Source organism: Coriobacteriia bacterium, assembly GCA_018368455.1.
GTDB lineage: Bacteria > Actinomycetota > Coriobacteriia > Coriobacteriales > UMGS124 > JAGZEG01.
Map to the genome: position 1 here is coordinate 173,014 of JAGZEG010000004.1, position 52,762 is coordinate 225,775.

The following is a 52,762-nucleotide window of genomic DNA, read 5'->3' on the forward strand; positions in this document are numbered from 1 at the left end:
CTTGCGCTGACGACCGCCATCCAGAATGCTCGCTACGGCGTGGCGCGCGTCATCGCGGGCAAGCGACCGTTTGCCACGCTGACGGCCTTGCAGTTCGTGCTCAAATATGCGGTGCTCGCCGTTGTGCTCGTGGGCGTTGTCCAGATATCGGGCCAGCTCGAGACGCTGAGGAAGGCCGATGCCGCTAACGACGCCTGGAACCGCGTGGCCGACACATATCACGTCGCGGTGAAAGATGCTGGGCAGTCCGCTGCCGAGCACTCGGGCGACTGGGCGACGCAGCGGGTCTACGAGCGAAAAGTCGACGCCACCTACCAGGCGCTGCGCGATGAGCGGGGGCTTGTGCTCGCGTACGTGACGAACTTCTCGAACATGTACGACGGGCGGCAGCTGTGGGAGGTGAACACGGGGCCCGACAGCTATAGCCAGGATCCCTGGTGGTCCCCGTACGGCCGCTCTATCACCGTAAACGAGAACTACCTGGAGAAGTGGCCTGTCGCCGACGTCAACGGCACCGACGTGCGTGAGCTGCTCTCCCGCGATGAGTCCGGACTCACGCGTACCGTCCTCGTCCCGGAGAGCCTGCGCGAGCACGAGGATGAGATTCGCCAACTGTTCCTCGAGGACTTCTACTTCATGAAGGTGACGGTTCAGGGCATCTACGCCGAGTCTGCCGGCGAGGAGCCTCTGGACATCACGCAAGACGATCTGCGCGTCAACATCATCTACGTGCCTGACGGCATGGGCTGGTTTACGTACCACTCTGCCGTCGCTGCCGACACGGGCAACCGTATCGTTGACCCGCTTGTCGTCGTGGACGACCACGAGGCTGACGTGAGCTTCTACTACGCATGGATGACGTCGTCGTGCTACTTCGAGGCCGACCCCTACGACCCGACGGCGCCGCTGCGCGAGACGGCGGAGCGCTTCGACGCTCAGGACATGCTCAACACGGTGGATTCCGTCTACGACCAGCGCGCCGACGAGCTCGCGCGGGTGCGCCAACAGCTCGTGCTCGGTCTGCTGTGCGAGGGCCTGCTCGTCGGGGGTGCCGTGCTGTGCGTCTACCTGTTCGCGACGTGCTGGTACGTCCAGCACCGCAGGCAGGTGATGGTGCGCCGGCTGCACGGATGGCCGATGGCGCGCGTGGCGGGTCCGATGGTCGCGCTGTCCGTGACGCTGACGGCGGCGCTGGCGCTTGCGTGGCCGGGAGATGTCGCGCTCGGCGTGCGGCTAGCGCTGCCTGCGGCCGACCTACTCGTGACGCTGGCGTGCTGCTGGCTGGCCCAGCGCGCTCAGGTGGCTCTCGCGCTCAAGGGCGAGGGATAGTCGCGTCTGCGTTTTCGAGCGCTTGCCAACGCCGGCGGAAGGGATCTTTGCTTCCTCTCCGCCCACCTACCTATGTATCAAGGAGGTTCTCATGCTGCAGCTTTCCGGTGTTACGAAGCGCTTCGGCGATCGAACGGTCCTCGATGATCTCTGCCTGTCTGTGGAGGACGGCGCGTTCCTGACGATCACAGGGCCCTCAGGTGCGGGCAAGACGACGCTGCTCAACGTGATGGGCGGCCTCGAGCGGCCCGACGCCGGCACTGTTCTCGTTGACGGCGTGCCTCTGCGACCCGGCCGACCGGCTCTGCTGTTTCACCGGCGCCAGGCAGGCTTTCTCTTCCAGGACTTCGCGCTCATGGAGGATGAGACCGTGCGCTCCAACCTCGACGTGGCGCTTGCCTACCGCTCTGATGTGCGAGGGCGCTCCGAGCGGCTCGCGACGATGCGCGCCGCGTTGGCCCAGGTGGGGCTCGACGCCGACGTGACGCTTCCCAAGCGCGTCTACCAGCTCTCCGGTGGCGAGCAACAGCGCGTCGCCCTCGCGCGCCTCGTGTGCAAGGATCCGTCCTACGTGTTTGCCGACGAGCCGACGGGCAACCTCGACGCCGCCAACCGCGACGTTGTGCTCGGCGTGCTGAGCGAGCTCAACGAGGCCGGCAAGACGGTCGTCGTCGTGACGCACGATCCGGTTGTGGCGGACGCTGCCTGCGTCACGCAGCGCGTCTGCCTGTAGGGTGCACTCCGAAGCCTCCGTGACGCATCTGTCACGAGCCTGTCGTGTCGCCTGTCACTTGCACCGAGCGTTGTTTGCGTAGCCTGTGAGACGATGCACGCCAGGGTGTTGCTGCCCTTCGGAGCGACGCCACTACGCACGAGAAAGGATCGCCCCATGGAGATACTGCGGGCCGAAAACGTTACGAGGGTCTATGGGCAAGGCGTCTCGCAGGTGCGCTCGCTCGACGGCGTGAGCCTGTCTGTCGAGCGCGGCGAGTTCGTCGCCATTGTCGGCGCGTCCGGGTCGGGCAAGTCGACGCTGCTGCACATTCTCGGTGCTGTCGACCGGCCGACGTCGGGTTCCGTCTACGTCAACGGCGAGGACGTGTTCTCGCGCGACGACGAGCGGCTTGCCATATTCCGTCGCCGCGAGGTCGGTATCGTCTACCAGTTCTTCAACCTCGTGCCCGTGCTTGACGTGCTCGAGAACATCGAGCTGCCCATCTTGCTGGACGGCCGCACGCCTGACGACGCCGCCATCGCCCGGCTCATCGAGACGCTCGGTCTTACGGGACGTGAGCACAGCCTGCCCAACCAGCTGTCCGGTGGCCAGCAGCAGCGCGTGAGCATCGGGCGTGCGCTGGCGAACAACCCTTCCATCGTCCTGGCCGACGAGCCGACGGGCAACCTCGACTCGAAGAACTCCGCGGAGATCGTGGCCCTGCTGCGTCGCTCGAACAAGGAGCTCGGCCAGACGCTCATCATGGTGACGCACGACCAAAACATCGCGCTACAGGCTGACCGCGTCATCAGCATCGCCGACGGCCGCATCGCCAGCGACGAGCGGGTGCGCTAGATGGCCGCCCTCGAGCCGCACGCGCGTCGTCGGAGCGTGCTGTTGGCCTTTACGTGGCGCAGCCTGGCTAAGAACCGTGTGCGCACCGTCGTGACGATCGTGGGCATCGCGTTGGCCTGCGCTTTGTTTCTCGCCGTGGGCGTCTCTGCCCAGAGCGTCTACCTCTACGTCGGCGACGTGGCTCGCGCGACGTCGGGCGCGTACAACGCCGCGGCTTCCGGCGTCTCGCGCGACGCCGTGGCCCGTGCCGCACAGACGCCGGGCGTCACCCGGGTGGCATGGCTTTCCGACGAGGGGTACGCGCGAATCGACACGAGCACGACGCTCACGCCGTACCTGCACGTGAGCGGTATGTCTCCCGATGTCGGAGACGTCTCGGCGCTCGAGTATCTGACGGCCTTGCACCTCACGTCTGGCAGGATGCCCCAGGATGTCGGCGAGATCGTGCTGCCGCAGGCGCTCGTCGACAGCGGCGTCATCGAGGCGCGGCTTGGCGACGAGCTTACGCTGCAGGTGGGCGTGCGACGCGCTTCGGACGGAGCGCTTTTGGGCTGGGCCGATCAGGCGCGTCAGGCCGATCGCGGCGCGTCGCTGGACGAGACGCTTGTCGATACCGTTGATCGCACGTTCACGGTCGTGGGCTTCTACGCGGACAACGCCGCGCTGACGTATGCGGCGGGCATACCCGGGTCGTTCGAGGCGGGCTATCCTGCCCTGACGGTTGCCTCCGATCCGCTGTTGCAGGACGCCGGAGATGCCCCCTCTGCCTATCAGCTGTGGGTTGGCGTCACCGATCCCACGGCGTCGGTGGCCGTCCTCGCCCAGATCGTGCATGCCGGCGAAAAGGGCGCGCCATCTGGCTCCCACGCACTGTTGTACGAAAACCACAACGTCAACAGCGTCACGTCGTTCTCGCTCGATCGCGGCATCTACCTCACGATGCTCGGCTTTGCGATCGTGGTGTGCGCCGTGGTCGTCGTGGCGTCTACGCTGCTCATTCGCAACGCGTTCGCTGTGTCCGTCACACAACGCACGCGGCAGTTCGGGCTGCTGAGCTCCGTGGGTGCCACCCCGCGCCAGCTGCGCGGCCTCGTGCTGCGCGAGGCGCTTGTGATCGACCTCATCGCCGCTCCTTTTGGCATCGTTGTCGGATATGCCGGAGCCGCGGCTGTGCTGACGGCGGCGCGTGGCACCATCGTGGGCGCGCTGTCGGACGGAGCCGAGAGCGTCGCGTTCCACGTGGCGCTCTCTCCGGTCATGGCTATCATCGCCCTCGTGCTGGCACTCGTCACGACGTTGCTCTCCGCATGGGGTCCAGCCCGGCGAGCCTCTCGCATGACGGCCGTCGATGCCATCCGTTCGGCCTCCGACGTGCGGGTACCTGCCCGCGTGCAGGGGAGCGGGCGCGTCATGGGACGGCTGTTCGGCGTGAGCGGTCTGCTTGCGGCTCGCAGCTTCCGACGCGACGCCCGCCCCCGTCGCGCGGTCACGGTATCGCTCGTCACGGGCGTCACGCTCGTTGTGACGGCGCTGCTCGTCGGCGCGTACTCCGGCTCGTTTCTCGGAGCCGTGACGCCATCTGCGTCGGATGAGTTCGGCGATGGCTACGACCTGCGCTACTCGTTTAGCGAATCCAACATCGACTCGGACGACGCCGACCTCACGCCGCAGGTCATCGCCCGCCGTCTCGGCCGGGCCGCGGGCGTCGACGACAGCACATATGCCCTGAGCCTGACCGGGATGCCCGTGCGCGTCAGTGACGGTGCGACGCCTGCCGACGCGTTCAACTCGGATTACCTCGCCGCGATGCCCGAAGGCCGTGCGAGCTCCACTGTCCAGTTCGTCGACGATAACGCCTATCGCGCCTGGCTTGAGGAGCGGGGACTGTCGGCGAACGAGCTCATGGACGCCGAACACCCTCGTGCCGTCGCCGTGAATCGCATGCGCCTTAACGACGGCACGCACTACAGCACGGTGGCTCCATTCGCGCGCGCGGCTTTTGCGGTGGCGGCATATGTGGGCGTCAATGAGGAAGTGCTGGCGAGCGCTTCTTCGGGTGTACTGCCGCCTGATCTCTCTGACGAGGCGCAGCGTCTCTCCGACATGCCGGTTGACGGACTGGTTGTTCCCATCGGCTTTGAGGTGGGCGCGCTCTGCGAGGACGTTCCCTGGTGGGTTGGCGTGCCCGAGGAGCCTACGTTTCTCCTGCCTCTCTCGGCTGCCCAAACCGTGGCGCCGCATGTCGCTGACGCCGCCAACGCCCCGCTCTTTCCCGCGCGCTCATGGAGCGTGTGGTTTCGGGCGGCAGACGACGCGCAGGCGCAGGCCTCCCTCACGGGCGTGCTGCAGGATGTCGGCCTCTCTCCGGTGCGGCTGTACAACCGGGCGGCAGCCGAGGCGATGTCGACGGCGAACAACCTGATGGCGCAGGTCTTCCTGTGGTCGTTTGCGGCCATCGTGACGCTCATCGCTCTGACGGGGACGTTCAACGCGATGTACACGAGCGTTGTACTGCGGCAGCGAGAGCTCGCCATGCTGCGCAGCTGCGGCCTGACGAGACGGGGTATGCGCGGCGAGCTCGTGTGCGAGTGCCTGCTGCATACGGGGCGCGTGGCGCTGTGGGCCGTGCCGATCGCGATGGTCGTGTCCCTGCTGTTCTGGGTGTCGCTGTCGCGTACGGTTGCCGGCGCTCAGTTTGTGCTGCCATGGGGCGTGCTGCCTGCGCTCGCGGTCGTGTTACTCGTGACGCTCGCCGCCGGGGCTCTCGCCCAGCGTCGCGTGCGCGAGGCCGATCTCGTTAGCATCCTGCGCACGGAGGCCGTCTAGTTCGTGGCGACCCGGCTGGGGCGGAGCTCCGCCCCAGCCGGATCCCATGCTTGCATCAACCCGTGGCACGCGAGGCGTCGAAGACACGCCCGTTTGGCAAGAAAGCCGCCTAGTGCGGTAAACCGGAACGCGCACTGGCAAGAATGGACGCTAGTGCGGTGATGGTTTGGTACCGTGCTCGGAGCCATCCGACAAAACCCCAGCTTCCTGGGATACGAGTGTCCAGGACGGGACCCGTTGATGGTCCGGGAAGCCCGATTTTCTTGCTTGTCCACCGCACTAGGCCCCATACTTGCCAGCCCACATTTGAAATTACCGCATTCTGGCCCTTTCTTGCCATTGGGGCACTCGTCGTCCCCTGTGGGGTCATACTTTGCCCAGAGTCTGGGTGCGGAGGGCGGTTTTCCCCTAGCACTCGCCCAGGACCTCCGCCAGCAGGGGCCTTTCGCCGCGGTGTCCTGGCCACAGTGGTTCCGCTGTCCCCGAGGGGCTCCGCAGAATCGAGCGTCTCAGCTGCAGACAGGGCTGTGTCTCGTCATAGCATCGAGGCCGCAGCCTAAACCCCACGGCGCGTGCTATCTCTGCTCCAATTTCCCAGGTCTTTGCGATGCTGCGGATGTGCTCGTCATAGACCGAGATTGTCCGAATCCCCATGTGTGCCAGGGCATTAGAGCGGGCACGATCTCTCCGAAGATTCATCTCTCCCTCATGAAAGGCGCGGCCTTCATACTCCACGGCAAGCCCCGGCCACAGCATGTCGCAGACGGCGCGCGCCCTTCCCCCGGAAATCTTCCGAGCCTCTTCATCGAACTCTACGGCGCAATTCAAGCGCGCATGAGGGATGCCAATTCCTCCGAGTCGTCGGGGCATGCAAAACAGCAGGGCCTGGATGCTTTCCATTGGAGACGCGCTCGACTCCATGACGTGAGCCAGGGCGCGGCGAGCCCGCGCTATACCGCGTGCCCGCGGCATATGGTCCAGCAGAGCCGCGATGCTTTCGAGGCTGCTCAGTGGCGCGGATCGCTCGACGAGCCTCGTAGTCCCTGAGCGCGGAGGCGCGTATGTCCCGCACAACTCGAATCCAAGATGAACGAGCTCCTCCAGGGTCAGCTGGCTGGCGAGCTGTAGGAAGCAAAGCTCCGGTGAACAGACGAGGGTCTCGCCGATGCCCCTTACCACTGCGCCGCCCGGTAGGCCGAGGCCGCAATATCGATAGTGGAGTAGAGGTGAGCTTCCTCGGTGGCTCCGATCGAGAACGAGTACCTCCACCGGGCAGCGGAGTACCTGCTTCCAGCGGTCGTCGAGCAGGCGCAGCTGGCGGGCGTCGGGCGTGCCGAAAAGCAGCTCGTCTGGGTAGTCGGGCATGCGATGCTGTGCGCGGGGCCGCTCGGCGCACCGCCAGTATTCCAGGGCGGAGAACCCCGCGAGACAGACGGGAGAAGTGGCGCGGTCAGAGTGAGTGCAGGATGCTGTCAGGGACATGTCGGCCTCCCCAGGTTGCGCATGTGGCGGGCACATGCTGTCGCACGGTACAGGGGATATGGGCCGGCTTGGTCCCGTGCGCGCCTTATACCCGCCGCGGGCGCCTTGCGTGCGGGCGGGCTGTGTGCGTCGCGTCATTTTCGCAAGCGTCGCCCAAGTTGAGGAAATCAAAAAAAAGTTTTACGGTCTCGATGAAACGGGGGATGGCGGCGGGTATGATATCCGGCGTGCGGCTAACACGGCCACGCAGTGTTGCACAAGCCTTTGTCGAGGTGCGTGCTTGGTTTGCCCTTCGGGGTAAGAAAGAAAGGCAAGAAATGGCTCAGGGTACTGTTAAGTGGTTCAATCCGGACAAGGGCTACGGCTTCATCTCTCGTGAGGACGGCGACGATCTGTTCGTCCACTTCTCCGAGATTCAGATGGACGGCTTCAAGACCCTGGACGAGGGCCAGAAGGTCGAGTTCGACATCACGACCGGCCAGAACGGCAAGCTCCAGGCTTCCAACGTTCACAAGCTCTAAGCCAAGCACACTTCATAAAGTTGATGCTGGGGGGAGGCAGCCAAAAGGTTGCCTCCCCTTTTTCGTGCGTAAGAAACAGGCGCCGCTGACGTGCAAGTCAAATGCCCAAAATAGCCAATGTCAGCCTGCGGATGGGGCAGGGTGCAGCTAATACATGGGTGCGGCTTACACCCGAGGGCATCGACGTACGGACGTAAGTCGCCAAAAGAAAAGCCCGGCGCCGGGGGGCGAAGCCGACACGCTCGACGCCGGTACCAGCATCGCTGCGCCGCCTGCCTACCGTTTTCACGCGGAGGGCAGGCGGCGCTGTTCGCATCCGAAACCCTACGCGTCGACGCGGTGGTGCCTTCCGCGCGGCACGATGAGGGGCGTGCCGGACACCGGGTCGTCGATGACGGCGCAGTCCAGGTCGAAGATGACGCGCATCGTCTCGGCGGTCACGACTTCGCGTGGCGTCCCTTCGTAGAGCAGCGTCCCCTGTTTGAGCGCGAACATGTAGTCGGCGTAGCGCGCCGAGAGGTTGATGTCGTGCAACACCATCGCGATGGTCGTGCCGCGCTGGCGGTTGAGATCGCACAGCAGGTCGAGGATCTCCACCTGATAGGCGATGTCCAGATACGTCGTGGGCTCGTCGAGCAGCAGGATGTCGGTCTGCTGCGCCAGAGCCATGGCGATCCACACGCGCTGCCGCTGTCCGCCCGAGAGCGCGTCGACAGGCCGGTCCATGAGCTCGAGGATGCCCATGAGCTCCATGGCCTCGTGTACTGCCTCGTAGTCTTCGCGCTGCAGGCCCTTCATGAAACTCTGATAGGGGAATCGGCCGCGCGCCACGAGGTCGCTCACACGGATGCCATCGGGTACCAGAGAGCTCTGCGGCAGCAGGCCGAGCCTCTGCGCCACCTTCTTCGTCGGTATGGTCGCGATGGCCTGCCCGTCGATGAGCACCTGGCCCGCGCTCGGCTTGAGCAGGCGCGCGAGCGTCTTGAGCAGCGTTGACTTGCCGCACCCGTTACCGCCGATGATGACGGATATCTTGCCGTCGGGGATGCGGATGTCCATGTCCTTGATGATGGTGCGCGTCTCATACCCGGTTGTCAGGCCCGTCGCCGAGAGCGTTTGAGCGTGTCCGCGCGCGCCCTGGGCCGGAGCTACGTCGCGTGCTGTCTGTGTCGCGTTCATCACATCGAGCCCTTCTTGTTCATGGAAACCAGCAGGTACAGCAGGTACGGCGTGCCGAGCAGGCCGGTGACGACGCCGACGGGGAAGCGCGTGCCCAGGAAGTTCTGGCCGATGACATCGGCCGCGAGCACGAGGATGACGCCGACGAGCCCGGCGGGGATGCTTGCCGAGCCCTGCTGGCCGAGCAACCGGGTGGCGATGGGCCCGGCGAGGAACGTCACGCACGCGATGGGCCCGGTGACGGCCGTGCCCAGGGCGATCATGACCACGGAGCACACGATGAGCGCCGCGCGCGTCACGTTGGGGCGCACGCCCAACATCGTGGCTGTTTCGTCGCCAAGTTCGAGTACGCGTAGCCGGCGTCCGAGGCACACGACGACCACGGCGAGCGGGATAACGAGCACGAGCAGAGGCACGTCGTTGAGCGCGACGCCGTTCAGGCTGCCCGACAGCCAGCGCAGCGCGGCCGGCACGTCGTAGGCGGCGGCCTTGAGCAGCAGGTACGACGTCAGCGCCTTCGTGAGCGCCTGCACGCCCAGGCCGACGAGGATGAGCTTGCCGCTCGAAAACCCGCGGATGGTCGACAGCCCGTAGATCGCCGCCGCCAGTAGCAGGCTCGCTGCGATGGCGACAGGGGAGGCCTGGCTCGGCCCCCAGCCCAGCACGAGAATGCAGAACACGGCCGCCGTGCTGGCGCCGGACGTGATGCCGATGACGTCGGGGCTGGCCAGGGGGTTGCGCAGCATCGTCTGGAACGTGTTGCCGGCGACGCCGAACGCAAAGCCCACGAGCAGACCAGCAAGCAGGCGCGGTAGGCGTACCTCCCAGATGGCATACGTCGCGTCTTCGACCTGTGCGCCGGTCAGGACGGACCACACGAGGGCGGGGGAGTACAGCGTGTTGCCGATCGTCAGAACAGCGGCGACGAGCCCGCAGACGATGAGCGCGAGCACCCCGCACAGAACGGCGAGGCGTCGGCGCCCCCGGGCCATGCTCTCGCGCAGTGGGGCCAGGTCGGCGTCGGTGATGGATGTGCTGTCTGCCATGGCTACTTCGCCTCCTCGACGCCGGTGGACGCCCCGCTGGCGCGGATGGCGATGATGATGAAGACCGGCGCGCCGATGACGGCCGTGACGATGCCGACCTCGACCTCGCCCGAACCGCCGATGACGCGGCCGATGACGTCGGACACCGTGAGCAGCAGCGCACCGACGCCTGCGGAGAGCAGCGTTACCGTTCGCAGGCTCGCCGAGCGCCACACGAGTCGTACGGCATGGGGCACCATGAGGCCGACGAAGCCGATGGGGCCGGCGAGTGCCGTGACGCCGGCGCACAGGAGCACAGCTGCTGCAGAGGCGACCATGCGGATGAGGCCGGGACGCGCGCCCAGGCCCACGGCAGCGTCGTCGCCGAGCGCAAGCACCTCGAGTGATGGCGCCATGATGAGCGCAACGGCGACTCCGATGACGAGTGCGGGCAGAAAGCCGAGGATCTCGTCCCATGTCGAGCCGCCGACGCTGCCGATCTGCCAGAAGCGGAACTGGTCCATGACGTTGTTGCGCGGCATGATGACGATGCTGACGAGGCTCGACAGGGCCACGGACACGGCGGTTCCGGACAGCGCGAGCTTGAGCGGCGTCGCACCCCCCGAGCCGGCCGAGCCCACGCCGTAGACGAGCAGCGCCGTGACGGCTCCGCCTGCCATCGCGAACGCCATGTACTGGCCCGTCGTCGTGATATGGGCGAACGCGATGCCGCATACGACGGCGAGCGCCGCTCCCGAGTTGACGCCAAGGATGGAGGGGTCGGCGATGGGGTTGCGCGTCACGGACTGCATGAGCAGGCCCGACACGCCGAGTGCAGCGCCGGCCAGCAGCGAGAACAGCGTGCGGGGCACGCGCTGCATGAGCACGCGCGCCGTAAAGCTCTCGGGATCGGCCTGGCCGAGCATGAAGCTCGCGACGTCGCCGAGCGGGATCGCCCGCGTGCCGAGCGCAAGTGACAGCGCGCTGACGAGGAGGAACAACAGCGTGAGTCCGCATCCGATGGCGACGCGCGCGGCTCGGGGAAGGCTGGGCGCGCTTGCCGCCGTCCCGCCTCCCTGGGGTGGTTTGTTGTCTGGCATAGCTCCCTACCTACGATTACGTGCCCGGCGTGTCGTTGCCTCCCGGCGGTGCCGCGGGCAGATACGCGAAACGCCGTCGGCCCGCGAAGAGGGGCCGACGGCGAAATAGCGTCGCGCATCAGCTGCGATGTCGCGTCCCGCGCCCGGACTGGAAAGGCGCCGACCTCGAGGACGGACGGCTACAGCCCCTTGACGACCACGTCGTCGAGCAGCTGCACGAACTCCTCGACCGTCGCCTGGATGGACAGGATGGAGGGGTTGCCCGCGCCGGCCAGGTACGAATCGCTCGGGATGAGCGCCACGTTGCCGCGCTGCACGCAGGGCACCGTCCCCATGAGCGGGTCAGCCTGGAGCTGCTCGAGGAAGCTCTCGTCCCCGTATGCCACCATGAGGTCGAGGTCCGTCAGCTGGTCGGCGACCTCGGACGAGAGCGTCGCGGCGATGGACGGCTCGTCCTTCGTGAGCTCCTTCAGGCTGTCAGGCAGCTGCAGGCCCAGGTCCTCCAGGTAGGCCGCGCGCGGGTCGACGTGCATGTACACGTAGAACTTGCTCGGGTCGGTGGCGTTGAACATGATGAACGCCGCCTTCTTGTCCTTGAGGTTGGGGTGCGCCGCGAGCGTGTCAGCGATGAGCTTGTCGGCGTCGGCAACGAGCTGCTCGCCGGCCTCCTTCATGCCCAGGGCCTGCGCAGACACGGTCGTCATCTCGCGCCAGCTCGTGAAGTACGGCTGCTCGAGGTAGGGCACGACGGGCGCGATCTTTGCAAGTCGATCGTAGTCGTCCTGAGTGATGCCGGAGTACACCGTCAGGATGAGGTCGGGGTTCGTGTCGCTGACGGCCTCGAAGTCGACGCCGTCCGTGTCGTCGAACACGGCGTAGTCGCTCACGCCCAGCTTCTCATAGGCGTCTGCCGTCCAGAAGAACATCTTCTCGCCCTCCTTCACGCCGTAGTTGGCGGCGGAGAAGCCCACGGGCGCGACGCCCAGGGCCAGAGGAGCGTCCTGGTTGCCCCAGGAGACGCAGGCGACGCGCGTGGGGGCCTGCTCGATGACGGTCTCGCCCAGCGCGTGCTTGATCGTGATGGGGAACGCGTCCGTGACCTTGGGGGCCGTCTTGTCGGAGGCGGCGGAGGTGTCCTCCGCAGAGGAGCCGGCTGCGAGCGCAGAGGTGCCGGCGGCGCCGAGGCCAAGCGCGGCGGCCAGCGTGGCGCAGGCGCCGACGAACGAGCGACGGGAGGTCGGTGCCGTGAGGTCAATGAACGTTGCCATGCGAGGTGATTCCTTTCGACGAAGGGGAGTGCCGTGTGGCTAGGTGGTCTTTACTGAACCTTTGCCGCGGCCTCGGCGATCTTTGCGGCGTACTCGTCGACCGTGGCGGGGATGGACAGGCACGTGGGCGTCGTGGCGCCTGCGAGCTCGGAGTCCATCGGCAGTGCGACGACGGCACCGTTGGCGATGGCGGGAATGACGCCGAGCAGGGCATCGTCCTTGAGCTGCTGGGCGAACGCCTCGTCGCCATAGGTGAACAGGATGTCGACGTCGCTCATCTGGTCGGCGACTTCGGAGGAGAGCTGAACCATCCAGCCCTTGCCCTTCGTGAGCTCGTCGACGCTGGGCGGGAAGGCCAGACCAAGGTCGGTGAGGTAGGCGGCACGCGGGTCGTCGAGCGTGTACACCCACATGGAGCTCGTGTCTGCAGCCGTGATGTTCACGAAGACACCCGTCTTGCCCTCGATGCCGGGATGGGCTTTCAGCGCATCCTTGATGGCCTGCTCGCAGTCGGCGACGACCTGCTCGCCCTGCGCCTTGAGGCCCAGGGCCTCGGCCTCGATGAGCGTCTGGTCGCGCCACAGCGTCGACCAGGCAACGGTGGGGTAGGCGACCGTCGGGGCAATCTTGCTCAGCTTGTCGTAGTCGTCCTGCGTGATGCCGGAGTAGGCGCACAGGGTGACGTCGGGCTTGACGTCGTTGACGGCTTCGAAGTCCGTACCGTCCGTGTCGTCGAAGGCCACGGGCTCGGCGCCGAGCTCTTCGCAGGCGGCCTTCGTCCAGGCCATCATGTCCTCGCCCTCGGCGACACCGAACGTGGCGCGCGAGAAGCCTACGGGCGCGACACCCAGAGCTAGCGGCGCGTCCTGGTTGCCCCAGCCGATGCACGCGACGCGCTCGGGCTTGTGCTCGATGACGGTCTCGCCCAGCGCGTGCTTGATCGTGATGGGGAAGCTGACCTTATCGGCTGCAGACGAGGCATCCTTTGCGGAAGAGCCGGCGGCTTCGGAGGCCAGCGCGGCGGAGCCGGCGGCGCCGAGGCCGAGCGCGGCGGCCAGCGTGGCGCAGGCGCCGACGAACGAGCGACGTGAGACGTTCGTGAGATCGATGTGGGGCATGAGGCGCATCCTTTCGTCTATCAAAAGTAAGCCTTCACAGACAAACGGCGCTATTCTAGAGTTTAAGCCTCTAACAGCTCTCGGGAAAACACATAAGTTAGCGTATGTATACATTTTGATATCGAGGAAGGGGCCAAGGCGACGGTTTGCGTTGGGCCAGGGATACGAAAACAGCCTCCCGACCCCGTCTCAATGCGCGAGCGGGATCGGGAGGCTGTTCATTTCGAGCTTAAGTGCACGTTTCTTCGAGCTGGTGCGAACAAAACGCCGTTAAGTGCAGGTTTCTTTCGGCTTCAGGTGGCTTGTCGTCGGGTCACGAGGCATCCGGCTTGAGGGCTGGTCATGAAACCTGCAGGTAGACTGCGTGCGGGTTTTCTACTTGCCGATGCGCTTCTTTTCGGCTGCTACATCCGGGTGTAAGAAACGTGCACTTATAGGTCGTTTTGTGCAACGGCCTGCGAAAAGCCGTGCACTTACGGGCTTTTTCGCGCCGAACCCGAAATGCGTCTCGCAGGGCCCGGCGCGCTTGGGCTTTATTCCGCCCGAGGGCCGTTCGCGTCCGCCGTCTGGGGCTGTGCCGTAGGTGTTCCCTGCGCCTCGGCGTTCTCGCCAGCGGGCGCGTCATCGCGCGCGGCAACATCCGGGCAACCCATCGGTCCGTAGGCGGGTGCAGCGATGATGCCGGCGGCACCCCGTGCCTCGTCGTCTTCCTCACAAGTGAGCTCGCTGGCCAGCGCCGCCTTGGCCATGAGCGTCGCGAGCACCGTGTACAGCAGGCCGACGGAGACCATGGCGATGAGGTAGCGCGCCGCCTCGACGTCCGTCGACACGGGGCACACCATGAGCGAGACGACCGTCATGAGGTAGGGGCTCAGCATGAGCAGGGTGCACCAGCGGCCCAGACGCACGCCCGTCTTCGTCTTGGCGACGACGTACAGGCAGAACACCGGCAGCATCGTGGCCCACAGTCCCTGGTTGTACAGCACGCTGATGAGGGGGATGGACTTGGGCAGGTTGAACGCGTCCGTGGCGATGCTGTTGCCCGTGCCCGCGTCGGGCCAGCTCACGAAGCTATCGAGGAAGTCGGAGTTCGCCACCTCGCCGCTTGCGACCTTGACGACGAGCGACGGGTCGAACGAGAACCAGCCAGCCTCCATGCCCATCCAGCCCTCGAGCGTGCCGAGAGGATGCGCGGCGGCGAGGCGCGCCCACAGCGCCATGAACTGGGGGATGAGAGTGTCGTCGCGCAGCGAGCCGTCCTTGATGGGGTCGACGATCTCGTAGTCGAACTCCGAGGGGATGTCATCGAAGTCGATCCACAGGAAGTCGTTAATCAGCTGCTTGTCCTCGTCGGAGAACTCGTCGCCGTAGTACTTGACGTCGTGGGCCACCTGCTGAATGGGCACGGCGAGCGACTCCTGCTTACCACCGGGCTCGACGTCGAGGGCCGGCAGGACGAGGCGGGGGAACACGACGAGCATGACGACGGCGAGGAGCGCGCCGATGAGGGGCAGCAGCGCCCGCCCGCCCCAGCGCAGCTTCATGAACGCGAGCGCGATGAGCGACGGGGCGACGACGTAGACGCCCGTCTTCTTGACGATGCAGATGGCCAGGCCCAACAGCAGCAGAGCGATGCAGGGCCACGTCTTGCGCAGCAGCTCGCCGCGCGTGCGCACGACTTCGCAGAACAGCAGCGAGAAGTAGATGAACAGCACGGCCTGCAGCGTGTCCTTGACGATGGAGCAGAACATCATCGGGAAGAACGGGAATAGGCCGAAGAACAGCAGGATGCCCACGCAGAGCCCTCGGCGGGCACCGGCGCGGTGTAGGTAGCTGCAGACGAGCGAGAAGCCAAACGCCGCGGCGATGTACTGCAGGCAGATGAGGACGAACATGCCGTATGTACCGTCGCCCAGCAGCGCCCGGCCCATGTCGATGAACGCGCCGTACAGGTAGACGAGCAAGAACGGGTGGTGGTCGGACAGCGAGCCGCTGTAATACTCGTAAACCTGCCAGCTCGTGTCGTACCACAGCGTGCCGGGGAACAGCCAGACGAGGTAGGGCAGCCAGCACAGCATGATGAGCACGGCGCCTGTGATGATGTCGGCCTTGTTCCACCCGAAGCGCAAGATGCGCGGACGCTTGGGGTCGCTGGCGGGGTCGGCGACGGCGTCGGTTACGCGGGCGATCGCGTCAGGGGAGAGGCCGGCCTCACGGGCGACGCGGATCGCGGCGGCCTTTCGAGCGCGGCGCTGGGCGGGCCGGCGCACGAACAGGTGGTAGGCACCCTCAAAGCCGCCGACGAACAGCGCGAGGCACACGAACAGCCGCAGCACGAAGGCGGGATCTGTCGGGTCGATGCGCCCGCTGTTCGACCCGGCGTAGTCTCCCAGGGCGTAGAGGATGCCCAGCACGACGGGAATGATCGTGGGCAGGCCGAACCAGCGCAAGGCGGGGCTGACCGCCGTTGAGGTCTCGCGTGAAGTCATCTTTTCCGAATCCCTTCCGGTTACGCGAGCGGGACGCCGGCCGAATCGGTCGCGTCCCGCTGTCTGCTCAGGCCATGCGATCGAGGTGCGCGGTGCTAGGCGCGGATGGCGTGCTCGTCGCTCGAGGCGGGGTTGCCCTGGTCGTTCTCGAGGCGACGGCGCCACATCAGCTCGTTGAGGTCGATCTCGAACGTCTTGCGCGCCTTGTGTGCTGTGCCGTCGAGGATGAGGCCCGTCGAGATCATGAGCAGGCCCATGACGACGAGCAGCATGGACACGACGAGCGTCGGCACGCGCGGTACGAGGTGCGTCGCGAAGAACTCGGCGACGACGCTGCCGAAGAACGCGCAGCCCACGATGATGAGGATGAGACCGAGGAGACCGAAGAACAGCAGGGGGCGATACTCGCGCACGAGGTTGAAAATCATGCCGATGACCTTGGCACCGTCAACGACGGAGTTGATCTTCGACTCGGAGCCCTCGGGGCGGTCGCGATAGGCGATGGGCACCTCGATAAGCTTCATGTTCTTGTCGAGTGCGTGGATCGTCATCTCGGTCTCGAGCTCGAAGCCACGCGACAGAACGGGCAGCGTCTTTGTGAAGCCGAAGCCCATGGCGCGATAGCCGGTCATGATGTCGCGCACCTTTGAGCGGAACAGCAGGTTGATCATGCCGCGCACGAGGCGGTTGCCCAGCCCGTGCAGCACGGACTTGTTCTCCTCGAAGTACGTCGTCGACAGGCGGTCGCCGTTGACCATGTCGTAGCCCTCGTCGAGCACGAGGCGCACCATCTCGGGCGCGGCCTCGGCGGGATACGTGTCGTCGCCGTCAACCATGATATAGCAGTCGGCGTCGATGTCGCGCATCATCGAGCGCACGACGTTGCCCTTGCCTCGGCGCTCCTCGCGACGCACGTGCGCACCGGCCTCGCGGGCAAGGCGGGACGTGTCGTCGGTGGAGTTGTTGTCGTAGACCCAGATGGCGGCGCCGGGAAGCTCGCGCTTGAAGTCGCTGACAACTTTGGCGATGGAGATCGCCTCGTTGTAGCAGGGGATGATGACTGCCACGCGTTCGTAGCTGCGGGTAGAACCCCCATTCGCTTCGGGGGTGGACGCGCTGTCGGATCGGTTGCTGCTCATGTGGTCCGCTGCTTCCTTGGCCGATGGTCCGTATACACAGGGTAGGGCTCGATTTTCAATAGTACAAGGTACGCGTCCGAGTCCTCAAGAACCCCAACGAGCTGAATGATTTCTCAAAAAGCGTTGTTCGCGCACGGCGAAAGGCTATCGGCAGCCGTGCTGTTCGCGGACGGCTGCGATGGCGTCGAGCGCGTTGATGACGCTCGCCTCGGCGTTGGGGCCGATCTCGAACGCGCACAGCCCCTTGAGTACGTCCATGGCGTTGGCGACGGCCACGCCGTGGGGCAGCAGGCGCATCATGCCAGCGTCGTTCATGGAGTCGCCGAAGCCCAGGGCCTGCTCGGGCGTCGCGCCGAGGGCATCGAGCACCTGGCGGATGCCGTCCGCCTTGTCGACGCCGTGGATGAGCGCGTCTATCCAGTGATCGCCGCACGGCGCGAAGTCGATGCGGCCTTCCATGAGCGGGGCGAAGCGCTTGACGACGTCCATTGCGACGGGGTTGACCGTGATGACGGCCGCCTTGAGGACGGGGCCGTCGGGCAGGGCGCCGCGAGACAGAGCAGGCGCGTCCTCGAGGCTGCTGCTGCGCCCGCGCAGGTAGTCCGCCTCGCGCTCTAGGACGTAGCCGCGCCTGTCGTTGTAGATGGCCATGCCCATGGGCTCGGCGTCGTCAAAGGCGAGGCGAGCCAGGTCGAGCACCGTTGCGCGGTCGTACTCGAGGTGGCGCAGCGACGCCCCGTCGAGCACGACGTCCATGCCGTTGCCGGCGACGAAGCTGATGCGCTGTGCCTGCGCACCGAACGGATCCTGGACGCCGAGCAGCGTGCGGCCCGTCGTGGGGACGAAGTGCACGCCCGTGGCCTGCAAGCGGTCTATGACGCGCTGCGTCTGCGGCGGCAGCGTCGAGTCGGGCAGCAGCAGCGTGCCGTCCATGTCGGTGAACACGGCGCGCAGCTCACAGGCGATCGAGGGGTCGAGCAGCGCGGAAAGCCCCCTGTGCGGGGCTGCGGCGGATGTCGTGACGTGCGTCATGGGCTCTCCTTGGCTGAAGCCGGGCCGTCGTTGCTGGCGTGCGAGCCCTATCGACCGCGCTCGGCGGCAATGGCGACGAGCTGGTCGACGATGGTGGCGAGGTCGATGTCCGCCGCACGGGCGGCGATGGCGAGCGGTGCGTCCTCGGCGAGCGAGGGCGCGGGGTCGACGCCCAGCACGAGCGCACGCCCCCCGTCCCATATGAGCCGCACGTTGCCGAGGTCGCGACAGCCTGCGGCCAGGTAGGCGTCGACGGCGGCGCGCTCAAGCTCGCTGCGAGCGGCTTGAGCGTCCTGCTCGCGCGGGGACAGCGACGCTGGGCGCACGGGTGCGACGAAGCGGGTGTCTGCGGGGGCATCGCGCACGATCTCGACGGGCGGCAGCGCGAGCACGTCGTCCGCGTCACCAAGCACCGGCACGATGACCTCGGCGCCCTCGGCCCACTCCTGCACGAGCGCCGTCTGGTTCGGTGCGTCGAGACTGGCGAACACGTCCTGCAAGGCACGGCTGAGCGCCTCGGGCGTCGAGACGCGTCGCGGGCTCATCCCACAGCCTGCGACCTGCGGCTTCACGCACAGAGGAAAGCCGCCCGGTATGACCTGCTCCACGAGGTCGAGGAGCTCGGAGGCGCGCAGCATGTCGACGGCGTCAGCGCCGAGCGATACGGCGCGGGGCGCGACGGCCGCGACGGCGTCGCCTTCGAAGGAGGCGCGCTCGAGGGCTGCGGCGACGTACCCGCGGTCGGCCAGCGAGCGCCGCACGATGGCAGGGCTGCCGACGAACGGGAGCCCCATCAGGAAGAGGACGTCCTGCACGCTGCCGTCGAACGATCCCGTCGCATGGCCGGACGGCGCGCAGGAGAGCGGCCAGACGACGTCGGCGTGGAAGCCGCGCAGCGTCGAAAGCGCCTCGAATCCGTTCGTGCGGCTCAGGTGTAGCGGGGCGACGTCGTGGCCCGCGTCGCTCAGCGCGTCGTGCAGCCACTGCGCCGGAGCGAGCAGGCGTCGCGCCTCCTCGTCGAGGGGCGTGCCCTCGCGGGCGGCGCGTTCGACGTCTGCCGGGACGCCGCTCGTCAGGATGGCCACCTTCAGTCCCATGGGACATGTTCCTCTCTGCTGGGTGAGTGCGCGCGGCTCGTCTTCCGGGCGGGAGACGAGCCGCGCGATACGCTACTTCTGAGGCGCGCTCGCGCCTGTGCCTGCGCCGCCCTTGTCGCCGGGCCTTCTGCGACGGCGCTGCGGGGCGTCGGCTCCCTGGTTTTGGCTAGAGCCGGCCTCGGCATCAGCGCGTCCGCGTCGCGTGCGCGGCGTCTGGTCGCCACCCTGGGGAGCGACGTGCTGCCTGCGGGCGCGCGGGGCGCCGCCCTCGCCAGGGCCACCGCTCTGCGAGCCGTCGCCGCGCGTGCGCTTGGGCGTGTTGCCGGGTCGCGACGCTGGGGTCGTCTCCGGGCGGGCGGCTCGCGTCGTCTCGGGGGCGCTTGCTGCCACCGGGGCGTCGCTGACCGTGTGGTGACGTCGCACGCGCTTCTGGGGCTGCTGGCGTCCGCCCGTGCTCGCGGCGTCGGCGGCCGGGGCCCCTCCACTGCGCGCACCTGCCGGCGCGCTCTGACGCCGAGGCTGCTGCCCGCGATCCGCTCCGGCGCGTCCCGCTGCGCTTGGCGCGTCCTGCTTGCCGCGGCGCTGGCCGCCGGAGCCCGAGCCCGGCGTCATCGGCGTGTCGGTGCCTGCCCGCCCCGTGCTCTGGCGGCGGGGACGCATGCCTTTGCGGCCGGCCGGGCGATCTGCGCTCGCCGCGTCGGCTGCCTCGCCGCGCCGCTCGCCTACCGAGGCCTGGGCGCCTGCGCGACCGCTCGCCGTGCCGCTAGCTCCTGCGCGAGAGCGCTTGCTTGCGCCCGAGCCCATCGACGCGCCCGAAGCCGTGTCCGCTCGCGACGAGCGGCGCGCGCGAGGAGAGAGCAGCGAGCTGTCGAGCTCATACGCCTCGGGGTTGTTTTGGCGGTCGAGGTCTGCCAACTGCGCCATGATCTCTGCCGTGCCGAGGGCCTCGAGCGCGTCGCGGCTCACGGTGTCAGGGCGCAGTGGCGAGCCCTGCTGCTCGCAGCGCTTGCGGCACGCATCGGAGCACGTCATGTCAGCGAGCGGCACCGTAAAGGACTTGCCGTTCTCTAGGCGCATCGTGATAGTCTCGCGTGGCGTGTTGTATTCGACGATCTTTGCCTTGCCCAGCGGGGTGTCGATGAGCGCGTTGCGCTTGGGCGCGCGCGTCTTGAAGTCCTTGTACGCCTCGAACTCGTAGCGCAGGCAACACATGAGGCGGCCGCACATGCCCGAGATCTTTGCGGAGTTCAGCGGCAGGTCCTGCTCTTTGGCCATGCGGATGGATACGGGCTCGAACTTCCCGCCGAAGCGCGCACAGCACAGCTCCTGGCCGCACGGGGCGAACCCGCCAATGAGGCGCACCTCGTCGCGCACGCCGATCTGGCGCATGTCGACGCGCGTGTGGAAGCGGCTCGCCAGGTCGCGCACGAGCTCGCGAAAGTCGATGCGCTCCTCGGCCGCGAAGTAAAACACGGCCTTTTCTCCGCCGAAGAGAAACTCTATGCCGACGGGCTTCATATCGAGCTCGTGGGCCTTGATGAGCTCGCGGAACACCGGCATGGCGGCGTCTCCCTGCTCGGCGAGCTCGTCCGCCCTGGCAAGGTCCTCGTCGGTGGCGATGCGCAGCACAGGCTTGAGGTCGCCCTTGATCTCGCTTTTGGGCGCGTCGAACGGCGCAGACGTCGCCAGTCCGATCTCGGTGCCGCGCTCGGTGGACACGATGACATGGTCGCCGGCGGACGCCCCGGTCGAACCGGGGGAGAACCAGAGGTCCTGCGCCGAGAAGTGCATCCTGACGGGAATCACGAGTGGCACGTGAGCATCTCCTTGATATCGAACAGCATGGCCTCGAGGGCCAGCTGGGGCGAAACGTTGGCGCGCACCTGGCGCATGGCCTCGTCGACGCGCATGAGCGCCCGGGTGCAGCCGTCGACGCCGAGCCGGGCGGCAAGCGCGCTGGATACGCGCGCGAAGTCGTCGCAGAACGGCGCCTCCTCGCGGCCGGACGCGCACACGAGCGCGTCGCGCAGTAGGCAACGCTGCGCCGCGAACAGCTCCATGATACCCGAACGCTCCCGGGCGGACAGCTCGCGCTTCTGGCGCTCCTCGAGCTCCTTCATCGCCCCGGACGTCATCCAGCTCGCGTTCTCGTCGAGCACGGCCTGCTGGGCGTCCTTGAGGTCCGCCAGCGGCGCCTTTGCCGCGAGTACGGCCTGCTTTGCGGCATCGAGCACGTCGAGAGCGTCGGCGCGGGGTAACACCTCAAGGGCGTGCAGAGCGGAGCGGCGGGCGTCCTGGCGGGCCTGCGAGCCGAGGAAGCCGCGGGCCTGGGTGGGCGAGGAACAACAACCCAACGCGCGCCTGCACAGGCCGACAGGCGTGCCGAGCTCGTCGGAGAGCGCCTGGGCGGCCGCGTCGACGGGAATGGAGCGGAACGGTACGACCTGGCAGCGCGAGAGCACCGTGGGCAATATGGCGTCGTGCGTTGTGCCCAGCAGGATGAACGTGATGTGGGCGGGCGGCTCCTCAAGCGACTTGAGCAGCGCGTTTGCCGTCGCGGGCGTCAGCGTCTCCGCCTCGTCCATGATGTAGACCTTGTTGCTGGAGCGAATGGGCGCCAGCGAGAGGTCGTCGATGAGTGCGCGAATCTGGGCGATGAGGTAGCCCTGCGCGCTCTGCGGCTGCAGCAGGTGGACGTCGGGGTGAACGCGCCGGGCGACACGCACGCAGTCGTCGCAGGCCCCGCAGCCGCCTTCGGGGCAGACGATGGCTTGCGCCAGCGCGTACGCAGCGTCGAGCTTGCCGGACCCGGGAGGGCCTACAAAAAGGTAGGCGTGGCTTATGCGCTTCTGATCGATGGCGCTTCCCAGAAACGCGCGCACGCTGTCCTGGCTGGTGAGGCTGCGCGCCAGCAGGCTCTTATCACTCGGCATGCTCGCACGCCTCCTGTGCCCGGGCGTAGGGCGGTAGCTCGAGCGCGTCGGCCAGCGCCGCGCGGATGCGCTCGTAGACGTCCCCGACGCTGCCGGTTGCGTCCACGACGCGCACGCGCTGCGGGTCGGCCTCTGCCACGCGCGCAAAACCGTCGCGCACGCGCTGCTGAAATGACGTCCCCTCGAGCTCAAGGCGGTCGGGGCCGTCGCCTGCCTGTTCGGCGCGAGCGAGCGAGGCAGCGGGGTCGAGGTCGAGCAACAGCGTGCGATCGGGGGTGATGCCGGAGCAGGCCAGGCGGTTAGCGGCGTCGACGGCGTCCATGCCCAGGTCGCGCGCGTGACCCTGATAGGCCGCCGTCGAGTCGAAGAACCGATCGCTGACGACGACGGCGCCCCGCTCAAGGGCGGGGCGAATGACCTGGGCGACGAGCTGGGCGCGCGCCGCCTCGTAGAGCAGCAGCTCGCAGACGGGGTCCATGCCCGCGCTCGCGACGTCGAGCAGCACGGCACGGATGCGCTCGCCGATGGCGGTGCCTCCGGGCTCTCGCAGGCGCACGACCTCGCGTCCCAGCGCGGCGGCTCCGGCGCACACGAGGGCGCACTGCGTCGTCTTTCCGGCCCCGTCGACGCCTTCGAGCGTGATGAACGCGCCGGTCTCGCGCGCGGGGGCCGTCGCTGACGGGGCGTGCTGTCCGTTTTTCGTCATGGCCTCTCTCCGCTCGGGCGCCGGTTAAATGTGCTCACTACTTTAGAGCGTTTTGGCCACACGCCCGTGATGGTGGGGCGCGCGGCGTAAAAAATACCGTCGCCCCGCGTAAAAATGTGCACGTGCGTCGCGATTCGGTGGCGGCAGCGGTCGGAAAGAGAAAATGGGGCCGTTTGCCTGGTATGGGTCTGCGCGTGTGTGCTATAGTCCCTTCAATCGCAGCGAACTCGTCGCTCCTCCGCCTTTTTCACATCGTGACATCATTGGGATCTGTCGTGACGTCGTGCCGTATCGTGGCCGCGTATCGGCGCACATATTCCCAGAGGACGCCACCTTGTCTTTGGCGCCGGCCGGCGTGATCGCTCCTTTCGTATCCCTTCAAAAAGAAGGAGTCACCGTGAAGTTCTTTTTGGATACCGCGGACCTCGACGAGATTCGCGAGGCTGCCTCGTGGGGCGTCATCAGTGGCGTGACGACCAACCCGTCCCTGTATGCCAAGATCGGCGGCAAGCTTGCCGACTTCGAGAGCCACATTGCCCGCATCTGCGAGATCGTCGACGGGCCGGTGTCCGCTGAGACGACGGCCATGACGCGCGACGAGATCGTTGCGGACGGCCGCCGCCTGCACGCCATTGCCCCCAACGTCGTCGTGAAGATCCCCGTCATGCCTGAGGGCCTCGCTGCCACGCGCCAGCTGGCCGAGGAGGGCATCGACGTCAACATGACGCTCGTGTTCTCGCCGACGCAGGCCATTCTGGCCGCTCGCGCGGGCGCTCGCTACATCTCCCCGTTCGTTGGCCGCTTCGACGACATCGCCGAGGACGGTCTGTCTCAGCTCGCCGACGTCATCTCGTGCGTCCAGAGCTTCGACTACGGCCACGAGGTCGAGATCATCGCTGCTTCCGTGCGCTCGCCGCACCACGTCGCCCAGGCAGCGCTGCTCGGCGCCGACATCGCGACCGTGCCGTTCGGCGTGCTGGGCAAGTGCGTGCAGCATCCTCTCACCGATCGTGGTCTCGAGCGCTTCCTGGCCGACTGGAAGAAAGTTGAGCAGGCATGAGTGAGAGCTCCACTCCCGACAATTCCGTGACGGGCGCCGCTCCGGTTGCCCCTGCGGTACCGACGGCGCCCGAGCCCGCGCCTGCTGCACCTAAGCCTGCGCCCGAGAAAGTCGCGGAGCAGCCGGCCGCTCCCGCGCCCCGGCGCGAGGTGCCCGAACCTGCTCTCGCGCCCAGGGCCGAGGCCGCCGTCTCTCAGCCCACAGAGCCCGCGCCCCAGGTGCCCCCTGCGCAGCGCGATGAGGCGCACAAGGCCGAGGGGACGACGCCTGCGACTGCGGGCAGGCCGGCGCGCTCGCGCCGTACCCGCAAGGCGGCGAAGCCCGCGACTGACGAGTCCCTCTCGGCCCAAAAAAGGCCCGACGCGTCTGACGCTCCGGCGCCCTCGCCGCATGACGCCGCGACTGCGTCGCCTGCTCCCGCTCTCGACGCTCCTGCGTCCGCTGCGGACGTTCGACCCGAGAACGCTCCGGAGCGCCCCTCTCGCCAGCGTCGCACAGAGGCTCCTGCTTCCCTCGACGCGACTCCTGCCGGCGAGCCGCAGCCTTCTTCGGCTGTCGAGCCGGCTGCCGACGGGGAGCGCCCGTCGAAGCGCTCTCGCCGCACGCGCTCCAAGGCGCTGCCGACGAGCCAGGCCGAGCTCGACAAAATGGGCATCAAGATGACGCCCGAGATCTCTGCCGCTCTCGCCGCCATGCCGCGTCGTCGTCGTGGCCGCCCGAGCAACGAGGAACTTCAGGCACGCAAGGTGCTCGAAGACGCCATCCGTCGCTCAGAACAGCAAGGCGATGCTGCTTCCGTCTCTGCCCCTGCTGCTGCCTCCGATCCCGCACGTCCCGTCGAGACCGCTGAGTCTCGTCCGGCTGCTGATGTGGAGCCGACGTCCCAGCCTGCTTCTGAGGGTGCCGCTGCCGAGCAAATGTCTCAGCCGTCCTCTCAGGGGGAGCAGCGCGAGGAGGGTGGCTATCAGCGTCGCAGCCATCGCGTGCGTCAGGGCCAGGACGGTGGCTTCGTCCCGCGCCACCAGCGAAACCAGCAGCGCAACGGCCAGCAGCAGGACGGCCAGACGCGTGCGGATCGCGACGGCCAGGGCGGCCAGCAGGGCCGCCAGGATCGTCAGGACCGCCAAGACCGCGATCGCCAGGGTGGCCGCAACGACCGCAACGACCGCCAGGGCGGCAATGGCCAGCAGGGCCGACAGCGCCAGGACGGCCGCTACGGTGACAGGCAGGGCGACCGCGGCGATCGTCAGGACCGCTACAACGATCGCCGGCAGCAGCGCCGCGATCGCAACGCTCGCGAGGCAGTCGCTCCCAAGGCCAACCGTGAGGAGCTCGCCGAGCTCAAGGTGGGCGAGCTGCGCACGAAGGCGACGGAGCTCGGCATCGAGGACGCAGCGTCGCTGAAGAAGCCCGAGCTCATCGAGGCGGTCTACAGCGCCCTCGTCAAGCAGGAGGGCTTCTTCGACTGTGCTGGCGTGCTTGACCTCATGCAGGAGGGTTACGGCTTCATCCGCACGAAGGGCTACCTGCCCTCGGAGGGTGACGTGTATGTGGGTGCGCAGGTCATCCGCTCGAGCGGCCTGCGCCGCGGCGACTGGCTTGTCGGTATCGGCCACGCGAGCCGTCCCACGGACAAGTTCCCGGCGCTTGCTCGCCTCGAGAGTGTGAACGGCAGGCCTGTCGAGGAGATGCGCAACCGCCCGCGCTTCGCAGACCTCACGCCGGTCTTCCCCGACGAGCGCCTGCGCATGGAGCACGGCAAGGATTCTATCCTCGGCCGCTGCATCGACCTAGTCTCGCCTATAGGCAAGGGTCAGCGCGGACTCATCGTCTCGCCGCCCAAGGCGGGCAAGACGACGGTGCTCAAAAAGATCGCCGAGTCCATCGCGGAGAACAACCCCGAGGTGCACCTCATCTGCCTGCTCGTCGACGAGCGCCCCGAAGAGGTCACCGACATGCAGCGCTCCATCAGGGGCGAGGTCGTGGCTTCGACGTTCGACATGCCGAGCGACAGCCACATCACGGTATCCGAGCTCGTCATCGAGCGCGCCAAGCGTCTTGTCGAGCTCGGCCAGGACGTCGTGATCCTGCTCGATTCCATCACGCGCCTCGCACGCGCCTACAACCTGGCTCAGCCGGCGTCGGGGCGCATCCTGTCGGGCGGTGTCGATTCCACAGCGCTCTACCCGCCCAAGCGCTTCCTCGGCGCGGCGCGCAACATCGAGGGCGGTGGCTCGCTCACGATCCTTGCCTCTGCTCTCGTTGAGACGGGCTCGAAGATGGACGAGGTTATCTTCGAGGAGTTCAAGGGCACGGGTAACATGGAGCTCAAGCTCGACCGCGATCTGGCGGATCGCCGCATCTTCCCGGCAATCGACCCGATCGCGTCGGGTACGCGCAAAGAGGAGCTGCTGCTCGAGCCGGGCATCGCGCCGTTTGTCTGGGGCTTGCGCCGCATCCTGGCAAACATGAACAACAACGAGCGTGCCATGAGCTCGCTGATCAAGAGCCTCAAGGCGACGGCCACAAACGAGGAGTTCCTCATCCGCAGCGCGAAGAAGGCTCAGAACCAGGAGATTGGCGCGGATCTCCAGTAGGGCAGTATAACGCTCATCTATATGATGAGACATTGCTTTTCCCGCAGGTGAGAGGCGGGCCGGTCACCCAAAGACCGGCCCGCCTCTTTTGTAGGGCGGCCTACATTCGCGCCGACGTCGAGGTGACGACGCTAGGAAGCGAGCACAAACCCTATATCTCACCATGAGTATTCACTTTTCAGACAATATAAAGTATAACGTGATACTTAAAACTCTATGCTATGTTTTGCGGTGCCAAACTTTGCAAACAGTCGGGTATTTTTCGAGGTAGCAGGCCGAATCTTACGATTGGGGACCGCGGCGCGTGATACTGTTATGCGCGTGACGATGGCCGGAGTCTGTGCAGCCCGTCTCGTACCGCCCAATTTGAGACTGTTCTGACAACGGGAGACACACCCTTGAATCGCAGCACACCGTTGTCGCCTGCGGGCCTTCCCCGCGTCGTCGTCGCCTTACTTGTGGCGCTCGCCGTCGCGCTCTGCGCCCTGATTGCGACGCCTCATACAGTCGTTGCCGCCCCTGGCGACATCGTGCGCGGCACCGTCGTCTCGGACCTGACGTTCTATTCCGAGCCGGTCGAGGGGTCTGCTGCCGTTCGGACGCTTCCCGTTGGCATGACGATTCAGGTCGCCGACATGGGCGACGGCTGGTATGGCGCACGCTTTGACATCGACGGCGTGCCTACGACGCTGTACTGCGCCGGCCTTGACGGCGTTGCCCTCTACACCGCTCAGGATTCGACGGTTCTGCGCGGTGCCGTCGTGGGCGGTGACCTGCCTATTTACGTGGCCCCCTCATACGACACGGCAGTCCTCGACACGCTTGCGTGGGGTGCGACGATCCAGTTCTGCGTGTTCAACGACGACTTCTACATGGCTCGCGTCTCCGGCGGGCAGATCGCCTATATCCCCGCGTCTCAGGTCGCGCTCTACGCGCCGAGCGAGGGGGGCACGCTTGTGCGCTATGCGGGGTCTGCCGGTGCCTATGCCTACGCAGCTCCCGACGTCGCCTCGCTTGTCATCGCGTCGTATGAGGCGGGGACAAAGCTGTACTTTGCCGACTTCAACGACGAGTGGCTCATGGCGGGTGTGACGGTCGATGGCGTGCGCCGCACCGTGTTCGTCCCGAAGGCCCAGGTCGGCATCGAGCCCCCTGCCGTCGATCCTGAGCCGAACCCCGGTGAGCAGACGGACGTCTGGATCATCGCGACTGCTTCGCGCATGAGCGGCATGGAGAGCCCGACGTTTGACGGCTATCCCGCCGGTGAGCTTGCGGGCTTCTCCAAAGGCACCGTGCTGCCGGCAATCGACCTCGGCACGGGCTGGTACAAGGTCAAGTACCAGGGCCAGACAATGTACGTGAGCGCCGACGAGCTTTCCGTCATCCCGCTTTCCAATGTGGGCATCACGACCCAGGGCTACGGCCTGTCGCTCAGCCAGATGGTCGCGCTGCAGAACGACGGCACGCACATCATAGGCAACACGGGGGTCGCGGCTTCGGCTGCCGACATTCGCACGTACGTTGACCCGGCGAACTTCCCGCAGGGCACGTCGGGCTTCTTCCAGTTCCTCGAGTTGGGTTCCCCGGCTGGCGTCAGCGTGTCCGAGCTCAACGCCCAGCTCTCGGGCTATGGCGTGCTCGACGGCCAGGGCCAGGCGTTCTCCGACGCCGCTTACGCCTACGGCCTGAACGAGGCGTATCTCATCAGCCACGCCATCCACGAGACGGGGTACGGCTCGTCGCGTCTGGCGACGGGCCTGTGGTACGACCCGAAGACCGAGACAGCCTACGACGAGCAGAAGCCGGGCACGACGAAGGTCTACAACATGTACGGCATCGGCGCTTATGACGCCAACCCGATCAACGGCGGCGCCAAGACGGCGTACGAGCAGGGGTGGACGAGCGTGTACGACGCGATCGTCGGCGGAGCGCGCGTCATCCGCGGCTGGTACATCGACGCCAACTCCTCGACGCTTTCCGGCCAGGACACGCTCTACAAGATGCTGTGGCATCCCGAGTGGGCAGACCGTTACGGGACGAAGCCGTGGCACGAGTACGCCACGGACGTCGCCTGGGCGTACGCGCAGACGCACTACCTGACGCAGCTTTACGCTGACTATTCCAACTACTCGCTGGTGTTTGAGGTGCCCTCGTATGCGGGCAACTAGGATGGGGGCAACGATGACGACGGGACAGCACTTCGCGACGCCGCTGCACTTCGAGGCGCGCTCCGACGCGATGCCGCGCGATGGCTTTCGGGCCTGTGTGTGCGCTGCGGGCATGGCTGCGCTGCTGAGCGCGGCTATGGTGCCCGTGGCCCATGCGACGGACGCGCCTCCTATCGGGTGGAATCCAGATGCCCCGGCGATGGACGGCAGTGACACGGGCGGCTCAGGTGATGGCGGCGTGGACGACGGTGGCGAGGTGATGCCTCCCATCGATAACGAGGGCAACGACGGAGGAGGCGAGGTCGTCGATCCTGGCACGGGCGATGACACGTACTACGACCCCGCCGACACGACGGAGACGCCCGATTACGTGCCGTCATATGACGAGACCTATCCCGACGGCGCCACGGGTTCTGTTGCGGCATCGCCTGACGCCTTCGCTGACCCCAACGCCGCGGAGGCCGAGCAGGTCACGGCGGACCCCGCAGCCGAGGCCGTCGTCGTGCCTGCGCCTGCGGTCACGGGCTGGTCGGCTACGGATCGCGTCGTGAGCGGCACTGCGCTGGCCGGCGCGACGGTACAGGCGCTGGCGGCTGACGGCAGCGTGCTTGGCGAGACTGCCGCCGACGAAGCGGGCGCGTTCTCGCTTGCCCTGCCCGAGGGCGTCGACATCTCTGCCGTGAGCTTCGTGACGCTGGGTGCCGACGGCACCGCCTCCGCCGCGACGTCGGGCGCTGCGGCTCTGGAGCAGCTCAACGCCCAGGAACGCGCGCGCGTGACATCCGAGGTGAGCCAGACCGTCTCCGAGCTCGCACACAACATTGACGCCGGCCTGGCGGGCACGAACCTCTACAGTGGCTACGCTCAGCCCGAGCGAGAGGCGCTGCCCATCCTTCCGTATGCGCTCGGGGCGGGCGTCGGCGTGGCAGCTGCCGCTGTGGCGGTGGGCGTGTTCTTTGGCCTGCGCCGCGCTGTGGGCGGCTCCTCCGAGCAGCCCGGAGCCGTCGTTGTGCCTCCCGTACAGGCGACGCCTCCGGTCATCGACCTCGGCTCCACGGGCCAGATCTCTCCTGCTCCCGGCGTGATGCCGGGCGTCGTTTCCACGCCGATTTCGAGCGTGGCGCCTGGGACGACGGGGGCCGTTGCTCCCATCGTTGCGCCTGCGCCGAAGGGCTTCGATACGGATCTGCCGACGGAGGCCTTCCTTGCGCTGACGCCCAACGGCTCGGAGTCGGCCCAGGCGACGCAGGTCACGGCCTCGCCTGAGTCCACCGTCGCCGTGACGCCCGCTCCTGCGGTGGTGTCTGCCTCCGTGCCTGCGGACCAGTCCGACGACCTGGATGACCTTGAGCGTCTCGCGCTGTCGTTCAGCGCGGCGGCCGATGCGGGCGACGAAGGCCCCGACCCTGATGACGACGGCCCGCGCGGCGGCACGCATGCCGCGGCGCCGGAGGGTGCGATGGACACGTTGACGAACATGCCCCCGGTTGCGGGCGAGATGCCTCCTGCCCACTATGTCTCGCGCCATGCCGAGCAGCCTTCTTCGTCGGGAACGGACCTGTCTGGGCTCGACGCGTTCGAGCCGGCCTCGGTCAGCGGTGCCGGCGACGAGCTCGACGACCCGCTTGAGGGCGTTGGCGACTGGCGCGCCCTGGCGCTTGCCGAGCTTGCGCAGGGTGCGCCGGGGGAGGGCAACGCGTCGGCTCCCTCGCTTGACTCGACGTCAGGCGACACGGATGCCTACCTGCGCCTCACGCGCTCGACGATGCCGCGCACGCCCGTTGCGGCGGAGGGGACGGGCGTCGCCCCCTACGTTGCGCCTGTCGTGGGCCCCTCGACGCCTGCACGCGTGGCGCCCCTGCTGCGCGACGCCGCTCAGCGCGCGAAAATCGAGCGTGCGCTTTCCCTGCACCAGCTCGGAAACGCGTCCGGCCTCGATGGCTTCTCCGACGCGCCGGCCCCCGCAGGTCTGGGCAGCACAGCCGCGATGGCGGCGGTTTCCCCTGCAAGCGCGCCGGCTGCGTCCGAGCCGATGCCTGTTGCCGTGCCCCAGCGCCGCGTCTCGAGCCTGTCGGTGCCGCTTGTCGATCCTCGCGCCGACATGGCGCCCTCGGTCGCACCGGCCCGTCGCTTCGCTTCTCAGCGCTCGCGTGCCCGCACAAAGTCGTTCGACGCGGATGTCCCCCAGATCCAGCGTGCCGCGCCTGCGCCCGCCGCGTCGTCCCATGTCGTGCCCGAGATCGGTGACCTCGTTGATCCGCTGTACATGCCGACGACGCGCATGACGCCGGTGAGCTCAACTTCCACGCAGTATCGCAGCGCCCACGCGGCAGCTCCCGTCCCGCAGCGCTACGGCGTCGCGCCCGTGGCCCAGAAGCCCGCATACATTCCTGCCTCGCCACTGCCGTACGCCGCTCCCGCGCCTGCTCCCGTGAACGTCCCCGTGCCCGTCTATGCCGCACCGGCTGCCCCGTCGTATGCCTCCGCCGCTCCCGCGCCGCGCATGCGCGACGAAGCCGGCCGCTCGACGTACGTGCCGGCCATCGGTGACACGGGCGCATGGGACGCGCGCGACGTGCAGCCCGTTGGCCCCGCCCCGACGCAGGGCACGCTTGCCTGGGACGGCGTGGGCTCCGACGCGAGCGGCGTCTGGCCCGTCGCGGCGGCTGACGCCGCTCCTCTGGGACAGACAGGCATGTTTGCGACGCTGCCTGCCAGCTCCGCGTCGACGGTTTCCATCCCTGCGGTGTATGGTCCCAACGAGCAACTGCCCGTGCCTGCCGGCCAGCGTGACGACGCGCACCTCTACGAGACGTCGCCGCTCTCGCCGGCATACATCGACTACCTCGTCCAGGACGAGTTCGAGCATCGCCACGAGTCGGCGGCCCAGCGTGCGGCGGCCACGGGACAGTTCCACATCATCAACGGTATGGCGAGTGCGCCTCAGCCCCTGCGACGCGGCGCGCGGCACATGGCATAGCGAAGGAGGCGCCCATGACAGGCCCAGAGGACCAGCGCGCATCCCAGCTGCGCTCCCGTCTCCCCTTTGTCGCGGGCGCCGTCTGTGTTGCCGCCCTCGTGGCGCTGGGCCTGCTGAGCGGCCTGCTCGACATCGGCGACCGACTCACACGGGCGAACATCGTGCTCGGTGTCTTGTACTACGTCCTGCTCGTCGCCCTAGTGGCGCTCGGCATCGTCTGGCCGATCGCTCGCGTCGCGTCCCGGCCGGTGTTCGCGCTCTGGCGCCTGCGCGACGAGCAAGGCCGCGCCAAGATGCGCTGGTGCCGCCGACTCGCTGCCAACCTGCGCGAGAACGTGACGCTCGGCGACGAGCAGCGCACCCGACTTGACGCGGCACTGCAGGCGGGGGAGGCCTGTGACGAACAGCTTATCGCCCTATATCGCGAAGTTTGCGTGCCGCGCATGGACGTGCGCATCAAGAAGGCGGCTCTGAGTGCATGCGCCGCCACGGCCATCTCGCAGACGGCCGTGGCCGACGCGCTGTCCATGCTTGCTCTCAACGCCAACCTCGTGCGTTCCATCGTTGAAGAGTGCGGCTTTCGCCCGACGACACCGCAGCTTGCGCGCGTGTACGTGCGCGTGCTTGGGGCGGGGCTGCTCGCTGGCGGCATAGAGGAGCTTGACCTCGAGGAGCTGCTCCCTGCCGTGCTCGGCCAGGCGACGGCAAAGCTCCCGGGCGTGCTCGTCGCCTCGACGACGCAGGGTATCGTCAACGCGTTCACGACGTACCGCATCGGCGTCATCACAAAGCGCTACCTGCTTGAAGAGGAGGGCCCGAGCACGGCCGCCCAGGCTCGCAGCGCGTCGTATGGCGAGGCGCTGTCGCTCATGAAGGAGACGGGCTTTTACGGCGAGGCCATGCGCATGGTGGGCGAGAAGGCCGGTCAGGTTCGTGACGCTGCCTGGGAGTCCGTGAAGTCCTCTGTTAAGGCAACGACGGATTCCTGGGTTGGCCGTGCTGCCTCAGTGTTCGCACGGCGCAAGGTCGAGCCTGGCGAGCCCGCCTCTGACGGCGCGTCCGATCCTACGAACGGCTCACCGACGGTCATTCGCTAAGAGGGCGGCGACCCCCACACGCATGGCCTCTCGCCCGGCATCCGGATCAGGCGTCTCTCCCCGGCCTTGCATGCGTATGCTATTTGTTCTAGTATATCTATAACAAATGCGGCTTTGCGCATAGTACGCCATCTGCCGAGGAGGAGCCCATGACCCACACCATGACGGCAGCTACATCCCAGAGCACGAAGGCCCCTGTCTTGAGCGTTGCGCATGTCAGCAAGGCGTTTGGTACCAAGCGTGCACTCAACGACGTCTCGCTCGAGGTCCTGCCCGGCGACATATTCGGCTTCGTCGGGCACAACGGCGCAGGCAAGACGACGCTCATTCGCGCCATCGTCGGAGTGGCGGATTTCGACGAGGGCGACATCCACATCGCGGGCCACTCCGTGCGCTCCGATGCGCTCCGATGCGCTGACGTGCAAGCGTCTGTGCGCGTACGTACCCGACAACCCCGATGTCTACGACTTCCTGACAGGCATCCAGTACCTGCGCTTCATGGCAGACGTCTACGGCGTGCCGGCCGATCTGAGGCGTTCTCGCATCGAGGGATATGCCGAGCGACTCGGGCTCGTCGCCGACCTCGGGAGCCTCATCTCGTCCTACTCACACGGCATGCGCCAGAAGCTCGTGCTCATCGGGGCGTTGCTGCACGAGCCCAAGCTGCTTGTGCTCGACGAGCCGTTCGTCGGCCTTGATCCGGCGGCGGCCCACACGGTGCGCGAGATGTTGCGCGAGCTCGTGAACCGCGGCTCGGCGGTGTTCTTCTCCAGTCACGTGCTCGAAGTGGTTGAGAAGCTATGTGACAAGGTCGCCATCATCAAGGCGGGCGAGGTGCGCGCCGTGGGGCCCACGGCCCAGGTCGTGGGCGACGAGAGCCTCGAGGACGTCTTCCTCGACATGCTCAACGAGGGCACAGGCCACGAAGAGGGTACGCGCGATGCAAGTCGCACGAGTCCGTTCGGCCGCAAGGGGGTACGGCGATGAAGTCGTTCCTGCTGCTGCTCAAGGTCCAGGTGCTCGGCCTGTTCGGTTTGAATCGCGCGCTGCACACCAAGCCGGGTAAGGCGCTCGTTGGAATGGTGCTGGCGGGCGTTGCCATCGCCATCTTGTGTGCGGTCGTCGTGCTGTATGTTGTGATGCTGTCGCTCGGCCTCGTGACCATGGGGGCAACCGAGGTAGTGCCGCTGCTGGTCATCGAGGTCGGGGCACTTGCCGGTGCCTGTGCCGCCTTCCCAAAGGCGGGCGGCCTGCTGTTCTCGTTTCGCGATTACGACCTGGTCATGGCGCTGCCTATCGCGCGTCCTGTCGTCGTGCTGTCGCGCATCGCCTCGCTCTATGCGATGGCCGTCGTGCTCAACGCGCTCATCGTTACGCCAGCGCTTGTTGTGCTTGCCTGCGTCGGCGCCGTGGGCGTCGGACTTGGGGAACTCATCCTCGTCGGGGTGCTCGTCGTGCTGCTAGCGCCCGTTATCCCCCTCGCCGTTTCGGTGGCGCTTGCGGCACTCGTCGCGGTCGTGTCGACGCGCTTTCGGCGGGCCGGCGTTGCCATGGGCGTACTGGGCATGCTGCTCGTCGTGGGGATCGTCATCGGGTCGTTTGCCTTGAGGGGCATGGGCGCGGACCCTGCGCACGCCGGCGTCGTCGGACTCGCTGCGGAGCAGGCTGCCGCCCTGTCGGGGGCACTCGGGGTGTATGCCCCTGCGAGGTGGGCCTCTGCCGCCGTCATGAAGGGCGACGCGGGGGCGCTTCTGCTGTTCGCTGTCGTGTCGCTGGCTGTCGCGGTGGCGCTTGTTGCCGTGCTCGTGCGCGTGTTCGTGCCTGTAAACGAGGCGCTCATGTCGAGCCGACCGCATGCGGCGTTCTCGTTTGAGGACGCGGCGGCGCGAGGGCATGTCAAGGGATCGTGCGTGCGCCGGCCTTTGTGGGCGCTTGCGGGCAAGGAGGCGCGCCTTCTCGTGACGACGCCCGCCTATCTGCTCAACACGTGCATCGGGTACGTTCTCGCCCTTGTTGCAGGCGTCGCTGCCGTCATCGGGCGACTGACGGGCGGTCTTGATGGCATGCTTCCTCCGGAGCTTGCCCCGCTCGTTGCGGACGTCGCCCCGTGGGCGCTGGCGTTCTGTCTTGGCATAGCGTCGCCGACGACGGCCTCGGTGTCGCTCGAGGGCTCGGCGCGCTGGCTCGTTCAGAGCGCGCCGCTCAGCTCGGCGACGGTGCTGGGATCCAAGATGGCGCTCGGGATTCTCCTCTCTGTTCCGACGGCGCTTGTGGGCGGCGCGCTGTGCGCACTGGCGTTGGGCGCAGATGTGCTGCAGGCTGTCGCGATGATCGTGGCGCCACTGGCATCGGGCGTGCTCGCGGCGTCGGTGGGCCTGACGCTTGACGCGCTGCGCCCCCGCTTTGACTGGACAACGCCGTACGAGCCGGTCAAGCGCGGTTTCTCCGTCATAGTGACCATGGTGGTCGGAATGGTCGTTGCGATGATGGGCTTCTTTGCGGCGAGCGTCCTGGGTTGGATCGGAACGCTTGTGGTGGCGGCTGTTGAGCTCGCCGTGGCGGCAGGCGCGTTCTATCTGGTGAGCCGCCAGCCTCTCATGAGGTGGGAGTAGCGGCCCGGGCCTCAAGACCGGGCGGCGCCGACATGAGGTCGTTTTGTGATGAGAAACTTCATGCTTGCGCTCGGCAGGAGAGTAGGGCATTATTTTCTGGCTGCGCATGGTGGGAGTAGCTCAGTTGGCAGAGCGACGGACTGTGGCTCCGTAGGTCGAGGGTTCGAGCCCCTTTTCCCACCCCAGCAGATGGGCCGTTAGCTCAGCTGGCCAGAGCAGGGGACTCTTAATCCCAAGGTCCAGGGTTCGAATCCCTGACGGCCCACCATCTGATCTTTCAAGAACCCCCGAGTGCTTCGACGCTCGGGGGTTCTTTCGTATCTGACCTGCCCCTTGATGTGCTCTCCGGGTCCTGCTCCCGGAGGCAGCCTGGTCAAATCTTTCGGCTATGCGAGGTTTTGTAAAACGCGCCTCCAAAAATGGGCGCGGACTTCGGTTGTGCTAGGTTTGCGCGACCCGTTTACGCATGCGGTGAGGGCAGCGCATCTTGCACAACCTTCCTACCTGCGGTTTCCTTGTGCGCCTCTCCCGCGTGCGGGCGGCATGCCTTCTGCAAACCTTGCATAGCCGCAAATTGGGGACAATTTCGGCACCTCCTTTTGCAAGACCTCGCACAATCGAAAAACTTGACCAGCGGGGAGAGGTGCGTGGGCCCGGTTCCCCCATCCTATATCCGGGCTCGCCTCTTCGCCCGCACCCCGTGACCCCCGAGGGTGAGGCGTCCCGCGTGCCACCTCGGCGCGCCCGTATCTCCGCGCGGGGAGAGGTGCGTGCTCTTTGTCCTCGAAGCTGCCTCGCAGCGCAGTTTCGTGCTATTTCCGCAGCTCAACGTCCCCTTACCCTCCCGGGGTAATAGCCGGGTGGCCTCCGAGTCTTGCTCTCTCCGCCCTCCTTACCCCGCCAGGGCAATTGCCGGAGCGCCCCGCCGCGCACATCATGGGGGTCGTCAAGTACGACGCCCGCTACGGCGCGTCGTCCGGCTCCTGCAGCTGGACACGTACGTTGCCGGGGCGCCTAAGCGCGCCAAACACGGTGCGCGTCCCCTCACCCGAAAGGAAGTCCCCATGAGCACTGAGATGTCTCGTCGCAGCTTCATCGCCGCCGCTGGCGTCACCGCTGCCGCCTCCGTCGCGGCCGCCGGCCTCGCTGCCGCCCCTTCGCAGGCGAGCGCCCTAGACGCCCTGACGTCCGAGACGCCCGACTGGCTGGGCACCGCTCCGGAGATTGCTGAGTCCGACATCACCGAGACGGTCGACACCGAGGTTCTCATCTGCGGCTTCGCTACCGGCGGCGTGCCGTGTGCCCTCTCTGCCGCTCAGGCCGGCAACAAGGTTCTCGTCATCGACCGCGATGGCCAGGACAACGTTCAGAGCATGCGCGAGGACCTCGGCGCCATGAACTCCAAGCTGCAGCAGGCCTCGTTCGCTGAGTTCCCCGAGTTCGAGTTCTCCGAGAAGGACGCCGTCGAGGACATCGTCCGCTACGCCAACGGCTTCTGCAACTACGACCTCATCAAGATGTGGGCGCAGCGCTCGGGCGAGGCCATCGACTGGGTCGCCGAGACGATCGAGGCCACGGGTAAGTACGTCATGGAGTTTGAGGGCGGCATCGGCAACCAGGACGGCGAGGGCCGCGATCGCGCCTACGCCACGGGCCACAGCCCGCAGCCGACGGACCAGGCCGGCGAGGAGGACTCCTACACGGCCGTTATGCGTCAGGCCGCCATCGACGCCGGCGCCGAGGTTCGCTGGTCCACCCCGCTTATCAAGCTCGAGGCTGACGAGTCCGGCAAGGTGACGGGCGCCATCGCCCAGGACACCACCGACGGCCACTACGTGCGCATCAACGCCTCGAAGGGCGTCGTGCTCGCGACGGGTGGCTACAGCACGAGCACGGAGATGATGCAGGCGCTGCAGCCTGAGATCCTCGACGGCCGCATCCTGTGCACGTCTGGCTCCACCGACGATGGCTCGGGCATCAAGGCTGGCATGTGGCTCGGCGCCCGTAAGGACCCGATCGGCACGTCCATCCTGTTTAACCGCTGCTGCGTTACGCCCGAGGAGACGGCGGGCAACGGCGTCGTGGGCCGCTGGTTCTGGTTCGGCGAGCAGCCGTTCCTGAAGGTCAACCTCAACGGTGAGCGCTTCTGCAACGAGAGTGGCCCCTACGACTACATGCTGCACAGCGCGTGGGGCCAGCCGCAGCACACCTACGTCGACATCTGGGACTCCGGCGCCAAGGAGAAGGCCGAGCAGATGAACGAGGTCGGCTGCTGCCGCCTGTTCCCGTTCGACAACGGTGCCAAGAACAACATCCCGTTCGACGTCGTGTGGAACAACATGAACCAGGGTCTCATCGACGACGGCTACATCCAGGTCGCCGACACGATCGAGGAGCTCGCCGAGAAGCTCAACATCCCGGCGGAGAACCTGACGGCGACGGTCGAGAAGTACAATGGCTACTGCGACGCCGGCGAGGACCCCGACTACTTTAAGGAGTCCTACCGCCTGACGAAGCTCGACCAGCCGCCGTTCTACGGCGTGCGCACGGGCTCCTGGCACCTCGCCACGTTTGATGGCCTGCTCATCAACACGCACATGCAGGTGCTCAACCAGGACAACGAGCCCATCGAGGGCCTGTACGCCATCGGCGACTGCTCGGGCGGCTTTTTCTGCGTGAGCTACCCGAACCTGTTCACGGGCCTTGCCTGCGGCCGCACGACGACGGAGGCCTACATCCTCGGTCAGGAGCTCGGCGAGAAGTAATCTCTTCGCATCCGTGACCTAGACTGGGGCCTGCGGAGCTTGTGCGTCAAGGCAAGCGGGGCCGATCGCGTGCGTCGCGGTCGGCCCCTTTGCGTTTGCGGCTTCGACCTGTTCGCGAGACGCTACAATCCTCCTGACGGCGGCAGCGCGGCCGAGCCGTACAGGGTGCGCTTCGCCGCGGCTCTGGAAGTACGAGCGGAGAGGGGCATGCATGGGAGAGGCTGACGAGCGGACCGTAGCCCAACCGGAGACGCATGCGCCTGCCCCTGCCGGACTCCCTTCGTTTCTGCGCGACGTGTTTTGCAGCGTTGCGTGCTGGCGGGTCATGGCGGCTGTTGCGCTGGCGAGTCTCTCGGTGTTGCTAATGAATCGCGCGCTGTTCCCACTGTTTGACGGCGTGTTCACCTATGCGCGCGATATCTCCATCGTCTGTAGCGGGCTGTTTGCCATCGGCGTCGGCCTTGTCTCGCTCGTGCGTCCTGCCTTGCTGAACGGCAGGGCACTGTGTGCTGCGATGGTCACATGCCTTGTTGTTGGCGCCGGTGGCATGGGGGTGGGCATCGCTCTGGGCCATCCCGCCTTGCTTATCGTAGGGGCCTGTCTGTTTACGACGGGCCGAGGGTGGTCGTCTCTGAGCTCGGCCTTCGCTGCCGTGTGCCTCCCGATGCCCCAGGCCATGGCTTGCCTTGCGTGCGGCCTCTCGCTTGGGCAACTCCTCGACGTACCGATGCGCGCTCTGCCACAGGTTGCCTGCGTTGTCGTGCTGCCCGTGGCGGCTGCGGCTGCCATCGTCCTTTCTGCCCGCAGCGTCTCCAATCTCGTTGCCGGCATCGCTTCCGCTCCTTCTGCCGCCGAGCTCTCCGTTACGCGTCCGGCGTCGTATCTGCCGCTCACGAGCAACCTGTACGTCTGCCTCATCCTCGTCCAGATGGCGTTCGGCTTTGCGCTGCGCTTCGGCGAGGTGGGCGGCTCTCCGGTGTTCGGGGGCCTCGCCGTACCGTTCATGCTTGCCGTTGCGCTTGTCACGCTCGTGGTGCGGGGCAGGTTCTTCGGCGACGCGCTCGTCAACGTCATCATGCTGGCCCTCGTGGCGGGCTTTCTGCTCGTTGTCGTCGGCGGGTCTGACAACGTCGCGCTTGCGAGTAGCGTGCTTACGGTGGGGACGTCGCTGTTTAACATCCTGCTCTATACGACGCTCGTTTCCCTGGCGGGGCGCAATAGCCTGGCGAGTCTCTCCATCATGGGGTGGGGACAAGGCCTGTCGGGCATCGCTACGACGCTGGGTGCGTTTGTCGGCACGACAGCGAACCGTCTTGACGCGGCGGGAAGCCATGAACAGCTTGCCATGCTTGTGGCGATCGTGACGCTGGCGCTCGTGGCCTATGCCCTCTTTGGCCTGCGCGGCTTTTCGTTTGAGAGCACGATTGCCGGCGTTGTGCCGCCCGAGCCCGACGTCGACCTCGAGCGGGCGGGCGAGGAGGCCTTTGCCGCTCGCTGCTCCGAACTTGCTGCGCGTTACGACCTGACGCCGCGCGAGGCAGAGGTCTGCGAGATGCTGGCGCGCGGACGCAACCGCGAGCACATCGAAGGCGCGCTGGGCGTCTCGCGCAACACCGTGAAGGCGCACGTCAAGCATGTCTACGCCAAGCTGGGCATCCATAGCCACCAAGAGCTGATAGATTTGTTCGAACGTAAGGACTCCTGAGCGGACGCGAGGGCGGCCTAGTTCCCACTTCCCATATCGTCTTTCCATGAATCGGTGCGCGGCGGGCGCGCGTAACAGAGCCGACATGCGGCGTGCATATACTGAAATCCCGTAACTGAAGCGTGTCGAGGCGCGGCTGCGATCCCGAATGGATTGCTCGCTCAGACGCCAGGCCATCAACGCGTGAAAGGAACGGGATCCCTCCCCATGACCAAGCACATATTCGTGACCGGCGGCGTCGTCTCATCCTTGGGCAAAGGCATCACGGCCGCTTCGCTGGGCCGCCTGCTCAAGTCTCGCGGCTACAAGGTCACCATGCAGAAAATGGACCCGTACCTCAACGTCGACCCCGGTACGATGAGCCCGTTCCAGCACGGCGAGGTGTTCGTCACGGACGACGGTCACGAGGGCGATCTCGACCTGGGTCACTACGAGCGCTTCATCGACGAGAGCCTCACGCGCGAGTCCAACGTCACGCAGGGTTCCGTCTACCAGACGCTTATCAACCGCGAGCGCCACGGCGACTTCCTCGGCGGCACGGTGCAGGTCATCCCGCATGTCACCGACGAGATCAAGGCGCGCATCCACCGTCTGGCCGATCGCACGGGTGCCGACGTCGTCATCACGGAGATCGGCGGCACGATCGGCGACATCGAGTCCCAGCCGTTCATCGAGGCCATCCGCCAGTTCCGCAAGGAGGTCGGCCCCGAGAACGTCTGCTACATCCATGTGTCGCTCGTGCCGTACATTTCGGCGTCGCACGAGGTCAAGACGAAGCCGACGCAGCACTCCGTCAAGGAGCTGCGCGGCCTGGGCGTCTCGCCTGACATCATCGTCTGCCGCTCCGACCACGAGATCGACACGAAGATCTGCGCGAAGGTCGCCTCGTTCTGCGACGTCGATCAGGACGCCGTATTCGTGAACCCCGACTGCCCCTCCATCTACGACGTTCCGCCGATGCTGGCCGAGCAGGGCTTCGACCTCAAGGTGTGCGAGCGCCTCGGCCTTGACCCGCGCACGAGCGACATGAGCGCGTGGACGGACTTCCTGACGCGCATGCGCAGCTGCGAGGGGACGGTCAAGATCAAGGTCGTCGGCAAGTACATCCAGCTGCCCGACGCCTACCTCTCTGTCATCGAGGCCCTGCACCATGCAGGCGTTGCCAACGGCGTGCACGTCGACATCGAGCTCGTGGCCGGCGACGACCTCACCGATGACAACGCTGCCTCCGTGCTCGGCGATGCAGACGGCATCCTCGTGCCCGGCGGCTTTGGCTTCCGCGGCTTCCTCGGCAAGATGTGCGCCGCGCGTTACGCTCGTACGCACAAGGTGCCCTACCTGGGCATCTGCCTTGGCCTACAGACGGCGGTGTGCGAGTACGCTCGCGACGTCCTCGGCTGGGAGGACGCGAACTCCACCGAGTTTGACGAGGCGACGACGCACCCAGTTATCGACCTGATGCCCGACCAGGTGAGCGTCACGGACAAAGGCGGCACGATGCGCCTCGGCACGTATCCCTGCAAGCTCGTGCCGGGCACGCTTGCCGCTCAGGCCTACGGCAACGTCGAGCTCATCGACGAGCGCCATCGCCATCGCTTTGAGGTGAACAACGACCTGCGCCCGCAGCTTGTCGAGGCCGGTCTCGTCGTGTCGGGCACGTCGCCCAACGGCCGCCTTGTCGAGATGGTCGAACTGCCGCGTGACGTCCACCCGTGGTATGTGGCCGGCCAGTTCCACCCCGAGTTCAAGAGCCGCCCCACGAAGGCTCACCCGCTGTTCCGCGACTTCATTGCGGCTGCTGTCAAGCAGCATGACGGCGCGGCGGAAGGCGCGGCCTGCTAGAATCGGGCGCATGAGGATCATTCGCGGCATAGTGACCGACGTCAGCGAGGAGCGCGCAGGTATCCAGCGGCTCCTCGTTGACGTGTGCGCGTCCGACTATCTTTCCTCTTCCTCTGCACACGCGGGCGCCGGGCCCGCCTGCCAGGACGCGCCTTGCGTGGCGGGGGAGTGCGTGGCGCAGGGCGGCGGCGCCTGGTGTCCCGGGCGCAGTTCCGCAGTGCGCGCTGCCCTGTGCGCGCGGTACGAGGACTGTCTGAGCACCGGGACACCAGGCGCCGACGACCGTCCAGTCGGGCAGCTCCTCCGCCGCGCGATCAACTACCCGCAGCTCACGGGGCGGGCTGTCCCCGGCGACCGGGTTGCGCTCAACGTCACTGCTGTCGACCTCTCCCTGGGGACCGGCGGTTGGGACGTCGTGACGTGTGTGACGCCCGCTGATGGTCGAGACCTACAGCCCGAGGGGCAGGCTCCCGGCCACATCATGAAGCTGCGATACGCGCCGTGCCAGGTCAACGTCCGCGCGGTCGAGGAGCAGGGCAGTCCGCTGCACGACGCCCTGCGCGACGCGGACGACTGCCGTGGGCTGCCTGTGGCCTGCTGCGAGCTGCACTCCCAGGCCATGGCCGTCGCGGCCGCCGCTCACGCCACCGACCCAAGCCTGCGCATCGCCTATGTCATGACGGACGAGGCGACTCTTTTGTTGCCGCTGTCCGACATATGTCGGTCTGCGCGCCAGGCGGGCGTCCTGGCGACGACGCTCACGTGCGGCCAGGCGGCGGGCGGTGAACACGAGGCTGTCAGCCTGCACTCCGCCCTGCTTGCCGTTGCGGCCCTGGGCTGTGATGCCGCCGTCGTCTCCATGGGCCCGGGCATCGTGGGCACGGGAACGGCGTTCGGCCATGATGGCGTCTCCCAGGGCGAGGCTGTCAACGCGTGCGCCGCTGTCAACGCCCGCCCCATCGCTGCCCTGCGCGTCTCGTTTGCCGACTCCCGTGAGCGCCACTTCGGCCTGTCCCACCACGCGGCGACTGCCCTTGGCCGCGTCGCGCTCGCCCCGGCCCTCGTGCCCGTGCCGGACCCCCTCGTCGCCGAACCTCTCGTATCAGACGGGCGAGCTTTGCTGGAGCCTACCGACGCGGCCGCCCTGCTCGACCGCCAGCTTCTCGAGGCGGGCATCGCCGCTCGCCACGAGCGCATCGACGTCCCTCTCAATCCCGGTGCCGAAGCGAGCGGTGCCCTGACGTGCGGTCTGCGCGTCACGACGATGGGCCGTACGCCTGCCCAGGATCCGGCGTTCTTCCGCTGTGCCTGCGCCGCCGGTCTCGTACTCGCCCGCGAGGCGGCCGCGCGCCGCAGCCAGGTTCCGTACGTCTCCGGGTCAGGATGCCCCGCACCCTGCCGAGAGGGGGGCGACACCGTCCATGCCTAGGCCTCCGCAGCTGCCTCCGGTCCCTGCAGAGTTCGCGCGCGACGTCAACGAATACCTCGCCTACCTGCGCGTCGAGAAGGGATCTTCCGAGAACACCGTCGCTGCCTACGGTCGCGACCTCGCGGCGTGGTGTGCCTGGCTGCGCGACGAGAGGGCCGTGTCCGACATCCGCCAGGTGACGCGCCCTGACGTTGAGGCATACGCCGCGCACCTGCACGTCATGGGGCGCGCGGCGAGCAGCGTCGAGCGCGCCCTCTCGGCCATCAAGGGCCTGCATCGCTTCCTGTATGCCGAGGGTATGTCGCCCGGCCTGCCCACATCTGACGTCCGGCTCCCTAAGAAGCCGGAGCGCCTGCCTGACGTCATCTCGATAGAGCGCGCTGCCGAGCTGCTCGACCAGCCGTTCCCTGCCGACGCGGTCGGCCAGCGTGACCGCGCCATGCTCGAGGTGCTCTACGGATGCGGTCTGCGCGTGAGCGAGCTCACGGGGCTCGATATGGGCGAGGTCTACTTCGACGAGGGCTTCGTGCGGGTGCTCGGCAAGGGCAGCAAGGAACGCCTCGTGCCGCTCGTCGGCACGGCGGCGTCGGCACTTGAGACGTACGTGGGCCAGGGCAGGGCGTCACTGGCGGCGCGGGGGCGCCCTGCGGCGCAGACGGACGCGGCCGCGGTTTTCCTCAATGCGCGAGGACAGCGCATCACGCGCCAGAGTGTCTACCGTATTGTCGAGCGCTGCGGCCTGCAGGTGGGTATCGCGCACCTGCACCCGCACACGCTGCGGCACTCGTTTGCGACGCACATGCTGAGCGGAGGCGCAGACTTGCGCGTCGTGCAGGAGATTCTCGGTCACGCTGACATCTCCACAACCCAGATTTATACGCATGTCGATCGGGAGCACATCCGCGAGGAGTATTATCTTGCCCATCCTCGTGCGCATGCTCGCTGATGCCAGGCTGCACGGCTGCGCATGGATGCGCTCCTTGCCTCCCGCATTACGCCAAGTATGCATAATCAGCCATATTCCAATGTTTTGATTGCATGAATAGCCTGCTTTATAAGCAAAGTCAGCTCAAACGCCGCCGTTGCCTGCCCTATGATGAACGTCATATTCTCAGGGCGCCGCGCATTGCAGCGAAGCCGGTCTCTTCACGGAGGGGCCGGCTTCCGATGCGCGCAGAACGGAGGTACCCACACACATGACTGCCCCTATCGAAGCCACGGCGCTGGCCGGTCGCGACCTGCTGCGCCTGCTCGACCTCAACCCGCTTGAGATGAAGCTCGCCCTGCAGACGGCTGTCGCCCAGAAGGCGGCCTGGGCGGCGGGCGACCACAGCGCTCCGCTGGCGGGCAAGGCCGTTGCCATCATCCTCGAGAAGCCCTCGTTTCGCACGCGCTCCTCGTTCGAGATCGGTGCCTACCGGCTCGGTGCTCACCCGCTTGTCATGGCCGACGACCACTCGGCGTTCTCCCGCGGCGAGCCCATCAAGGACACGGGCTGCCTGCTGAACCACTTCGTCGACGCGGTCGTTCTGCGCACGTTTGCACAGGCCAAGATCGAGGAGCTCGCCCAGTGGTGCGACATCCCCGTCATCAACGCGCTGACGGACGACTACCACCCCTGTCAGATCCTGGCGGACTTCCTGACGATTATGGAGCACGGCCGTCAGCTCAAGGGCCTCAAGCTCACGTACGTCGGTGACGGCAACAACATGGCCAACACGTATCTCGAGGGCGGCGCCCTCATGGGCATGCACGTGCGCGTTGCCTCCCCGAAGGGCTACGAGGTCAACCCGACCGTCTTTGCCGAGTGTCAGCAGGCTGCCGTGCGCTATGGCACGGGTGCCGTTCTCGAGCTCACGAACGACCCGGTCGCGGCCGTCGAGGGCGCTGACGTCGTGCTGACGGACACGTGGACGTCCATGGGCGACGAGGCCGAGCATGATGCGCGCCTCGCTGCGTTCCAGGGCTTCCAGGTCGACGCCGCGCTCATGGCCCACGCCAAGGGCGACGCCCTGTTCATGCACTGCCTGCCGGCGCATCGCGGCGAGGAGGTCGCTCCCGAGGTCATCGACGGCCCGCAGTCTGTCATCTACGATGAGGGCGGCAACCGCCTCCACGCGCAGAAGGCCGTCATGTCGCTGCTCATGGGCGTGCCGGCTCCGGCCGAGGCGCTTGCAGCGCTTGATCGGGCCTAGGCGCGAGGGGAGGACGGCCGCATGAAGAAGAAGCGAAGCGACCGCCAGGAGGCCATTCGCGACATCGTGCGCAACGAGGGCGTCCGCACGCAGCGGGCGCTCGTCGACAGCCTGCGCGAGCGGGGCTTTACCTGCACGCAGGCCACGATCAGCCGCGACATCGCCGAGATGGGCCTGTGCAAGCTACCGACGGAGGGCACGTACGTCTTGGCAGAGGACCTGCACCTCCAGCGCATGGTGCACGACCTCGTCGTCGACGTGCGCCGGGCGAACAACCTCGTCGTCATCCATGTGAGCACAGGTGCGGCGCAGGTCGTGGCCGACGCCCTCGACTCGGCGGAGCTTTCCGACGTGCTCGGCTCCGTGGCGGGCGATGACACGATCCTCGTCATCACGTCGAGCAACGAGGAGGGCGAGAAGTTCGAGCACCTCGTCGAGCGCCTGCGATCGGGCGCCTAGGCACACCGCACCACCTATACGGTTCTTGCTATCTCGATCAGAAGGAGAGACACCACATGGCACGCGAGAAGGTTGTACTGGCGTATTCGGGAGGCCTCGACACCTCCTGCTGCATCCAGTGGCTCATGAAGGAGAAGGATCTCGACGTCATCACGCTGCTCGTGAACGTCGGCCAGGACGGCAGCGACGACCTCGAGTTCTCGCGCAAGAAGGCGCTGGACTGCGGCGCGATCGAGTCGCTCGTGCTCGATGTGCGCGACGAGTTCGCCGACGAGTACTGCGCGAAGTCCATTGCGGCGAACGGCCTGTACGAGAACAAGTACCCGCTGCTGTCGGCCCTGTCGCGCCCGCTCATCTCCAAGCTGCTCGTCGAGACGGCCCACAAGTACGGCGCGACGTACGTGGCACATGGCTGCACGGGCAAGGGCAACGATCAGGTGCGCTTCGAGGTCAGCGTCCAGGCGCTCGATCCCGACCTCAAGGTCATAGCCCCCGTGCGCGTCTGGGACCTGCTGACGCGTCCGCAGGAGATCGCCTTCGCTGAGGCCAACGGCATCCCGGTCGGCGCCAAGAAGAGCAAGCCCTACTCCATCGACGACAACCTGTGGGGTCGCGCCATCGAGTGCGGTGTGCTCGAGGACCCGTGGAACAAGCCGCCGTCGGACATCTGGGAGATCACGAGCGACCTTGCCGACTGCCCCGATGAGCCCACGGAGGTCGTCGTCGGCTTCGAGGCCGGCAAGCCTTGCTCCATCGACGGCACGAAGATGAGCGTGCGCGAGGTCATCGAACAGCTTGACGTCATCGCTGGCAAGAACGGCTATGGCCGCCTCGACCAGATCGAGAACCGCCTCGTCGGCATCAAGTCGCGCGAGTGCTACGAGGTTCCCGGCGGCCTCGCGCTCATCACGGCGCACAAGGCCCTCGAGGACCTGTGCCTCGAGCGCGAGCTGCTGCACTACAAGCTTGGCGCCGAGCAGAAGTGGGCGGAGCTCGTCTACTACGGCCTGTGGTTCTCGCCGCTCAAGCTCGCACTCGACGCGTTCTTCGAGGCGACGCAGCAGTCGGTGTCCGGCGAGGTGCGCCTGCGCTTCGTCAAGGGCACGTGCACGGTGACGGGCCTGCGCAGCGCCAACTCCCTTTACGACTACAACCTCGCCACGTACGACGAGGGTGATACGTTCGACCGCAACTCTGCCGCCGGTTTCATCTTCCAGTGGGGCCTGCCGAGCAAGGTGTGGGCGAAGCAGCGCAAGGCGGCCGGCATCGAAGGGCAGATCTAAATGTCATCTTCCTCGGCCATCATGCTCATGCACCTCGGCCTGTTTGTGACGATCCCCGCGGCGTTCCTGCTGCTCGTCATCCTGCTGGCCGTGTACTACACCCGCTGGTCGCACTATGTGGCTGGTGAGTGCTACGACCCTGCGCAGAGAAGGGCGCCGCGCCGTGAGCGTCGATAACGAGAAGGACATGCAGGCACCGTTGGCCGAGGGCTCCCCACAGGGCGGAAACACCGCCCTGTGGGGCGGGCGCTTCGAGGGACACCCGGCCGAGTTCCTGCAGCGCTACGGCGCGTCGCTGCCTGTCGATAAGCGCATGTGGGCCGAGGACATCGCCGGTTCCAAGGCGCACGCCCACATGCTCGCCAAGGTGGGCGTGCTGGAGCAGGCTGACGCCGACGCCATCTGCGCGGGCCTGGACGAGGTGGCCGCCGACATCAAGTCCGGCGACTTCGCGTTTGACATCAACGACGAGGACATTCACATGTCCGTCGAGCGTTCGCTGACGACGCGTATCGGCGCGGCGGGCGGCCGCCTGCATACGGGCCGCTCGCGCAACGACCAGGTGGCTCTTGACGACCGCCTCGTTGCGCGCAACCTGGCGGCCCAGCTGCACGCCAAGGCCCTCGAGCTGCGTGCGGCCCTGCTTGCACAGGCTCAGGAGCACTTCGGTGTCGTCATGCCGGGCTACACGCACATGCAGAAGGCCCAGCCAGTGCTGTTCTCGCACCACCTGCTGGCCTACTACTGGATGCTGTCGCGCGACTGTGTTCGCCTGCGTGCTGCCTACGACGCCGCTGACGCCTGCCCTTTGGGTTCGGCGGCGCTTGCGGGCACGACGTACCCGCTCGACCGCCGCATGACAGCGGCCGAGCTCGGCTTTGCCGACGTGACGCCCAACTCGCTCGACGCCGTGAGTGATCGCGACTTCTTCTGCGACCTGCTCTATGCGTGCGCCATGATGCAGATGCACCTGTCGCGCCTGTGTGAGGAGCTCATCCTGTGGTCGACGGACGAGTTTCGCTTCGTCACGATGGACGACACGTACTCCACGGGCTCGTCCATCATGCCCCAGAAGAAGAACCCCGACTTTGCCGAGCTTACGCGCGGCAAGACGGGGCGCGTCTACGGCGACCTCATGAGCCTGCTCACGACGATGAAAGGCCTGCCTCTCGCCTACGACAAGGATCTGCAGGAGGACAAGGAGTGCGTGTACGATGCCACGGACACGCTCGCTGACGCCCTGCACGTCTGTGCCGGCATGATCTCGACGATGCACGTGCATCCCGAGAACATGCGGCAGGGGAGCCACGGTGGCTTCATGGCTGCGACGGATCTGGCAGACTACCTTGTTGGCAAGGGCCTGCCGTTCCGCCAAGCGCACGCCGTCATCGGTCACATCGTGCTGGCCTGCGAAAAGCAGGGCCGCACGCTGCAGTCGCTCTCGGTCGACGAGCTCCGGCAGTTCTCTGAGCTGTTCGACGACGGCGCTCTTGAGGCGCTCGACATCGACAACATCGTCGCTCGCCGCACGACTGAAGGCGGCACGGGCCACGAGGCCGTTCGCGCCCAGCTTTCCCGTGCGACGGAGCGCCAGGCGTCCGACGAGGCGTGGCGGCCGTTCGTGATCGGCTAGTTTCGGCGGTCTGCCTATTAGGATCTCAACAAGAGGGCGCTCGTCGCACAAGGTGCGGCGGGCGCCCTCTTTGCTTGCATTAGAGATTCGCGCGTTCCATAAGATAGGCCTGCCATCCTCGAAAGGATGGCAGGCCTATCAAGGAGAAATGAGACGGAGGGGCGACTTAGCCGGTCGTCGTCGTGCCGAGGCCGTCTTCTGCGTAGTCGCCGCCCTCGCCGCTGTAGTCGTTGTACTCGTTAGAGCTCGTCGTCTCGCCGGCATTCTCATCCGCCGTCGTGTCGCTGCTCGTCGTCGAGCTTGAGGACGCAGCGGAGCTTGTACCCTGCGCCCAGCCGGTCCCCAGCGAGAACGACCAGTCGTAGCGATAGGAGGGCGAGCCGGCCGTGGGGAACTCCTCGCGGGCAAGGCCCTGCAGTGCCGCGTCCATGAACTGCTTGAAGATCGGGTTGGGGAGCGTGGACGTCTCGCCGCCCTGATAGTAGATCGTCTCGTTGGCCGAGTCAGGGTAGCCAACCCACACAGCGGTGGAGAGCTGGGGCGTGTACCCGCAGAACCACAGGTCAGTGCGGTTGTCCGTCGTGCCGGTCTTGCCGGCGACCGGCTGGTTGACCGACAGGGCCGCCGAGGCGCCCGTGCGCGACGGATCGTTCGTGTTATTGATGACGCCCTCGAGCACGTTCGTTGCCGCTGCGGCGACGGAGGGGCTGATGGCCTGGGTGCCCGTCGTGTCCGTGCTGTAGATGACGTTGCCGTGACGATCCGTGACCTCGGCAATGGCGGTGGCAGGACGGTAGACACCGCCCGAGGCGAGCGTTGCATAGGCGTTGGACATCTCGAGCACCGTCGTGCCGGACGTACCCAGCGTGAGCGAGGGCACGGGATCGAGCTCACTCGTGATGCCCATAGCATGGGCGACGTCCACGACGCTCTGGACGCCGACGGCGTCGATGAGCTGCACGTAGGCCGAGTTGGACGACCACTCTGTAGCCTGCCAGATCGGGATGGTGCCCCAGCTCTCGCCATTGATGTTGTTGACGGTCCAGTCACCAACCCTGACGCCCGAGTTACTGTTGATGAGCGTGTTGGGGTCGACACCTGCCTGAATGGCCGCCACGAGCGTAAACGTCTTGAACGACGAGCCGGGCTGGCGCTGTGCCTGCGTGGCGAGGTTGTACTGGCGGAAGCTGTAGTCGCCGCCGCCGACCATGGCCTTGATGTAGCCGTTGTCGGGGTCGATGGCGACGAGCGCAGCCTGCAGGTCGTCGCCAGAGGAGCCCACGACGTTCGTGCACGCGGCCTCCGCGGCGCTCTGTATCGTCGGGTCAAGCGTTGTCTTGACGGTCAGACCACCCTGGTTGAGCGTGTCGTACGAGAACTGCTGGAGCAGCTGAGCCTTGACGTAGTCGACGAAGTAGGGATAGTCGGACACGCCGGATGCCTGGTGGGGCGTGTAGTTCAGCACGAGGGGCGTCGCGATTGCCTCGTCATACTGTTCTTGCGTGATGTCCTCGTTGCGCAGCATGTTGCCGAGCACGAGGTTGCGGCGCTCGACGGCCAGGTCGGGGTTGCGCGTCGGGTCGTAGCTTGTCGGGGACTGCGGAAGGCCGACGAGCGTAGCGGCCTCGACGAGCGTCAGATCGGCGGCCGTCTTGCCGAAATACGTCTCGGCAGCAGCCTCGATGCCGTAGCAGCCGGCGCCGTAGTAAATGGTGTTGAGGTACATCATGAGGATCTCGTCTTTGGAGTACATCTTCTCCAGCTCCTGGGCGATGAACGCCTCGCGGACCTTGCGGCTCAGCGTCTTCTCCCACTGCTCGTTCTTGAGCACCGTGTTGCGGACGAGCTGCTGCGTGATGGTCGACGCACCCTCTGAGCCACCGGTGAGCTGGGCGACGACAGCGCGCAGGATACCCTGGATGTCGACGCCGCCGTGCTGATAGAAGCGCTCGTCCTCGATGTCGACCGTGCCGTCGAGCACATACCTGTTGACCTGGTCCACCGAGACCGGGATGCGGTTATATGCATAGAACTCCGTGAGCTGATTGCCGTTGGCGTCAAGCACCTTTGTGGGTTCGGCCAGCAGGTAGGCGTCGGTGTCCTGGTAGTTGGGCAGGTCCTCAAGCCATGAGCGGGCAAGCGAGAACCCCGCAGAGACGAGGGCGACCATCATGGCGATGCAGGTGAGGAAAGCGCCCAGGAAGATGAACTTGCCCACGCGGGGGCGAGCGGTTTTCTTGATTGTGCGCGTACGTGCGGTCATGCGGCCTCCCACATAAAGATGGAGCGTCCATTATCGCGCAAGAACGAAAACTGCCGGTTGGGGATGGGTGTGCGGCCGGCGTTTTACATGAAGGGGCTAGAAAGCTAACTATATATAAAGACTGTTTGGCTTGACAGGTGGGATAGGGCGTCGAGATTCACGTGACGATGTCGGCGGGTCGTGCCATGACGATAGCTTTCGCTGAATTGTGCGCACACGAGCGGCTGCTTTTCCCTATTATGTGAGGGCCTGCGTCCCTGCGTATGCCAGAGACGTGCCGTGCCTATAGTTGAGCGCACCATAAGAGGGGCGCCTGGGTCTGTGGACCGACGCCCGCCGCACAGGCGTGCCTCGCGGATATCGAAAGGAACCTGCGTTGAACACCCCCGTCGAAGAGCAGCTGCACATCATCGCCTCGGGCGCCCAGAACATCGTGCCGCAGGCCGATCTGCGCAAGAAGCTCGAGCAGGACCGGCCGCTCAACATCAAGCTCGGTGTAGATCCCACCTCTCCCGACCTGCACCTGGGCCATGCCGTCCCGCTGCGCAAGATGCGCCAGTTCCAGGACCTCGGCCATCACGTCACGCTCATCATCGGCGATGGCACGGCGCTTATCGGCGACCCTTCCGGCAAGAACTCCACGCGTCCCCAGCTCACGAGCGAGCAGATCGCGGCCAACGCCCAGACGTATGTTGAGCAGGCCGTCAAGATCCTCGATAACGATCCTGCCAAGCTGACGATCTGCCATAACGCTGACTGGATTCTCAGCATGGATCTCAAGCGTCTGCTCGAGGTTTGCTCGAAGTTCACTGTCGCTCGCATTCTCGAGCGCGACGACTTCACGAAGCGCTACAACGCGCAGACGCCCATCGCCCTGCACGAGTTCCTCTACCCGGTCATGCAGGCGTACGACTCTGTCATGATCAAGGCTGACGTCGAGATGGGCGGCAATGACCAGCTGTTCAACCTCCTGGCCGGTCGCGAGCTCATGGAGAAGATGGGCATGGAGCCGCAGGTCTGCCTAACGATGCCCCTACTCGAGGGTCTCGATGGCGTCCGCAAGATGTCCAAGAGCTACGGCAACTACGTCGGCCTGACCGAAGATGCCGACACGATGTTCGGCAAGACGATGTCCATTCCGGATGAGATGATCGTGCGCTACATGCGCCTGGCATCTCCCATCGCCGTGGCTGAGGTCGACGAGATCGAGCGAGGCCTTGCCGAGGGCACGCTCAACCCCAACGAGGAGAAGCGCCGCCTGGCTCGCTCCCTGTGCGACATGTACCACGGCGCTGGCGAGGGTGCTGCGGCCGAGGAGCGCTTCAACGCGCAGTTCCGCGACCACGCCATGCCGGAGAACATCGAGGAGCGCGCCTGCGAGCTGGGCGAAAGCGTCTACCTGCCCGCCCTGCTCAAGGAGGTCGGTTTTGCGGGGAGCGCGTCGGAGGGCCGTCGCCTCATCGACGGCGGTGGCGTGAAGCTTGAGGGCGAGGCCTTGCCGGCCAAGACGTACGAGATCGAGGGCGCCAAGCTCGACGGTGCCGTTCTGCAGGCGGGGCGCCTGCGCTACGTTCGCATCGTGCGCAAGTAGTTCGTGCGCGAGCCTGTTCCAAGACGCTATATATAGTTGCACGTGCGGGGGAGGGGCGTCTGCTTCATGCGGACGGCCCCTCTTTTTTGTTGCGCCGCGGGGCAAAAGGAGTATAATTGTGCGCCGTTTATGGAGGTACACATTGACCTTGCACTGATCTGACAAGGGGCGTATATTACCTCCTCGCGCAACGGCGGGGCCCACGGGCACCGCGGGGCGCGGCGAACCTTGAGAGCCGGATACTGCGAGAGCAGAAGGTCGATTTAGAC

At 66.5% G+C, this 52,762-nt stretch carries 35 protein-coding genes, 2 tRNA genes and 1 pseudogene (1 of these 38 cut by a window edge); 25 read left to right on the forward strand and 13 right to left on the reverse strand.

Annotated elements, in window-relative coordinates; genetic code table 11:
• The 5 genes from KHZ24_03875 to KHZ24_03895 form a co-directional block, all read left to right on the forward strand.
• Positions 1–1,329, forward strand: the 3' portion of a protein-coding gene (locus KHZ24_03875; protein MBS5450337.1) for a hypothetical protein. 963 nt of this gene lie to the left of the window's left edge; 1,329 of the gene's 2,292 nt are visible here — the last part of the coding sequence; its start codon lies beyond the left edge, outside the window; the stop codon is at positions 1,327–1,329.
• Between the two features lie 91 nt (positions 1,330–1,420).
• Entirely contained in the window at positions 1,421–2,062 is a 642-nt protein-coding gene (locus KHZ24_03880; protein MBS5450338.1) for an ATP-binding cassette domain-containing protein, read from the forward strand.
• A gap of 156 nt (positions 2,063–2,218) precedes the next feature.
• On the forward strand, positions 2,219–2,899 hold the full coding sequence (locus KHZ24_03885; protein ID MBS5450339.1) for an ABC transporter ATP-binding protein: 681 nt from the start codon (positions 2,219–2,221) through the stop codon (positions 2,897–2,899).
• Positions 2,900–5,725 (forward strand): ABC transporter permease, encoded by a 2,826-nt coding sequence (locus KHZ24_03890; GenBank protein ID MBS5450340.1) that lies wholly within the window; start codon positions 2,900–2,902, stop codon positions 5,723–5,725. It abuts the gene before it with no gap.
• Positions 5,726–7,524: 1,799 nt separating this feature from the next.
• Positions 7,525–7,728: a cold-shock protein gene (locus KHZ24_03895; protein MBS5450341.1), complete on the forward strand. Its 204-nt coding sequence runs from the start codon at positions 7,525–7,527 to the stop codon at positions 7,726–7,728.
• A gap of 324 nt (positions 7,729–8,052) precedes the next feature.
• Here the strand turns inward: KHZ24_03895 and KHZ24_03900 are convergent, their stop codons facing one another.
• From KHZ24_03900 to KHZ24_03955, 12 genes are all read right to left on the reverse strand, one after another.
• Complete coding sequence (locus KHZ24_03900) at positions 8,053–8,907, reverse strand: ABC transporter ATP-binding protein (GenBank protein ID MBS5450342.1); 855 nt, start codon at positions 8,905–8,907, stop codon at positions 8,053–8,055.
• Positions 8,907–9,953, reverse strand: coding sequence for an iron ABC transporter permease (locus tag KHZ24_03905; protein ID MBS5450343.1), 1,047 nt, complete (start codon positions 9,951–9,953; stop codon positions 8,907–8,909). The genes KHZ24_03900 and KHZ24_03905 overlap by 1 nt, the downstream gene beginning before the upstream one ends.
• 2 nt (positions 9,954–9,955) lie before the next feature.
• Entirely contained in the window at positions 9,956–11,032 is a 1,077-nt protein-coding gene (locus KHZ24_03910) for an iron ABC transporter permease (GenBank protein ID MBS5450344.1), read from the reverse strand.
• Positions 11,033–11,211: 179 nt separating this feature from the next.
• A complete protein-coding gene (locus tag KHZ24_03915) occupies positions 11,212–12,300 on the reverse strand; it encodes an iron-siderophore ABC transporter substrate-binding protein (GenBank protein ID MBS5450345.1) in 1,089 nt (362 codons plus the stop codon).
• A 50-nt stretch (positions 12,301–12,350) separates the two neighbouring features.
• Positions 12,351–13,418 (reverse strand): iron-siderophore ABC transporter substrate-binding protein, encoded by a 1,068-nt coding sequence (locus tag KHZ24_03920; GenBank protein MBS5450346.1) that lies wholly within the window; start codon positions 13,416–13,418, stop codon positions 12,351–12,353.
• Positions 13,419–13,951: 533 nt separating this feature from the next.
• Positions 13,952–15,907, reverse strand: coding sequence for a hypothetical protein (locus KHZ24_03925; protein ID MBS5450347.1), 1,956 nt, complete (start codon positions 15,905–15,907; stop codon positions 13,952–13,954).
• Between the two features lie 95 nt (positions 15,908–16,002).
• A complete protein-coding gene (locus KHZ24_03930; GenBank protein ID MBS5450348.1) occupies positions 16,003–17,046 on the reverse strand; it encodes a glycosyltransferase in 1,044 nt (347 codons plus the stop codon).
• Between the two features lie 144 nt (positions 17,047–17,190).
• Positions 17,191–18,078 (reverse strand): HAD family phosphatase, encoded by an 888-nt coding sequence (locus KHZ24_03935; protein MBS5450349.1) that lies wholly within the window; start codon positions 18,076–18,078, stop codon positions 17,191–17,193.
• A gap of 47 nt (positions 18,079–18,125) precedes the next feature.
• Complete coding sequence (locus tag KHZ24_03940; protein MBS5450350.1) at positions 18,126–19,175, reverse strand: hypothetical protein; 1,050 nt, start codon at positions 19,173–19,175, stop codon at positions 18,126–18,128.
• 72 nt (positions 19,176–19,247) lie between these two features.
• On the reverse strand, positions 19,248–20,990 hold the full coding sequence (locus KHZ24_03945) for a hypothetical protein (protein ID MBS5450351.1): 1,743 nt from the start codon (positions 20,988–20,990) through the stop codon (positions 19,248–19,250).
• A complete protein-coding gene (locus tag KHZ24_03950; protein MBS5450352.1) occupies positions 20,978–22,108 on the reverse strand; it encodes a DNA polymerase III subunit delta' in 1,131 nt (376 codons plus the stop codon). Before KHZ24_03950 ends, KHZ24_03945 begins: the two co-directional genes overlap by 13 nt.
• Positions 22,098–22,814: a dTMP kinase gene (locus KHZ24_03955; GenBank protein MBS5450353.1), complete on the reverse strand. Its 717-nt coding sequence runs from the start codon at positions 22,812–22,814 to the stop codon at positions 22,098–22,100. Before KHZ24_03955 ends, KHZ24_03950 begins: the two co-directional genes overlap by 11 nt.
• Before the next feature lie 397 nt (positions 22,815–23,211).
• Here KHZ24_03955 and fsa point away from each other — a divergent pair, with 397 nt between their 5' ends.
• The 19 genes and pseudogenes from fsa to argH all read left to right on the forward strand — a co-directional run bounded on the left by fsa (position 23,212) and on the right by argH (position 48,639).
• A complete protein-coding gene (gene fsa / locus KHZ24_03960; GenBank protein MBS5450354.1) occupies positions 23,212–23,874 on the forward strand; it encodes a fructose-6-phosphate aldolase in 663 nt (220 codons plus the stop codon).
• 647 nt (positions 23,875–24,521) lie between these two features.
• Complete coding sequence (rho, locus tag KHZ24_03965; GenBank protein ID MBS5450355.1) at positions 24,522–26,471, forward strand: transcription termination factor Rho; 1,950 nt, start codon at positions 24,522–24,524, stop codon at positions 26,469–26,471.
• Positions 26,472–26,869: 398 nt separating this feature from the next.
• A complete protein-coding gene (locus KHZ24_03970) occupies positions 26,870–28,639 on the forward strand; it encodes a glucosaminidase domain-containing protein (protein ID MBS5450356.1) in 1,770 nt (589 codons plus the stop codon).
• Between the two features lie 13 nt (positions 28,640–28,652).
• Entirely contained in the window at positions 28,653–31,619 is a 2,967-nt protein-coding gene (locus KHZ24_03975) for a hypothetical protein (GenBank protein ID MBS5450357.1), read from the forward strand.
• 14 nt (positions 31,620–31,633) lie between these two features.
• The gene (locus KHZ24_03980; GenBank protein ID MBS5450358.1) at positions 31,634–32,716 is read left to right on the forward strand and encodes a DUF697 domain-containing protein; all 1,083 of its coding nucleotides are present in this window, start codon (positions 31,634–31,636) and stop codon (positions 32,714–32,716) included.
• A 161-nt stretch (positions 32,717–32,877) separates the two neighbouring features.
• Positions 32,878–33,703: pseudogene (locus KHZ24_03985) on the forward strand (ABC transporter ATP-binding protein).
• Positions 33,700–35,328: a hypothetical protein gene (locus KHZ24_03990; GenBank protein MBS5450359.1), complete on the forward strand. Its 1,629-nt coding sequence runs from the start codon at positions 33,700–33,702 to the stop codon at positions 35,326–35,328. The pseudogene KHZ24_03985 and the gene KHZ24_03990 overlap by 4 nt, the downstream one beginning before the upstream one ends.
• Before the next feature lie 109 nt (positions 35,329–35,437).
• Positions 35,438–35,513, forward strand: a tRNA-His gene (locus tag KHZ24_03995).
• Positions 35,514–35,519: 6 nt separating this feature from the next.
• Positions 35,520–35,596, forward strand: a tRNA-Lys gene (locus tag KHZ24_04000).
• A 796-nt stretch (positions 35,597–36,392) separates the two neighbouring features.
• Entirely contained in the window at positions 36,393–38,093 is a 1,701-nt protein-coding gene (locus KHZ24_04005; GenBank protein ID MBS5450360.1) for an FAD-binding protein, read from the forward strand.
• 211 nt (positions 38,094–38,304) lie between these two features.
• Positions 38,305–39,798: a helix-turn-helix transcriptional regulator gene (locus tag KHZ24_04010; GenBank protein ID MBS5450361.1), complete on the forward strand. Its 1,494-nt coding sequence runs from the start codon at positions 38,305–38,307 to the stop codon at positions 39,796–39,798.
• A 207-nt stretch (positions 39,799–40,005) separates the two neighbouring features.
• On the forward strand, positions 40,006–41,640 hold the full coding sequence (locus KHZ24_04015; GenBank protein ID MBS5450362.1) for a CTP synthase: 1,635 nt from the start codon (positions 40,006–40,008) through the stop codon (positions 41,638–41,640).
• A gap of 10 nt (positions 41,641–41,650) precedes the next feature.
• Complete coding sequence (locus KHZ24_04020; protein MBS5450363.1) at positions 41,651–43,069, forward strand: DUF3866 family protein; 1,419 nt, start codon at positions 41,651–41,653, stop codon at positions 43,067–43,069.
• Positions 43,062–44,015 (forward strand): tyrosine recombinase XerD, encoded by a 954-nt coding sequence (locus tag KHZ24_04025; protein ID MBS5450364.1) that lies wholly within the window; start codon positions 43,062–43,064, stop codon positions 44,013–44,015. The genes KHZ24_04020 and KHZ24_04025 overlap by 8 nt, the downstream gene beginning before the upstream one ends.
• 250 nt (positions 44,016–44,265) lie before the next feature.
• The gene (argF, locus tag KHZ24_04030; protein MBS5450365.1) at positions 44,266–45,264 is read left to right on the forward strand and encodes an ornithine carbamoyltransferase; all 999 of its coding nucleotides are present in this window, start codon (positions 44,266–44,268) and stop codon (positions 45,262–45,264) included.
• Between the two features lie 21 nt (positions 45,265–45,285).
• Positions 45,286–45,723 carry an arginine repressor gene (argR, locus tag KHZ24_04035; GenBank protein ID MBS5450366.1) on the forward strand — a complete coding sequence of 146 codons (438 nt, stop codon included), beginning with the start codon at positions 45,286–45,288 and terminating at the stop codon, positions 45,721–45,723.
• Positions 45,724–45,779: 56 nt separating this feature from the next.
• A complete protein-coding gene (locus KHZ24_04040) occupies positions 45,780–47,006 on the forward strand; it encodes an argininosuccinate synthase (protein ID MBS5450367.1) in 1,227 nt (408 codons plus the stop codon).
• Positions 47,007–47,183 carry a hypothetical protein gene (locus tag KHZ24_04045; protein MBS5450368.1) on the forward strand — a complete coding sequence of 59 codons (177 nt, stop codon included), beginning with the start codon at positions 47,007–47,009 and terminating at the stop codon, positions 47,181–47,183.
• Positions 47,184–47,193: 10 nt separating this feature from the next.
• Positions 47,194–48,639: an argininosuccinate lyase gene (gene argH / locus KHZ24_04050; GenBank protein ID MBS5450369.1), complete on the forward strand. Its 1,446-nt coding sequence runs from the start codon at positions 47,194–47,196 to the stop codon at positions 48,637–48,639.
• Positions 48,640–48,805: 166 nt separating this feature from the next.
• On the opposite strand, the gene KHZ24_04055 is transcribed toward argH, so the two are convergent.
• Positions 48,806–50,902, reverse strand: a complete 2,097-nt coding sequence (locus KHZ24_04055; protein ID MBS5450370.1) for a PBP1A family penicillin-binding protein — start codon at positions 50,900–50,902, stop codon at positions 48,806–48,808.
• Between the two features lie 400 nt (positions 50,903–51,302).
• Here KHZ24_04055 and KHZ24_04060 point away from each other — a divergent pair, with 400 nt between their 5' ends.
• Positions 51,303–52,493 carry a tyrosine--tRNA ligase gene (locus tag KHZ24_04060; GenBank protein MBS5450371.1) on the forward strand — a complete coding sequence of 397 codons (1,191 nt, stop codon included), beginning with the start codon at positions 51,303–51,305 and terminating at the stop codon, positions 52,491–52,493.
• Positions 52,494–52,762: the final 269 nt, after the last annotated feature.

Coding starts and splice junctions, on each gene's coding strand:
- argR (MBS5450366.1), top strand. CDS start 45,286: ATGAAGAAGAAGCGAAGCGACCGCCAGGAGGCCATTCGCGACATCGTG.
- KHZ24_03955 (MBS5450353.1), bottom strand. CDS start 22,814: ATGACGAAAAACGGACAGCACGCCCCGTCAGCGACGGCCCCCGCGCGC.
- KHZ24_03880 (MBS5450338.1), top strand. CDS start 1,421: ATGCTGCAGCTTTCCGGTGTTACGAAGCGCTTCGGCGATCGAACGGTC.
- KHZ24_03950 (MBS5450352.1), bottom strand. CDS start 22,108: ATGCCGAGTGATAAGAGCCTGCTGGCGCGCAGCCTCACCAGCCAGGAC.
- rho (MBS5450355.1), top strand. CDS start 24,522: ATGGGCATCAAGATGACGCCCGAGATCTCTGCCGCTCTCGCCGCCATG.
- KHZ24_04045 (MBS5450368.1), top strand. CDS start 47,007: ATGTCATCTTCCTCGGCCATCATGCTCATGCACCTCGGCCTGTTTGTG.
- KHZ24_03900 (MBS5450342.1), bottom strand. CDS start 8,907: ATGAACGCGACACAGACAGCACGCGACGTAGCTCCGGCCCAGGGCGCG.
- KHZ24_04040 (MBS5450367.1), top strand. CDS start 45,780: ATGGCACGCGAGAAGGTTGTACTGGCGTATTCGGGAGGCCTCGACACC.
- KHZ24_04010 (MBS5450361.1), top strand. CDS start 38,305: ATGGGAGAGGCTGACGAGCGGACCGTAGCCCAACCGGAGACGCATGCG.
- KHZ24_04020 (MBS5450363.1), top strand. CDS start 41,651: ATGAGGATCATTCGCGGCATAGTGACCGACGTCAGCGAGGAGCGCGCA.
- KHZ24_04025 (MBS5450364.1), top strand. CDS start 43,062: ATGCCTAGGCCTCCGCAGCTGCCTCCGGTCCCTGCAGAGTTCGCGCGC.
- KHZ24_03925 (MBS5450347.1), bottom strand. CDS start 15,907: ATGACTTCACGCGAGACCTCAACGGCGGTCAGCCCCGCCTTGCGCTGG.
- KHZ24_04005 (MBS5450360.1), top strand. CDS start 36,393: ATGAGCACTGAGATGTCTCGTCGCAGCTTCATCGCCGCCGCTGGCGTC.
- argH (MBS5450369.1), top strand. CDS start 47,194: ATGCAGGCACCGTTGGCCGAGGGCTCCCCACAGGGCGGAAACACCGCC.
- KHZ24_04015 (MBS5450362.1), top strand. CDS start 40,006: ATGACCAAGCACATATTCGTGACCGGCGGCGTCGTCTCATCCTTGGGC.
- KHZ24_03980 (MBS5450358.1), top strand. CDS start 31,634: ATGACAGGCCCAGAGGACCAGCGCGCATCCCAGCTGCGCTCCCGTCTC.
- KHZ24_03975 (MBS5450357.1), top strand. CDS start 28,653: ATGACGACGGGACAGCACTTCGCGACGCCGCTGCACTTCGAGGCGCGC.
- KHZ24_03940 (MBS5450350.1), bottom strand. CDS start 19,175: ATGGGACTGAAGGTGGCCATCCTGACGAGCGGCGTCCCGGCAGACGTC.
- KHZ24_03895 (MBS5450341.1), top strand. CDS start 7,525: ATGGCTCAGGGTACTGTTAAGTGGTTCAATCCGGACAAGGGCTACGGC.
- KHZ24_04055 (MBS5450370.1), bottom strand. CDS start 50,902: ATGACCGCACGTACGCGCACAATCAAGAAAACCGCTCGCCCCCGCGTG.
- KHZ24_03905 (MBS5450343.1), bottom strand. CDS start 9,953: ATGGCAGACAGCACATCCATCACCGACGCCGACCTGGCCCCACTGCGC.
- KHZ24_03930 (MBS5450348.1), bottom strand. CDS start 17,046: ATGAGCAGCAACCGATCCGACAGCGCGTCCACCCCCGAAGCGAATGGG.
- KHZ24_03935 (MBS5450349.1), bottom strand. CDS start 18,078: ATGACGCACGTCACGACATCCGCCGCAGCCCCGCACAGGGGGCTTTCC.
- argF (MBS5450365.1), top strand. CDS start 44,266: ATGACTGCCCCTATCGAAGCCACGGCGCTGGCCGGTCGCGACCTGCTG.
- KHZ24_03920 (MBS5450346.1), bottom strand. CDS start 13,418: ATGCCCCACATCGATCTCACGAACGTCTCACGTCGCTCGTTCGTCGGC.
- KHZ24_03915 (MBS5450345.1), bottom strand. CDS start 12,300: ATGGCAACGTTCATTGACCTCACGGCACCGACCTCCCGTCGCTCGTTC.
- KHZ24_03990 (MBS5450359.1), top strand. CDS start 33,700: ATGAAGTCGTTCCTGCTGCTGCTCAAGGTCCAGGTGCTCGGCCTGTTC.
- KHZ24_03890 (MBS5450340.1), top strand. CDS start 2,900: ATGGCCGCCCTCGAGCCGCACGCGCGTCGTCGGAGCGTGCTGTTGGCC.
- KHZ24_03910 (MBS5450344.1), bottom strand. CDS start 11,032: ATGCCAGACAACAAACCACCCCAGGGAGGCGGGACGGCGGCAAGCGCG.
- KHZ24_03885 (MBS5450339.1), top strand. CDS start 2,219: ATGGAGATACTGCGGGCCGAAAACGTTACGAGGGTCTATGGGCAAGGC.